This is a genomic window from Dolichospermum lemmermannii CS-548, assembly GCF_028330815.1.
GTDB classification, from domain to species: domain Bacteria; phylum Cyanobacteriota; class Cyanobacteriia; order Cyanobacteriales; family Nostocaceae; genus Dolichospermum; species Dolichospermum lemmermannii.
Genome location: NZ_JAQMTJ010000063.1, coordinates 1 through 46,693, shown reverse-complemented (window position 1 = coordinate 46,693; position 46,693 = coordinate 1). Strand labels below are relative to the sequence as shown.

Here is a 46,693-nt window from a genome sequence, read left to right as displayed (position 1 = left end):
TCTTCCTTCTTCCTTCTTTCTGACTCCTGACTCCTGACTCCTGACTCCTTCTTTCTGACTCCTGACTCCTGACTCCTCTACTTATATGCCTACTACTACCTGGAATCGTCATCATATTCTCACACTTGCTGACTTCACAACGGCTGAATATAACGCCGTGTTACAAACTGCGGCTTCTTTTCAAGAGGTACTATCACGACGGACAAAGAAAGTCCCCACTTTACAGGGACAGGTAGTAGCAAATTTATTTTTTGAACCTTCTACCCGCACCCGCAGTAGTTTTGAAATTGCGGCAAAAAGACTTAGTGCGGATACCCTCAACTTTGCCGCAGCTACATCTTCTATGACCAAAGGTGAAACAATTCTTGACACAGCAAAAACCTATTTGGCAATGGGAACTGATATTATGGTAGTCCGCCATAAGGATGCAGGAGTTCCGCAAGCGATCGCGCAAGAAATGGATCGTTTAGGTGTAAAAGTTAGCGTCCTCAATGCCGGTGATGGACAACATGAACATCCATCTCAAGGATTATTAGATTTATTTACAATTTGTAGTTTAATTGACCCTGCACAACCCAAAATTGAATCATTACAAGGTAAAAAAATTGCTATTGTTGGCGATATTTTACACTCTCGTGTAGCCCGTTCTAATATTTGGAGTTTAATCGCTAGTGGTGCAGAAGTACATCTGTCCGCACCTCCCACATTATTACCTAAATACTTTGCAGAATACTTAGGATGTACAGAAAACTCTAACCGATTATTTACCCATTGGCAATTAGAACCAGCTTTGGAAAATGCTGATTTTGTCATGACATTGCGCTTACAAAAAGAACGGATGACCGCCCATTTATTCCCTAGTTTAAGAGAATATCATCAACTATTTGGCATTACTCGTGCTAAGTTAAAACTATGTAAACCTCAAGTTAAAGTATTGCATCCAGGTCCAGTAAATCGGGGTGTGGAAATTAGTTCTGATTTAATGGATGATCCTGAATTCAGCTTAATTCAATCTCAGGTAACTAGCGGTGTAGCAGTGCGGATGGCACTTTTATATTTTATCGGTAGTGGTAGGGCTTAATTAATAATAATGCTGTCCCATTGGAATTAAACCAAAAATCTTTGCAAAAACTGGTAACAAATATGCCTACTTTAAGAGTCAATTGTTTTACCTCTTTACCCATATTTTCCTTGCTGATAAGTGGAAGTTGGGTGTTCGTATGTGAATATAGTCCAGTTCAGGCTCAAACATCTAATAATATGCCAATATTCGCACAAGCAACATTGCCATATCTCCAGGAAATACCCATTAACCAGCAGCCATTACCGCAGTTACAACCAGAAAAATTCTATCAATCTCAAGGGACACAATATAGTCAATATAACCAAAACTTTGACCGATATTTTGTTTATGTTGATAGCAATAATTACGAAACTTTGCAGCGAGTTCGGCAAATTGAACCTAATGCCTATATTCGCAATTACAAGGGACGTAATGTGATCCAATCTGGCGTTTTTAATGGACAATCTAATGCTCAAAAACGGGTAAGAGAATTGGAATTTAATGGGATTTCTGGCGCGAAAATCGTTAATTCGGAAAATATAGAATTAACACCTAATTATTCGGTTCAACCAGTAATGTCTTATAATGCTCCCGGATATAATGATCAGAACTATGCAAATAACTATCAACAGGAAAAAAGAAATTCCTATTATGTAGTTATTCCTGGTAATGCTAATAATTTACGTTCTTTAGGTACAGAAATTCGCCAAAAAGTTAGCATCAATATTAATGTATTTAGGAGAACTCAAGCACTAGGAACGCATATAGCTGTAGGACCTTTTAGCGATCGTTTAGAAGCCGAACAATGGAATAGCTATTTGAAAAGTTCAGGTTACGGTAATGCTAGAGTTTATTACGGAAAATAAGGTAATGGGTAATGGGTAATTGGTAATTGGTAATGGGTAATTGGTAATTGGTAATTGGTAATTGGTGAAAATATTTGTCTTTCAACTGACAACTGTACGGGCGAAGCATTTGGAGAACTATTTTTGGCAATGACCGATAATTTATCTTCCAAATGCTTCGCCCCTACTAACAACTAACAACTGACTAATGACTAAAGAACAATTTGTTGTTACCGCAGCCCAAATGCGGGATATTGAAGCCAGGATATTTACTGCCGGAATGCCTGTAGCAGCTTTAATGGAAAAGGTAGCGGGATTAATTTCCCACCGCTTACAGGCTATTATTTCCCCAGGGCAATGTGTAGGAATTTTAGTTGGTCCCGGTCATAATGGAGGAGATGGTTTAGTAGTAGCTCGTGAATTGCATTTTCGCGGTTATCAAGTTTGGATTTATCAACCTTTTTCTAAGTTAAAAGAATTAACTTCCCAACATTTTCAATATGCACAAAATTTAGGAATTTCCTGTTATCAAGAAATTTCCCAATTACCAAGTTATGATTTTTTAATTGATGGTTTATTTGGGTTTGGGTTAGAAAGAAAAATTACTGATTCTATTGCTACTGCAATTAATTATTTTAATAGCAAAAATCAACCCATTATTAGTATTGATATCCCTTCGGGTTTACATACAGATACAGGAGAAGTTTTAGGAACAGCTATTCAGGCAAATTATACATTTTGCTTAGGTTTATGGAAACAAGGTTTATTACAAGAACAAGCATTACCTTATATTGGTAAAGCCGAATTAATTGACTTTGATATTCCCTTAGCAGATATTCATGCTGTTATCGGTAATATTCCCCAAATCAAACGTATTACTAAAACAACAGCATTATCAACCTTACCTTTACCTCGTCCTCTCATTACCCATAAATACAAACAAGGACATTTATTATTAATTTGTGGTTCTCAACGTTATGCCGGTGGAGCAATTTTAACAGGTTTAGGTGCGCGAGCTTCTGGTATAGGAATGTTATCAATCGCTGTCCCCGAATCTCTAAAAATGTTGTTAGTTTCCCATTTACCAGAAGCGTTAATTATTGGTTGTCCTGAAACCGAAACAGGAGCAATTGCTAATTTACCATTAGTAGGGTGTGTTAGCGACAGCGTAACGCACCTTATAGATTTAAATTCATTTACCACAATTGCTTGCGGACCCGGTTTAACTAAAGATAGTATTTCTATTATTCCCGAAATAATTAAATGTGAATGTCCTTTAATTCTCGATGCTGATGCTTTAAATATTCTGGCACAATTAGGAACTATTCCCACATTGAAATCACGAAAATCAGCCACTGTAATTACACCCCACACGGGAGAATTTAAGCGTTTATTTCCCCATATTGATTACACAAATAGAATCAAAGCCGTACAAACAGCAGCACAAGAAAGTGGGGCTGTAGTCCTGCTAAAAGGGGCAAGAACAGCTATATCTAATCCTCAAGGTAGTAGAGTTTGGATAAATCCCGAAAGTACCCCAGCCCTAGCCCGTGGAGGCAGCGGTGATGTATTAACTGGGTTATTGGGTGGACTATTAGCGCAAATTATGAATAAAGAAATTTTTATAGAAGATATAGTCGCAACTGCGGCTTGGTGGCATTCCCAAGCAGGAATTTTAGCAGCACAAGCAAGAACAGAATTAGGAGTTGATGCTTTTACACTGACACAATATTTACTTCCGGTTTTAAAGCGATGATAATGGGGACTGGGGACTGGGTAAAAATTCTTCCCAATCACCAATCACCAATTACCAATCACCAAATAACAATTACTTAACTGTTACCTTACCACCAGCTTCTTCAATCCGCTTCTTGATATCTTCAGCGGCTTCCTTAGTTACAGCTTCTTTAACTGCTTTAGGAGCGGCTTCTACCAAGTCCTTAGCTTCTTTCAGACCTAGACCTGTGATTTCACGGACAATCTTCAAGACAGCAATCTTCTTATCGGCAGGTACAGAATCCAAAATTGCATCAAATTCGGTCTTCTCTTCTACTACTTCAGCAACAGCACCAGGAGCAGCCATCATCATCATGCCACCACCAGTAGGAGCAGCACTAACACCAAAAGCTTCTTCAATTTGCTTAACTAATTCAGAAGCTTCTAATAAGGTCAAAGATTTCAATTGGTCTAAAATTTGTTCGGTTGCAGCAGACATGGATATAACTCCTAAAGAATTTTTGATTTGTTAGTTTTTTAGTTGTGAGTTGTCAGTGATTAATCTTCACTAACTACCGCTAACTCAGCAGCACTTTCAGAACTATCGCTATTTTCTTTTTCAGCGACAGCTTGCAAAGCGCGAGCCAAGGAACTGGGAACTTCGTTGATACCAACAGCCAGCTTGGTAGCCACACCGTTGATAGCACCAGCAATTTGAGCCATGAGTTGTTCCTTAGATGGCAAGTCTCCTAGAGCCTTGACATCAGCTTCACTCAGGACACGACCTTCCATGACACCACCGCGAATTTCTGTTTTCTTGGTGGCTTTTTGGAATGCTTGGTAAGCTTTAATCGCAGATAAATCTTCTTTAACTAGCAGAAATGCCGAAGAACCGTTAAGTAATTCTGACATTGGCTGCCATTGTTCCTGATCCTTAATAGCAATGCCCATAAAGGTGTTTTTTGTCACCTTACAGATAGCACCACTAGGACGGAGTTGCCGACGCAAATCGGTGATTTCAGCAACAGTTAGCCCCTGATAATCAATTACCAGTGCTAAAGTTGATTCACTCAAAGAAACTTTAAGATCAGCAACTATTTCTTTCTTGTTTTCTAACGTTCTTCCCATACTTATCTCACCTCCAATGTCAGTTGTCAGTGGTCAGTTGTTAGTTGTCGGTTGTCAGTAGGGGCGAAGCATTTGGAAGATAAATTATCGGTCATTGCCAAAAATAGTTATCCAAATGCTTCGCCCGTACGGTTGTCAGTTGTCAGTAGGGGCGAAGCATTTGGAAGATAAATTATCGGTCATTGCCAAAAATAGTTATCCAAATGCTTCGCCCGTACAGTTGTTAGTTGTCAGTTGTCAGTTGTCACCTTTTTGCTGACACACGGAAAAAACTTAACCCCAGCTATCTTAGCCAGGGTTTCAAAGTAGTATTTTTAAGGCCGCAGTTATCAAACTTTTCTTGATTAAACTTCAGGCGGTTAAAATTACAACCTCGGCAGGGTATTAAGCTATTAGCACCTGCTGTCTCCGGCTTTGCTTATTTAATTTTGGTCATTGGTAATTTCTGATTATCTTCATCTACTACCAATTACCCATTACCAAACTATGCAGCGTCAGTTATTTTTAACTCTCGTAAAGCACTAATGTCAATAGCAATTGACGGACCCATTGTCGAGGATATATACAATGACCGCCAATAACGACCCTTAGCGCCTGAAGGACGGTTACGGTCAACTGACTCTTGTAATGCCTTGAGATTGATTAATAAATCTTCAGGTGAAAAAGCAGTCTTACCAAACATAACATGGACAATCCCAGTCCGATCAGCCCGATATTCTAATTTACCAGCTTTGAATTCAGCGATCGCACTAGCAACATCAAATGTCACTGTTCCACCTTTAGGTGAGGGCATCAAACCCCGTGGACCTAGTAATTTACCCAGCTTTGCTACCTGTGGCATCACATCTGGTGTAGCAATCAGCTTGTCAAAGTCCATCATGCCTTTCTGAATATCTTCAATGAGTTCTTCAGAACCAGCTATATCAGCACCAGCATTAGTTGCTTCTGTGACTTTTTCCCCTCTGGCGATAACTGCTACCCGAATTATCTGTCCTGTACCTTTGGGTAGTGCTACCGTTGTCCGCAACTGTTGGTCTGTATATTTAGGATCAATTCCTAAACGGATATGAGCTTCAGCAGCCTCAGCAAATTTAGCGGTTGCTGTTTCTTTTAACAGAGCTAATGCTTCTAAGGGTGTATAATCCCGATCTTCTACTTTTTCTAGCAACGCCTGTAAGCGGCGTGATACTTTTTTTGCCATTTTTTTCTCCTGGGGTAATCTCGAAGTCGTGCTTCTCCCCCGATATGATTTTGTTATTAGTTCAGTTGTCAGTTGTCAGTTGTCAGTTGTCAGTTGTTATTTTTTTATCTACTGTCACCTGTCACCGTTTCGCTGACGCTCACGGCGAAGCCTGTTCTCTGTCACCTAATCTGTGATTGTTACGCCCATGTTTTTAGCAGTTCCTTCCACGATATTCATGGCTGCATCAATATCATTGGCGTTGAGGTCAGGAAGCTTGGTTTGAGCAATTTCACGTAATTGCGTTCTGCTAATGCTACCAACTTTAGTTTTGTTGGGTTCACTTGAGCCTCTTTCAATCTTCGCTGCCTTGCGAATCAAAACTGATGCTGGTGGAGTTTTGAGTACAAATGTAAAACTTCTATCTTCATAAACAGAAATTTCTACAGGTATCACCATTCCAGCTTGGTCTGCTGTTTTGGCGTTGTACTCCTTGCAGAACATCATGATGTTAACACCATGTTGACCCAATGCAGGACCAACTGGCGGTGCTGGGTTGGCTTTCCCAGCATTCAGGGCCAATTTAATGACCGCTACTACTTTCTTCGCCATTTGTATTTAGCTCTGTTTTTTAACCTGATTAAATTCCAATTCTACTGGTGTATCTCGTCCAAAGATAGAAAGCAGAGCTTTTAGTTTACTCCGTTCTGGGGAAACTTCAATCACCTCGCCTTCAAAATCCTTAAATGGACCAGAAAGCACAACTATCTTATCACCTGTAGCCATATCAATTATGACTACTGGCTCTTGTTCCAAGGCTTGTTTGAATATGCGTTCAACTTCCGAAGGATTCAGGGGAACTGGCTTAACGTGACCACGGCCTCTACCGCTACCACGCTTCTGCTCTGCGCCCACAAAGTTAATCACGTGGGAGGTGTTTCTTACCACCTGCCATGTATCATCACTCATCGCCATTCGGACTAGCACATAACCAGGGAAAACCTTTTCTTCTGAAGGTAGACGTTTACCGTCCTTACGGATTTTCACCGTTGGGGTGTGGGGAATTTCCACTTGGACGATTCTATCAGCGACATCAAAAGTTTGGATACGTTGCTCTAAATTTGTCTTTACCCGTTTCTCACAGCCAGAGGCTACTTGCACTGCATACCAGCGGACTTCTTTGATCCCTGTTAAGAGTGTGTCATCTGACTGCAACTCGGAGTTGCGTGGTTCGTCTGTTGCAGAAGTCATCAGAACACCTGTTTTGCTGCCCAAGCGAACAATCCATCTACCAAATATATCAAAGAGGCGGAGAGTGTAACCATTAATAGTACAGCGGCTGATTCACTCACCAACTGTTTCCGACTGGGCCAAATTACTTTCTCAAGTTCTTCCTTTGTTCCTTGGAAAAAATTGTTTAAGTTAAACCCATTTTCGGTTTCTGGCATTTCTGCTTCATTTTTTTTGGCCACAGTCGTTATCCCCCCGTTTCTTAAATAGCCTAACCTTTTGACACTCTGCGGTCTAAAGACACGCAGATTCTTTAAGACATACTTAAAAAGGATAGTCAATTATCCTCCTAGACGCTCAAGGCAACTACCACTACGACAGGTATTGCAATTGCGCTTACTTTTGATTTTTCTGCTGCTTTTGTGAGTCCATCAATTTTTAATGTTAAACGCTCCATGCTTTACCATTGCTTGTTTACCCAGGCTACGGCTATGCCCAGACGAGATAAATCAGGGGTTTCTCCTTAATAAAACACTTCTTGGCGTTGATGGTTATTCCTACTTGCTAATTGATTCTATCATATTACTGCGAATAAATTCGCCGTTGGCACTTCCTCCACGCATCTATTGCCAAGTGGCTTCCGTGCCTTTCGTTCTGTTTGGTGATTTTTTTTCAAGGTTTATAGCTTCGGCCTAAATTAACTGCCAACAGTCAAGCTATATTTCAAAAAAATTATACCCGAAATAATTGACGTTTTCTGCTGTTTTGGCAGTGGCGTTATTGCTTCGGGCAGTATTTTTCTTTTTTAGCGCGCCCTGGAGGACTTGAACCCCCGACATCAGGTTTTGGAGACCTGCGTTCTACCAACTGAACTAAGAGCGCACAAGCTTTTCTTGTTACAGTCATTGCGCTGAACTTTTTTTATTCTAACGCAATTTCGCTTCTGATTGTAACTTATTTTTTTTCTTTTGGCAAGTTAGCGGCAGATGCCGCTTGCAGACTGGGTTTTGTCTATTAATTCACCATTGGGAATTATAGAGGGCGGTCGAATCTTTGTTTAATGCGGGTTGCCTTGCCGACGAGGGCGCGTAGATAATATAATTTAGCACGTCTAACCTTACCACGACGCAATACTTTAATGCTTTCAACCAGGGGAGAATGAAGCAAAAATACTCGTTCTACACCCACACCTTGGAAAACTTTACGGACTGTGATAGTTTCGTTGATGCCGCCATTGCGTCTAGCTATAACTACACCTTCGTAAGGTTGCACACGGAATTTAGTGCCTTCCTGAATTTTGATTCCTACCTTAACTGTGTCACCGACATAGATATCGGGTAAGTCAGATTTCATTTGCTCCGCTTCAATTGAGCGGATAATCTCTTGGGCGTTCATTACTTTTTATGTTTTTTGAAAAAACTCACAATCGTTAATTATAAATCTATAGTTGCCAAAGAGTCCAGCTATTTATTGGAGGAGTCAGGAGTATGGCTAACGCCACGCTTCGCTATCAGGAGTTCAGGAAGAAGAAAGAAGAAAGAAGAAAGAAGAAAGAAGAAAATTACCTAATGACAACTGACAACTGACAACTGTACGGGCGAAGCATTTGGAGAACTATTTTTGGCAATGACCGATAATTTATCTTCCAAATGCTTCGCCCCTACTGACAACTGACCAATTGCTGTTGTAAAATAGACAGTGTCAGGATTCAGGGGAAACCAGGTAACTGGTCATAAACGCCTATAGAGACTATCTTTGGTAATGTTCAAGGTTTGAAGTCCAGCCAGCTAAAACAACTCCAGCGGCTGTACCATCAGCGGATATCAGGCGATCGCATTACGACTACTGATTTTGCTCAACGGCTGGCAGCCATTAGTACGGAAATTAATCAACCTATTTGTACTTATATCAATCGTCGTGGACAAGTGATTCGAGTTGGTGTAGGTACTCCGCGTCAAACGCAAATTCCGCCCTTAGAACTACCTCGCTATGGTGCAGAGCGTCTGAGCGGTATTCGTTGTTTATCTACTAATCTCAAGTCAGAACAACCGAGTGAGTCAGCCTTAACAGCCATGGCTTTACAAAGATTGGATGCTTTAGTAGTTTTTAATATTACTGGAGGAGGATTTACCAAGCGTGGCGGTGGTTCAACTGGGTACGTGAAAGAAGCTTATTTAGCGCATCTAGTAGCCAATAGCAAACAGTTAGTGGCGACGCAATCCTCTGATACTAGTATTTCAGATCCGGGAATATATTCCCACATCTCACCACCTCTGAGCTTAGATGCTTTGGCTGACCAGGATTTTCTGGACTTAGTGGCAAGTTTAGAAGAGGAATTTAGTCGGGAGTATGTAGCGCAAGAGGTAGACGCTGATCATGATCGGGTGGTAATTGTGGGGGTATTAACAGAAAATATCACGCCGCAACAATTCCAAGACATCATAGTGGAATTGACCCGATTAGTGGATACGGCTGGAGGTGTTGTTTTACAAACCTTACAACAAAAGCGATCGCGTATTCATCCCCAAACAGTGATTGGTGAAGGTAAAGTCCAAGAAGTGGCGATCGCTGTGCAAACTCTAGGTGCTAATTTGGTAGTATTTGATCGTGATCTTTCCCGTTCCCAAGTTCGCAATTTAGAAGCACAAATTGGTGTTAGGGTAGTTGACCGTACCGAAGTAATTTTAGATATTTTTGCCCAACGCGCTCAATCTGGTGCAGGTAAATTACAGGTGGAACTGGCACAGTTAGGGTATATGCTGCCACGACTCACGGGCAAGGGTGAGGGTATGTCCAGATTAGGCGGTGGTATTGGCACAAGAGGACCTGGTGAAACCAAGCTAGAAACAGAACGCCGGGCTATTCAAAAGCGGATTTCTCGACTCCAACACGAAGTTAATCAATTACAAGCTCATCGTTGTCGGTTACGTCAACGACGACAACATCGAGAAGTTCCCTCAGTGGCTTTGGTGGGTTATACCAACGCTGGTAAATCCACTTTACTCAACGCCCTCACCAATTCGGAAGTATACACGGCTGACCAACTGTTTGCTACCCTTGACCCGACCACACGGCGATTAATAATTCCTCATGCAGAAACGGGCGCACCCCAGGAAACTTTGATGACGGATACTGTAGGGTTTATCCATGAGTTACCTGCATCTTTAATGGATGCTTTTCGGGCTACTTTGGAAGAGGTAACAGAAGCGGATGCTTTATTGCATTTGGTAGATTTATCTCATCCTGCTTGGTTGAATCACATTCGCGCAGTTCGGGACATACTCGCGCAAATGCCGATTACACCAGGACCGGCGTTAGTGGCTTTTAATAAAATTGATCAAGTTAGTAGTGAAACACTGGCTTTGGCTAGAGAGGAGTTTCCTTTAGCAGTGTTTATTTCTGCTAGTCAGCGGTTAGGACTGGAAACTCTGCGTCAGCGTCTATCTCTATTGATTCAGTACGCTGTTGGTGATGATTGATAGTTTTTAGATCCCCGACTTCTTTTTCGTTCCCATACTCTGTATGGGAATGAATTTTAGAAGGCTCTGCTCCCAATGATAGCAGAGGCAGAGCCTCTTGAGGGCATTCCCAGTCGAAGACTGGGAACGAGATAAAACTCTCAACCATAACGTATCCTCATTTTCTGGTAATTGATGAATAACAACTATTGCTGTTTTCAGAATGTTCGGTAGAAAATAAACACCTTGAACCCAATCTTCTGCAATTTCAACTGCTCCTAATCCAGCAATCATCCGAGATGAAAAAGTTGGTGTTAAAATCCATAAAATCGGTAATTCTGATTCAGCATTCTTTATGAAAATCACTAATTAACTCAATGAACGAATTATTAAATCGGATTACGCAAATTCCTGGTCAATGTGGGGGTCGTCCTTGCATTCGCGGAATGAGAATTAGAGTTAGCGACATTTTAGAAATGTTAGCCGAAAATGTCAGCGTTAGCGAAATTTTAGAAGACTTTCCCGATTTAGAACCAGAAGATATTCAAGCTTGTCTTGTGTTTGCTGCACGACGGACTGATTTTGTCCGGTTAACAGCATGAAAATTTGGATTGATGCACAGTTACCAGCAACATTGGCAATTTGGGTAACAGATACTTTTGCTATAGAAGCATTTTCATTAAGAGATATTGGGTTACGTGATGCTAAAGATATAGAAATTTTTGAAGCTGCAAAAATCGCTAATGTCATCATCATGACGAAAGATAGTGATTTTGTTGATTTGGTTTGTCGGTTAGGAATACCTCCTCAAATCCTTTGGTTAACTTGTGGAAATGTGACGAATCGCAATTTGCGTCAACTTCTGACAATTACTTTACCTGATGCGTTGGAACAATTACAGCAAGGAGAAATGATTGTGGAAATCAGCAATAGTCGGTAAATAATTACTTTATCTCAAAGCGATACTTTCGGTGCGCTTCGCTATCGCACTCCCAAAATCATCCCACAAGCGATCGCACTTTCCAAAATCTTACTTCAAGCGATCACCTTCTTGCTTCCATGATGCTATTTGTTGTAAATGAGCTGGTGATAAGTTTTGTATTTATTTAGTCGCTTATTCCCTGAATAAAAAGTATACAGTATTTTTGCTGTGAATACATATCGCGCGTTATGACAATAGAAGACTGTTCATTAATTTTTTTACCTGGTTCTCCCAAAGATTCCATAATAATATTCAGCTTTTTACGAGTTTTTTCCAATTTCATAAGGTGTTTTTCTAGTCCCCTTTTGGCTGACTCAAAAAGCTCATCACTATTCCAGACATTAAAAATGATTGTGCGTTTAATAACAGAATCATTCTTAGAAATATATTGCACTTTTACCGAAACTTCAAAATATTTAGAATCAGGATCAGATTCTTTAACTTTTTCATTCTTACCCAACACTTCCCATGATTGAACATTTAAATCAGGAGGTTCTACTGGTTCTTTAGATAAACAGCTAAACTCACCTTTATCTTCAGCTTTATTAAGTTGCCATGCTCTTAAGTATTCATCTGCTGCACCTTCTGGTGTGGTAGAAAAAAATTTTCTCAATACAATATTTCCTATTATGAAAGAAAATATGCAGAGCATTACAATCCCAAAGATGACTTTTATATTCAACTGGCTACTATTTTTAGTGGGTTCCATTTTCGTCCAATTGCCTCTTTAAATAAGATGTACTTTTTATCTTCTGATTGATTATTGTTTGTATAGACTTAAAGAGCAAACCCGTTGTAACATTTTCTTGCTGGCAACACTGTCAGCTTCAACCAGAAAATATTGAGGCCAATAGTCTATAAGAGAAGTGTAGGTTTTCCAGGTTGGATTAGCAGCCAAGTTTCCTTGTTTACAGGATTTAGTGTATCCACTTCTTTTCCTACCACTAATACTGTAGTCAAATACAATAACTTTTGTCTTTGGAAACTTGTCGTTATCGTTATAGAATCCATCTTCATTGTTGAGAGAATCGTCAGCCAGCATCATCTGAAACCCAATACTGCTGTCGTTTAATTTTAGTATTTCACCGCTATTTGTTTTACCCAAATCTACCCACCGTTCTTTGTTTGTTTGAGCAATGACGGGTATTGAAAATATAGACAGAGAAGAAATTGTAATTGCCGTCACACATTTGATTAATTGCATAATTCTATTAATCCAGATTTTTTCCTATACACTTTTTAAAGTTCAATACCTTTTATGCGATTGTAGTTATTAATCCATAAGATAATGTCGTTATAGATTTTACCTTCTAAATGCCAGCGATGACGGTCAATCAGAGACTTTGCGTCTTTGGTAAAGTCAGTAGTAGTGACAAGGAGAGCTTTAGTTGCTGGATCATCAGTCCTAACACCTAATAGTTCACGAACAGTTGAAACAGTTACGGGATTTCCTGGATCTGGGCGTTTGCATTCAATTAGGTATCGCAGATTGATTGAATCAACATTTTTGACTGCGATTAAGTAAGTCGGCACGATAAAATCAATATACATTTTTTTCGTAAAAACCCTTAAATAACCTATCTATAAGGTATTTGTCGAATTTACATTTCGTTACATATGTTGATTGTTTAACGCCAACTTACTTATATCTTTTCCTCCATCTCGTGTCCGTCCAGTTAGTTCGACATCATATCCAAAACCGTTAAACAATTCAGCAATCAATTCTTCAAAAGGTCGCCTCTCAATTGTTTGCAGAATTTTGGGATGTTTCGCAATCTCACGTATTAATTGTTCAGAAACAACATTAGCGATCGTGATAATTCCATTTTGTTCCTCATCGAATTCTGCATAAGTTGTATTTGGAATAAATCCAACATCAAAAGAATAGTAGGATTCTAAGTACCAATCTTCAGGATTACCAATAACAATCTCAGGCTCAGAACGATCCCAGTATCCATCATGTTTGATGAACGTAACGCTGCCGCAAGAGAGGTCAATACCCCAGGCATATGAACCAGATTCCCACATAACACGCCATACACGATCATAACCAAGATCATCAGACTGTTTCGGAGAGAGAAGCACACACTCTATATTAGGATCTAAGCCCCACGACTTTGCTTTTTCGCAAACGTAAGAAAAGAGTTTGTCCTTTGCAGAAAGCAGATCGTACTTGGATAAATCAAGTTTTGGCGCGTATGACATAATTGTGATATAACATTTCTTACAAATCAGAAACTAACTAACGAAAAAGATTTTTGCTAAAATCAGCAGTTTGGGAAATCTCCTCAAACTGCCAAGAAATATACTACCCTAACCTTCCTCATTACTCAATCTTTGTAACAACTCCTCACGGGATAAATTACCCAAAGAAAGAAGTAACTGAGTGCGTTCAGAAATAGGAATATTAGCAATCTTTTCCACTAAACCAGATAACTCAGCATCCAAACTACCAAAACGCCCTTCCAGAAGAGAAGTTATAAAATAAAGTTCTGCTTCTAACTTACCTTCTTGCTTTCCTTCTTGCTTCCAGTCTTCTATTTGTTGTAAATAAGCTGGTGATAAGTTCATAATTACTTCCTCTTCTTCCCTACTTAAATTATCTCTCAATTCTAAATTCTTGCGCCAGTCCGCTAAAATTTCTAACAAATTCTCTCGAAAAGGGTTATTTTCTGGTAACTCAGTTAACTCCTCCACTGCTCTTTTTTGTGTTCCTCCTTTCCCCAAAACTCTCAACCATAATGTATCCTCATTTTCTGGTAATTGATGAATAGCGACTATTGCTGTTTTCAGGATATTCGGCAGAAAATAAACACCTTGAACCCAATCTTCTAGAATTTCATTTGCACCTAAACCCGCAATCATCCGAGATGAAAAAGTTGGTGTTAAAATCCATAAAATCGGTAATTCTGATTCAGCAATATTTCTGTTTTCGCGTTTTGCTTTCCTAACTACATCACCATGAACGGCATATAATTTAAGTAAACAACTGCGAATTTCTATTTCTGATGGTGGATTGCGAAAAGGCTCAAATAAACATTGAGTTTTTGCCATCTTCCCTAATAAACCTAAAGGGAGATTTTCCTGAGTTTGATCAGAAAATGGTTCAAACCAAACATCAATTTCTTGAACTTCACTTTTAACCTTTTCGCTTTTTTTAATTGTTCCTAAAGGTGTTAATAATTCCTCTAGATATTCCTTAGCGAATTGATCATGGGATTGTCGAGTCATTTGATTATATCAAAAATTACACTAAACATGAAAAATATTGTATAATAATTATTATACTACCGAAAGCATAGTTTGAAAAGTGGTTTACCCCACAAGTTAAACTAATTCACAAAAACCGGCAGCAATTCAAAAATTAGATTATAATTGTCGAATAGGAAGAATAAAAATGGTAAAAATATGAATACGATACAAGAAATAATCATCAAAGTACCATCAAATATTGCTGAAGCTTATCGTCGCAGCACTAAGGAAGAACAGGAACAAATTCAGCTAAAGTTAGCATTAATTATGGAGTCAAATTTATTAAAAAATAGTAAAGAAGCACTTCAAAAACTTAGAAACACAATGGATAAAGCTAGTCAAGAGGCACAAGCTAATGGTTTAACTTCTGAAATTTTAGAATCTATTTTGCAAGATGATAAATAAACGCCGTTTTGTATTCGATACAAATGTTTTCGTAAGTGCATTTTTATTTAGTCAAAGTAAACCACGTCAGGCATTAGATAAAGCTCAAGATATAGGTATTATCTTGTTAAGTGCTGCTGTTTTTGCCGAGTTACAAGAAGTTTTATCAAGACCAAAATTCGACCGTTATATTACCTTAGAAAGACGGCGGGAATTAATAGATAATTTAGTAGAAACTATCGAGTTTATTAATGTTACTGAACAAATCAATGAATGTCGAGATCCTAAAGATAATAAATATCTAGAATTAGCTGTTAGTGGCAAAGCTCAATTTATTATTACAGGTGATGAAGATTTGCTTGTTCTTCACCCATTTAAACAATAAGAAATATTATATAATAATTATGTTACTACCAAAAGCATGGTTTTAAAATTAAAAGTAGTTTACCCCAAAAATTAAACTAATGTTACAGTCAATCGAAGGCATTTACAAAGACGGGAAAATTGAGCTAAACGAAACGCCAACAGGCATAAATACAGCGCGAGTAATTGTAACTTTTCTTGATGCAAATACTTCTGTAGATTTGTCATCTCGCGGAATTAATGAAGAACAAGCCGCAAAATTAAGAGCTAGATTACAATGTTTTGCACAAGATTGGGATCAACCAGAAATGGAAGTTTACGATGCCTTATAATCGTGGTTCAGTAGTGCTGGTTTTGTTCCCAGACTCAAACTTAAAAACTGCTAAACGTCGTCCTGCTTTAGTTGTTCAATCTAACAATATTGGTACTGGTTTATCGCAAACTATTATAGCTATGATTACTAGTAATGTTTCCCGTGCTGGACACCCTAGCAGAGTATTTGTGAATATAGCAACACCAGAAGGAAAACAAACGGGATTAATTACTGATTCTGTGATTATGACAGATAATCTAGCAACTGTTTTAGATACAGAAATTGATAAAGTTATTGGTTTTTGGTCAGAAATGTCCTTAGTAGATGCAGCACTCAGACATACATTAGAAATTTTATGAATTGTGTTTCGCGCAAAGACGCAAAGGAGCAAAGATACAAAGGAAGAATGCTATAAATATTAATTTTTACATAAAGCGTTCATATCAACGCGATGGGATGAAGATGACGAATAACCCAAAATGTACGCAACTTTAGAATCCATAATAGCCGCTTTTATCTGTGATTCAGAAAGATTTATGCTTGGTCTAGCGTATGCAATTCTTAAATTATAAGTGCCAGAGGTAGCAGAATAAATATATAAATTCCAATTTGTTTTTTTAGCATCTTCTCTACTAACATACCAGGCATAACCTTTAGCAGCAGAAATGGAACTTCCCATACCCGTCTTTTTATCAACCTCTTGTATATAAATTAATGGAATAAAAGAGTTTTGTTTATTGGGAGTAGTAAGTTCAACGAATACAACATTACCAGGATCAGTCTTGACGCTATATAAATCATATCTTGATTCAAAATTATCATTCAGACTCCCACGCGGAGCAATACTATCATTTGCATCAATACTATCCTGAATAGTCTCACATTTAAGAAGGAAAAGATTGTCACCCGGAACTAAAATGACCTTATTATTTGTTTCTGCAAAAGAAGGTAATGCAGTCAGAATAACTAGCGCACATCCTTGGAATATCAATTGATGAATTTTCATTAATCTCTTCTCCATTTTGATAAGGCTTTTAGATTTATTTTGATTCCCCAAACTAAGGTTTTAGATCCCCGACTTCTCTAAGAAGTCGGGGATCTCGTTGTTCACTAATTAACCTTGTGCTACAGGTTCTTTTGCCAAAAACTTCTCCAATTCAGTCAAAGCATCAGCATCAACCTTAGTCTGCATTGGACAGAACTTAGGTCCACACATGGAACAAAACTCAGCGGTTTTATAGATATCTGCGGGTAAAGTTTCGTCGTGATATTCCTTTGCTCTTTCTGGGTCTAAAGATAACTCAAATTGACGATTCCAGTCGAAATTATAGCGAGCTTTAGAAAGTTCATCATCCCTATCTCTAGCACCTGGCCGATGTCTCGCAATATCCGCAGCATGAGCCGCAATTTTATACGCAATTAAGCCATTACGTACATCTTCCGCATCAGGTAAACCTAAATGTTCTTTAGGTGTCACATAACACAACATTGCTGTTCCATACCAGCCCGCCATCGCTGCCCCAATAGCTGAGGTAATATGATCGTAACCAGGAGCAATATCAGTCACCAAAGGACCGAGAACATAGAAAGGAGCTTCCGAACACTCTTCCATTTGTTTACGGACATTGAACTCAATTTGATCCATAGGTACGTGGCCGGGACCTTCCACCATTACCTGTACATCATGTTCCCAAGCTTTGCGGGTGAGATTTCCTAGAGTTTTCAGTTCTGCCAACTGGGCTTCATCGGACGCATCATGGGTACATCCTGGGCGCAGGGAGTCGCCTAAACTGAAAGAAACATCATATCTTTTGAAAATCTCAATGATGTCGTTGAAATGGGTATATAGGGGGTTTTGTTTGTGGTGATGCAACATCCACCGCGCCAAAATTCCGCCACCACGAGAAACAATCCCTGTCAAGCGGCTTCTGACTAAAGGTAGATGTTCAATCAAAATTCCCGCGTGGATAGTTTGATAGTCTACCCCTTGCTGGGCGTGTTTTTCGATGATGTGGAGAAAATCGTCAGCGGTGAGATTTTCGATAGTGCCGTGAACGCTTTCTAAAGCTTGGTAAACTGGAACTGTACCAATGGGAACAGGTGAAGCATTGATAATTGCGGTACGAATTTCATCTAAATTACCGCCACCTGTGGACAAATCCATCACAGTATCAGCACCGTATTTTACCGCCAGGTTGAGTTTATCAACTTCTTCCTGCAAGTTAGAAGAGTTGGGAGAAGCACCGATATTGGCGTTAACTTTACAACTAGAAGCGATACCAATGGCCATCGGTTCTAAGTTAGTATGATTAATATTCGCAGGGATAATCATCCGTCCCCGTGCCACTTCAGCGCGGATAAGTTCAGCAGGCAGCTTTTCCCGCTTCGCTACATAATCCATTTCTTCAGTAATCACACCCTGACGAGCGTAGTGCATTTGCGATACGTTAGCTTGTCCACGTCGCTTGGCTACCCATTCTGTCCGCATATTACAATCCTCAAATAAACAGCTTCCCTCCGCTGGTATTATCCAGACTCAGGTGTTAAGGGTTTGATCTCAGCTTGGTTTCCCAAGCACCCCTAGCATGGTGTAGATTGTAGCATTTTGGTGATGATTGGAGGGAGGGGGATGATAAATTGTGAAGATATGGGGAAAGGAGGATTTGTAGTTGGTTACACAAACCGCCTAGGGTTAAAACCCCAGGCTAATAGCGAAAGTCCGTTAAAACGGACTCATATCTTTTCTTTTTTCAGTCGTCTTGAGACGACTTTTATTATTAGCCTTGCACTTCAGTGCTAGGTGGGTAAGTTAGCAATTACTATGCTATAGCTAGAAGGTTAGAAAAATTAGATGGTTCGCAATAGTTTCTAATTAAGGCTTTGGCATTTTCGCGTTTTTCGCCTGTGAATAAATTAAATATTACTTCTTCCTGTTGAGAGTAAAGATGTAATAATCCAAAGTCTTTAATTCTTGAATAAATTAGGGGAACTCCTGCTAAGGTTAGTAAATGTAATTTTTTATTATCACGCTCTCTTGCCTCATGAGAATCATGATATGTAGATTGAAATTCTACAACTAAACAAGGTTTATAGTCTTTGTTTGTGATCAGAGCGTCTACACTGGAGCTAAAGAAGAAGTTTCTGAGTTTAATATCAAGGCTGCTACCTAATTCACAAAATTGGCATAAGCTTACCTGTGTATGAATTTTATAATTCTTATCTATGCAGGTTTGGAGAAACTCTAGCATTCTTTCTTCATAAGGGTTAACAAGTCTTTTGGGTTTTACAGACATTAGTTTTTCTCCATTAATATTTTTGCAAAGTGGTTAATAAATTCTTCTAGAACTTCATTTGAGATGATACACACCTGCCACATATATGGAAAAAGTTTATCTTCATACAGAATCAGGTAACTACTACTTTCTCCTAATTGTTCAAGTTTAAATTCATCAGCTTCTATTGATACAGCTTCTTCATAATCATCATAGTCTCCCATAGAAAATGTCTGGTAAGGATTCAAATAAAATTTTCCTCTTACTTCACCGTTTAAAGTATTTGGATAATGAGATTGTGTCACTTCCAAAAATATATCTTCTTTACTAGGTAATATCCAAAATCTACCTAAAAAATGATCTGTTGTATCTATCAGGTTGCCAAAATTATCTTCATGTATAATACAATCACTCCAACACTTAATCTCCAAAATTTCTGGCTGAAATACATCTTTAGGAATCGAAATACATAATCCTTCCTTCCGTTGAGCTAAAACTAATTGATAACGTTTAGCACCCTTACCAGGATTTTTTAGTCGATAACCTATATATTGAGATGTTCGATTTTCATCAAACTTTTCATAAAAACCCAGTTTAGTCAGCATACTGATAGCTAAAGATAACAAATCTTCCCCACCTTCAATTACCTGAATATTAGTTGAAACCAAGCGAGGAACGCCGTTTTCAACCTCAAAGCGTTGGATGACATCGTAGATAATTTTTGACATTGCTTTTTTCCAAAAATCTTCTTTAAGGTTCATGGAAATATCTTAACCCCTATTTTCTAAAATTACAAGAGTCTTGGCTAAGATTTTTGGATTTCATGAAAAAGGCTAATTTTCCGGCTTTTTCTTCAGAACACAGTACACATTTCTTATTAGAGTGTAAGAAGAAGTTATAATGAATACGAACCACTCCAGGCACAGAGGACACGGAGGTAAGAGGTTTGGTAGAGGTGATAATTGGGTTAATTTGGTAATTAGTTGTTTTTGCAAGGATTATGTGATGAAAACGAACCGCAGAGGCGCAGAGGACGCAGAGGGAAGAGAGTTAGGAGAGGAGATGAGTTGGCTTACAGGGGAGGTTATTGGGGCTGCTATTGAGGTACACCGGGTTTTAGGTCCTGGGTTTTTGGAGGAAGTGTATAAGGAAGCACTGGTTGTTGAATTTATGATTCGGGGTATACATCATGAGGTTGAAAAGTCAATAAGCTTGACATATAAAGGACATGATGTAGGTAGAGGTAGATTAGATTTTTTAGTTGCAGACTGTTTAGTTGTAGAATTAAAAGCTGTGCAAACCCTAGCCCCCATTCACGAAGCTCAACTTCTCTCCTACCTCAAAATAACCAAGCGCACTTTAGGACTCCTCATCAACTTTAACGTTCCCCTCCTCAAAGACGGTATCAAACGCATAGCCCTCTCTCTCTAACTCTTCCCTCTGTGTACTCTGCGCCTCTGCGGTTCGTTAATTCCTCCATAACCGCATCAACACACCGAAAATCATGTATTTTTGTAAATGTGGCGAAAACCTCCAGCAATATCGCTAAACAAAGATCACAAACTGCGATAATTTAAGAACAGCTTTTGGATTCATCCATGTACCGTGAGACAACCGGGAACTTATCCACCACTGGATAAAAGCTTGGGTAATTATTCGTGACAAAGACATGAGTAAATGCGAACTGTTAAACCCGTGATTAGGTCAATCGAAAACAGGTAAGTTTAAACCAAGAATCCCCAGCCTGTAAAGGTTTGGGAATGTCTGAAAAAATTTAAAAAAGCTTTGGTAACTAATTCTTAGGTGAACTATGGCACAACGGACTAAGTTAGGAGATATTCTCAGACCCTTAAATGCTGAGTATGGTAAAGTGTCTCCAGGTTGGGGAACAACACCTTTAATGGGTGTGTTTATGGGTTTATTTTTGGTATTTCTGCTAATTATCCTGCAAGTTTATAACAAGTCTCTGTTAATTCAGGACGTGCTTGTTGATTGGCGCAGTTTAGGCGGCTAATGGCTATCCAGTCATCAAGCTGACAATTAGCATCTACCCTAATACTATTCGGTTAAGGAAATGTAGGTTGGGTTGAGCGACAGCAAAACCCAACATGATCGAGAATTTTGTTGGGTAACATACGTCAACCCAACCTACGATATAACGACTTTTCACCCTTAACCGAGCAGTATAAAACTTTACCTGGCTTGTCCCAGTTTTTTCATTATTCAAAAAAATACCTAAAAATAGCGATAAAATTAGTCTAAATCCCAAAGCTGTAGAGTAGTTGTGGCGGTTTTTCAGTCTATAGGAGAGCAAAATGAATATATTTGGTATCGGTTTACCAGAAATGGGTGTCATTATGGTAGTTGCATTATTAATCTTTGGACCCAAGAAGTTACCAGAAATTGGGCGCAGTTTGGGGAAAACGATTCGCAGTTTTCAAGAGGCCTCTAATGAATTTCAAAGCGAGTTCAAAAAAGAATCTGAACAATTGAAAGAAACTGTGCAAACAACCGCTGAATTAGAGCATAAACACATTGAAGCTGGAAAGACCCAGTCAGAAAACGTACAAGGATGAAAGATGAAGAAGTAAAACCAACGGCTGTGGTGATTCCCCAGCTAATTGTCGGACTGGGAAATCCAGAGCCTAAATATGACCAAACTCGTCATAATATTGGCTTTGCAGCTATAGATACCCTAGCTCGGGCTTGGCAAATTTCTCTAGCTGAAAATCGCAAGTTTCAAGGAGAATTTGCTGAAGGGAATGCAGCAGGTAAGGGGAAAATTCGCTTACTCAAACCCTTAACCTATATGAATCTTTCAGGACAAGCTATTCAAGCCGTAACCAATTGGTACAAAATACCGCCTGAATCAATCTTAATCATTTATGATGATCTAGATTTACCCTTGGGCAAAACTCGCCTGCGGTTGTCTGGATCTGCGGGTGGACATAATGGTATGAAAAGTATTATTTCTCATCTGAATACCCAAAATTTTCCTAGATTAAGAATTGGTATAGGTAAACCAAAGAACGCAATAGATGGGGATAATTCTCATACTGTTTCTCATGTTTTAGGGCGATTTTCTGCCACTGAAAATAAAGTCATGTCTCAAGTTTTAAACTTTGTCGTTGAGTGTGTTGAATTTAGTTTCAAACAGGGAGTAGAAAAGTCCATGAATCTTTGCAATCAGTCATTGACACAAGACGGCACCTGACCCAGCTACAGCGAATGTCTGTTAGATATGCGCCCCATTCCCGCTGACAAAATTCGGCATCGTTTCCCCCAGGATCTCGGATTATAGTTTTCTAAATAAAGCCCGATAAACTGGTTCACCTTTGTTTTGAGTGGCTATTTCCCGTTCTGTGGGGACAGGAAGGGGGTTTTCGGTTAACCATGTTGTTGTTCCTAGCTTTTCAAATGCAGGATGTTCATCAAAGCGATCGCACATTTCTACTGCTACAAATTCTATATCAGATTGCAGGAAAACAATACCACCAACTGTTAAATATTTTGCTAATTCTGTGACTAATTCTGGTTGCACTACCCGACGTTTTGCATGGCGATTTTTAAACCAAGGATCAGGAAATTGAATTGTAACTTTTTGCAAGCTTCCTACAGGTAATGTTGATAATAAGGAAACTAGGGAATTATTCACATTTGCAAACAGATAATGCAAATTTGTTAATTCCATTTCGTCGCGGATTCTATTTGCTTCTACTACTAGCGGTTCTCGAATTTCTAAACCTAAAAAATTCCAATTTGGTTCTACCTGTGCCATTTTGAGGACAAATCTACCTCTAGCACAACCGATATCTAAATGTAGAGGTAGGTTTTGTTGGATATAAATCTTTTGCCATTCTGGAGAAGCGGCTGGGGTTTGGAACTTACTCGCAAGGGGGTTAACGTGCTGACGAACTCGAACAGGTGACAAAATTTACTCTCCTTAAAAAAAACAACAATTCTAAACAAATGTATATAAATATTATTAAGTCTAAATATTCCTACACAGGTATACACAGTGAGAGTTATACTTTAAGAATAAGAATTTTTGCAACTTTATTTTTAACATTTTCTTAAAATCAATGAAACTCAATTTTCGTTTTGCTATAGTTAGCGACTTACACATTGCGCTTCCTGAAACCATCTGGGATCATCCTAGTCGCTTTCATTTGGTGGAAGTGAGTATTCCAGCTTTTGATAGTGTATTAGCACATTTAACCCAATTAGATTTAGATTTTTTGTTGATCCCTGGAGACTTAACCCAACATGGTGAACCAGCAAATCACAATTGGTTACAAAACAGGCTATCTCAATTACCTTTTCCATCTTATGTGATTCCTGGTAATCATGATCTCCCTGTTTTAATGGCTAATGAACAATCAATTGGTTTTGCAGATTTTCCCTATTTTTATCAAAAGTTTGGTTATGAAAATCCTCAACAACATTATTACAATCGGCAGATATTCCCAGGAGTGAGGTTAATCGGTCTTAATTCTAACTCATTTAATGATCAAGGTGAGCAAATAGGACGGTTAGATAGTCAACAATTCCAGTGGTTAGAACGGGAATTAGCAAGCATTAAAGATGAATTGGTTTTAGTAATGATCCATCACAATGTGGTTGAACATTTACCTAATCAATCAAATCATCCGATGGCAAATCGTTATATGCTGGAAAATGCAGCAGAACTGCGGACATTATTACAACGCTATGGAGTTAAGTTAGTATTTACAGGACATTTGCACGTTCAAGATATTGCTTATGCAGAAGGAATATATGATATTACCACGGGTTCTTTAGTCAGCTATCCTCATCCTTATCGAGTATTAGAATTTAACCGCGATGAATTGGGTAACGAATCCTTACAAGTTGTTTCTCATCGTGTGGAATCAGTGCCAGATTTTCCCAATTTACAAACATTATCACGGCAATGGATGGGCGATCGCTCTTATCCTTTTGTCCTCAAATTATTGACTTTACCACCTTTAAGTTTACCACTAGCACAGGCACAAATCCTAGCTCCCGGTTTACGGGATTTTTGGGCAACTATTGCCGATGGTGATGCTATGTTAGAATATCCACATTTTCCTATTCATGTCCGTCGTTATATCGAAGAATATAGTGCGGTTAATGATGGGAATACGGCTTTAATTGATAATCATAGTACGCTTTTAATTGGTAATGGGTAATTGGTAATTGGTAATTGGTAATGGGTAATTGGTAATTGGTAATTGGTAATTTTCTTCCTACTGACAACTGACAACTGTACGGGCGAAGCATTTGGAGAACTATTTTTGGCAATGACCGATAATTTATCTTCCAAATGCTTCGCCCCTACTAACAACTGACTCCTATTCCCCAAGAGAACGACAAATGGCAAATACAGAAGTATAACCATGGAGGAAAGTTCTGCCGCTGACTGGACCGATTTCACCACCGCAGAAAAAGCCACCCATTGGTAAATCATGGAGGTATCGGCTAAATAGTTGAGAATCAAAATTAGGTTTGCCATAAAGTCCTGTTCCTCGTCCTAAACAGGTGAACATTAAAGCGCCTACGGGAGATGGTTCGCTGGCATTTTGACTTTGATATTCTTGCAGTAAAATTTCTAAATCTTGGGCTGATGCTTCGGCATCCCTCAGATGAAATTGTAACCTTTGACCGGCACGAATGCGATCGCCAATTGCGATCGCCCCAGCATTAGGATCTACTCCTAAAATATTGCGAATTAAAAAATCTCCTGAATGTAAATTTAGCCGAAATTCATCCATTGCTAAACCTACAAATAAAGAATGTTGTGCTAAAGTTCGATCTTCTTCACTTAAACTACTAATTAAATTTCGCAATACCACCAATGGGACTTTTTCATCTAACTCAACAATAATATTCCGTTCCGCTTTAGTGACTTGTAACGGTTCACCAATGGGACGACACCCTTGGGCTACAATGGTATCTAAGACAATATTGCCACTTAAAGCGATGCCTACCGTCCCTTCCCGATACAATTTATCATTACAAAATAAGCCGACGCGACCATTCATAAAGCCGCTGCTGGCCTGTCCTCCCACCACCACAGAACCTGGATAAGCAAAATCTAACCCCTGCAACAAATCATTCGTTCCTGAAGCAAAGGGACTAGACAAGAGAATAAATTGGGGGACAACCGAAGGTGATACACCTAGCAAATCAATCCAAGCGGTAGGGGAACTATCGGAATCTGGCAATTCTTCGGCGACAATATGAAAAGGTCGGATTTCGACACCGGGAAGATGGGCTAAAGTCAGACTCAGGGCGGGTTCTGCTTCTATTTCTTCGGTTTCTCCTGCCTGTTTTCTGCCAATTACACCGCCAGCACTACAACCAATTAATACAGGTACAGAAAGCTTTTCCGCCAATAAAGGCAACAGCCGGGAATACTCACTCATAAAGGCAGAAGAAATGAATACCAGCCCTAAATCTGCTGGTGCTGTTAAAGATGCCACTGCTTGTTCTACGACATCGTTAATAGCCGCTTCTAAGGAAGGACGGGTTGATAGGGCATTTGTCCACTGCATTTGATCTGCCATGAGTTTTCGGCTTGTTTCTGTTTTGAGGTTAGTTGATTATTTTAACTAAGTTTGGTGATTGGTGATTGGTAATTTGTAATTTGTAAATAGGTGAAGGGAAAAAAAACGAAATATGTAACGAAAAGTAAAGTTGCCCAAAACCTCTTTTCTGTTCCCTTGCCATAACGACAATTTTTAACGCCAACCTACTTAAACATCTATTCAAATACAGGAGGCCATAATTCAGAAATAGCAATTTCCCAACCAGGAAATAATTCAGTTACGGTTAATTTATCGTCTTTTGTTAATAATGTAATTTTACCATCAGGACGATAAACAGCAACAGTTAATTCATCAGGATTGATGAGAATTGCTACCTTTGCACCTAATTCTAAAAATAATTTAAGTTTATCTTCTAATTTAGCAACTCTATCAGTTTTTGATTTAATTTCTACCACTAAATCAGGAACTAAATTACCAAAATCTCTCACAGTCCGTTTTAATCTTTGGGCGGACACAAAGGAAACATCGGGAGCGCGTAAATCAGTATTTGGCATAATAAACCCACCACTGGAGTCAAATATTCGCCCTAATTTACGAGGATTAGTCCATAATTTTAGCAAATATATGAACTCAGCACCAATTTCACTAGATTCTATATCAGATGGACCCATAATTAAAATATTTCCTTCTTGTAGTTCTATTTGATAGTCGTTATCATCATCTTTTAATATTTGTTCTATTTTTTCTACGTTGTCAATTGTGAGAGTCATATAATTTTCATCTCCAGTGATATTTGTGATGATTTGATATTATAGCATATTTATTCAGATCATTCAGATCCCCGACTTCTTTAAGAAGTCGGGGATCTAAACACTTTATATTTTTATGTCTGCATATTCTTGTTCTGTTAATGGAAATTCAGGATCTATTATTTTTACTTCTTTATAGGTTAATTCGTAAAGTTTATAAACCATATTGTCTATTTGTTGTTCTAATGCAGTGGTGTCTTTACCTTGAGATTTGAGAGTAAGGATATTATTCACAATGGTTTCTATTACTTTACGCTTTGTTCCAATAAAGGTAGGAATGGGAAGTTTACCCATTGTTTCTCTATTATAAGCAAAAAATCCAGGGGAAACGCATCTTATCAATAAGGACTATTTAATCTCAATAATGACCCAAAAATTCGCATTAACGTCTACTTATTGACAATGATTTAAACCATCACGATGACTCTGAAAAAATCAATCAAACGATAAATACCGATTCCTTCGTTTATACACAAAAATTTTACATCTGGAGTTGAATAGCGTTTGATTTCAGCACCTTTAAGTAAAGGCTTCACAATGTCATAATTGAATTGATAAAGTTTACCTGTTTGTTTTGAGTAAAGTTTATCTCCTTGTATTTCTAATATATAAACTGGATCAGCACTTGTTTGTAATCCAACAAATATATCTGAAAATTCTGATAATAGAGGAAAAGAATTAATTTTATCAAAAATTATTTGCAAATTCTGAGAACCTAACAACCATGTTTTTTCTTGAATTCTATCGTATGAAATATTATCAAACTTAATTTTAGACAGATTTTTTAAATAACTTGTTTGGTTAGATTCAAGTTTGACGTATTTAAAAAAGTTCTTTTTATTTTTAGATAACAAGAAAATTCCAGTATATGTAATTACAGAATCAAAAACTTCCACATCTGTTAAATCTATGAATTTTTCTAGTAATGTATTTTGATAAATAAATTCTTTCAATTTTGTACCATAGTCGGTTTTAATAAACTTTGTAGGATTAATAAGGCAAATATGTCCACTTGGTTTCATTAAATCATCAACTGCTTTTTCAACAAATAAGACATAAATATCATAATTTTTAAATGCAGTCTTGTATTTACTTTTAAAATATGTAGATGATTGTTTATCTAATTCTTGAATACGAATATAAGGAGGATTACCAATTACAATATCAAACCCCACATTTTCCACAACTTGCTGATTCATAACTTCAGGAAAATCTAACTTCCAATCAAAGAAATTAAGAGACTCATCAGGATGATTTTTTAATTGTTTAAGTTTCTGAATATTTTGTTTCCAACCAAGAGTTTGCAAATAAACCTCAGTTTGCTTAGTTAAAGTTTTACCCTTACCAGTGGGTTTATCTTCCATACCTTTAGTTTTAATCATCAATTGTAATTGACTTATCAACAAATCAATTTTCAAATCACGGATATCAGCAGCTAATTTTTTCTTATCGCTATCTGGACTAAAAAACTGCATTTGTTTATCACTAATTTTCCTTAAAATTGCTTGAGGTTGGTAAACATCAACTAAAATACTTCCTTGTGTAACATCTTTCATTTCCCAATCAATATCAATAATATCATCACCAAACTTACTCACCAAACTATTACCCACCACAATTTTATAATCAAGATTAGGTAATGCTTTGGGTTCAGGTTCATCTACTATTAAACTTAACCAAAAACGCAATCTAGCAATATCCACAGCACCGCGTTCAATATCTACCCCATAAATACTATTTTGGATAATATTCAACTTCACATCCGAAGCATTAAAATTAGTCGTATTCCCGAATTCAAAAGTATGTAGAGTTTGTTTTGCGGTAAATATTTCGTGTAACAAACCCATAGTAAAAGCACCCGAACCAATAGCAGGATCACAAATCTTTACATTATCCAATGCAATATTCAAATGTCTGAACCATGATTTAGAGGATTCCTTTGATTTGCTTGATTTTTCGAGAATATCTAGATTGATTTCTTTCTTTTTGATGAATTGTGTAATCAATTCCTTTTGAGTTTCTTCTATCAAGGTAATCCCTAAATCAGAAAAATCATAGTTTAGACAATAGGTATTTAGATATTCAATCAAACTTTCTTGACACATATAATGGACAATTTCTTTCGGGGTGTAATATGCACCCTTATCTTTATTATCTTCTAGCAAATTCTCAAAAATATGTCCCAACATTTCCGGGTCAACAGCTATGGTATGATCATAAGGATCATCTTCATAAATAGTAAAATTATACTGATCAAAAAAGTTAAAAAGATTTGCAAATAAATGATCATCAAAAATTAAACTGCGATATTTTGGATTATCTTCCTCAAATAAACCCCCATTTAAATAGGGTATTCTACAAAGTTTATTTTCACCAAGTTCAATCAAATCATCAGGACGTTTTGCATTTAAAGTATCAAAAAATAGCACAGATAAAAAATCTTGATAAAAAAGTTCCTTATGGGTAAAATTCTGAAATTGATTAGTTAAAAAATGATGATCACCTTTTCCCCAATCTTCATTTTCTGGTACACCAAACCAGCGAGATATTCCACTTTTTGAGGAGGTTCTACTTGAGGGAATATAATTCCTTGTGTTGCTAAATCTGATTTATATTCAATAATATTTTCTAAATCTGTTCTAGTTCTTCTAATAGTAATAGGTTCAATTATCTTACTTCTAATTTCTCCATAAATCATTCTCAGTTTATTAACATCTAATTCTTCAAATCTTTTCAAACTTTTATATTGTTCTATTAAAGGATTGAAAAAAGCAGTTAAATTTGTAATTGGTAGTGTTGACTGTCTAGCGTCTTGAAACATTTGGATTTGATAAAAAATGTCATCTGGACGATTATTTAAAGGAGTTGCAGATACTAAAATTACTTTTTTCTGATTACCGGGAATCAAACCCTGATTTACTCTGGGACTTTTACAAATTAATTGTAAGTTTTGAAAAGCACCAGTTTTATGATGACGAAATTTATGGGCTTCATCAACTATGACTAAATCATACTCTTCTTTGTTCCAATAATCTTGATGTTCTGTTAATATTTTGTCAAGACTACCATTAGTTATAAACTTGGTATATTTGTCAATATTAAAATATTTGAAAGTGTTTTTCCAGTTCTTTTCTACTGCTGGAGGATAAACAACTAAGATTTTGGTATTGTTTCTCCCATTTTCCATTAAAAACCTTTTAGCTACCATTGCTGCAATCACGGTTTTACCTAATCCCACTACGTCAGCTAAGATAAAACCATTGTGCTTTATCAACATATTAAAACCTTCATTTACAGCATCAACTTGATAAGAAAGTTTTTTAAATTTTTCGGGTAAATCACCAATGGAATCAGCATCATAATTAATATTATCACTAAAATATTCACTTAGCAATTTTATATATAATTCAAAGGGAGTCGTTTCTGCATTTAAATAAGTTTCTTTGGTAATATTCTTGATATCAACTGGTAATATATCAACAGATTCAGCCCAAATTTTCTCAAATTCTGCTGTTGCAAATTGGACATTAAACTCATAATTATGGAAATTTCCTCCACCTAAACCTGCATCTGTTAGATTAGAAGAACCAGTTATTGCTGTAGCTGGTGTATGTTGATTAAATGGTTCAGGACGTAAAATATAAACTTTCGCATGAATCTTTTTTTCTGGATGTGCTTTAACTTGAATTTTGCCTTGAATTATGTCATCAATGAATTGCAGAATCCCTGTTTCAGTCTTTTTGTCATAATTAGCATTTTCAATATCTTTTTGAATTTCTTTGATAAAATCTTCTCTGGTTTTTTCATCATGTTTAAAAAATTCCAGTCCAGATTTTTGAGCATCAGCCAGCATTTTATCAACATTGATTCCTACTAATATTCTAATATGGGGAACTTTGTCTAAAAACGGTCTAATTCTAAAATAACCAGATGCTCTAAAATAGCCTACTAAAGCATCAAAATATTGAATATTAGGATTATATGTAAACACTCCTTCAAACTTCTTAATTAGGGTATTTTCTTCGCTATTAGTGAAAAATTTTGTTGACATATTTATGTTTAACTGTCCAAACTATGATTTTTAAGATTATTTTGATGAAGATGAGAAAAAACGTCTGAACTATGATTTTTAGAATTATTTTGATAAAGATGAGGGATTCATCATAAAAATCATCAAAATCACAAAAATCATAGTTTAGACATTAATTTAAAACTGCTCTAAATACTGATTAACATCTTCAATAACGCGAGTAAGTTCCGCTTCTGTCGTCAACCGAATCCCCATATTGCGAATTGTTAACAAAACTTTAGCCGCAAAGGGAGTAGGCCAGATATTAGGATTACAAAATATTTCTATAAATACATCCCCAGTGTAACGATACTCTAACGAGGGTTGGGGACTGACTTTAGCTGTACCTGGAGTTTTACTAGCAACAGCTTTGAGACTTTTCAATAATTCATTGATTGCTGCTTTTAATTCTTGCGCTACTTGGGGTGAAAAACTAACAGAAATAGAACCTTCTACCAGATTTGGTGTGAGAGGTGCAGAAGACATAACCTACTTATTAATAATTATTCGTAATTATCCACATTACCATATCCAGATCCCCCACTTCTTTGAGAAGTCGGGGATCTTTTGTTCCTTTTTGTTCAATAAAGAGATAAATTCTTAATAAGCAGTTTTTGACATATTTCCTGTATATTTATTCCTAGAAATAAATACCTATTGTTGTACAGCAATAGTTAAAGAAAACAAATTCTCTAGTCTTTTTTTTCACAAATCACACAAGATTAACAAAAGATTAATATATGATTTACGATAACCGCACGGAAGTAAGAAAAGTTTTAATTATCACCCTACTGCTTAACGTATTTGTAATGGGCTTAAAAGTCCTTGTGGGTCATTGGACAGGTTCTTTAAGTTTGCTGGCTGATGCTTTACATAGTGTGACTGATAGTGCCAATAATGTCTTAGGCTTAGTTGCTATTAAGTTTTCTTCACCATTGCCAGATCGGGAGCATCCTTATGGGCATAATAAATTTGAAGCACTAGGCGCTTTGGGGATAGCTGCATTTTTAGGAATAGCTTGTTTTGAAATTGTCCAAGGTGCAGTAGAAAGAATTCTCAAAGGTGGCGAACCTGTAAAAGTATCACCTCCAGAATTGTGGTTATTACTGATTGTGTTAGGAATAAATATTTTTGTCGCCTTTTATGAACGGAATGTGGGAAAAAGAGTAGGTAGTTCCATTTTAATCGCTGATGCTACCCATACCATGAGTGATGTTTGGGTGACAATCTCCGTTATTGGTGGTTTAATTGGTGTGTGGCTGGGTTATCAGTGGTTAGATGTAGCACTAGCTTTCCCCGTGGCTTTACTGGTATTTTGGAGCGGTTGGTCAGTTCTAACCGAAAATTTACCCTGGCTTGTGGATCAAATGGCCATAGCCCCGGAAACCATTCATACAATTGCAGTTTCTGTCCCCGGTGTAATTAACTGTCATGATATCGCTTCCCGTGGTGTCATTGGTCGTCAAGTGTTTATAGAAATGCACTTAATTGTTGATGCACCAGATGTAGAAACGGCTCACAATATCACAGAAGAAGTTGAAAAACAACTAGAACAACGTTTTCATCCTGTGAGGATTTTAATTCATGTTGAACCACCTGCATATCAATCTGAGCGCATCACCTTTGAAGCCGAACAAACATAATTTGGTAGCAAATAATTTTATTTTTCCAACCGCACCGCATACCACTGTAAATATTCTCCAGGACCCACATCTAAATTACAACTTGTATCCAGCAAATATTGTGCTTGTTCGCTAACAGACTCAAATTTTTGCACATCCAATGGTAAATCCGCGAATGCAATTTGTGATAAAGTTTTTTCCAGCTTGATTAATAATTCCGCCACTGTCAGAAATTGTTCTGGTTGATTTGTTTCCAAAACAACAAAATCGTCCTGCTGATACATTAATTGATTTGGCATTTTTAGTAATTAGTAATTTGGTAATTGGTAATTGGTAATTGGTAATTGGTAATTGGTAATTGGTAATTGGTGATAGTTTTACCACTGACAACGAACAACTGACAACTGACAACTGTACGGGCGAAGCATTTGGAGAACTATTTTTGGCAATGACCGATAATTTATCTTCCAAATGCTTCGCCCCTACTGACAACGAACAACTGACAACTGACTAAGATGGATATACTGGCATTGTAAAATGAAACCATGCACCACCGTGGGGAGATGAATCTACCCAAATTTGACCGTAATGGGCGCGGATAATACGTTGACATAAACAAAGACCAATTCCATATCCATCTGTACTTTGATCACGTTGGAGACGGAAAAGATTCTCAAAAATGCGATCGCGGTTTTCTTCGGGAATACCAGGTCCTGTATCACCAATCGTAAATTGCACTTTTTGGCTAGTGCGATGGAGTCCCGCTACAGTAATTATGCCACCAGACGGTGTATATTTGATGGCGTTATCTAAAAGATTAACCAGGACTTGGCGAATTCGTTCAGGATCAGCATAAACAGAGGGTAAATCCTGGGGAATGTCTATTTCCACCGTTTGAGATTTAGCAATATAGCGATCGCTCAATTCCTCTAATACCTGTAAACAAATTTCCCCTAATTGTAACTTTTGTGGTACAATTGGCAATTCTGTATCGTCACCCCGCCCAGCTTGTAACAAATCAGCAATCATCCGATCAATGATCTTGGTTTGCGTCCGAGCCTGTTTTAATAAATGTATAGCCAAACCAGATTTCAGACGTTGAAATCCCCCTGTATCTGGATTGTAATTAGATTGAAGAGTTTCAATAGCGATCGCCGCAGCCGTGAGAGGATTACGGAGATCATGTGCTAAAATCGCAATTACTCGGTCTTTAAACAGTAGCTGTTCTTGCAGTCTCTCCTTTTCCTGCTTCAGACGAAAAATTTCATCCCCTAGTTGAATTGCCTCGGCCGAAGTAGCAACAGAATGAATGGTAGATTTAGGCGAAATCACCTGACTCTTTTCATCCAAACATTCCTGTTTATCTGCCTGTAATTTCAAAAAAGTGCCAACAGCGTGTTGCCAACGCGGCCACCAAATTTTTAATTGTGGAATAATATTAGTACCAGCAATAGTTTGTTGAGGTTCGGGATGAATCTTAACTAGAGCAGGGGTTGCTACTAACTTAAAATGTTCCGCTAAATAGGGTTGTTGTCCAACATCAATAATTTGTAGTTCAAAACTATACCCAGCCTCTAATTCTTTTAAATAAACCCGAATTTGCTGCACTTGTTGACGAGACTGAGGCCGTCCATCAACAAATAGCAATAACTGGAGAGGAGCTTCAGCATAAATAGGCTGATCCTGGGAAACTTGCATGACATCTTGTTTCAGCACTGGTAACAACCTGGGGACGCTTTACATAGAGTAAAATGGACTAACGTTGCTTAATGGCCGTTGTTTTTCTAATTTAATATCTATTTTAGATTCTTCCTACTCCAATTCGATCTAGGTTTTTGGGTGGAAACGGATTTTTTTCGGAATTTTGCTGCCATTTGCTCTTACTTTTACAGCTACTAGGCTTCTAGTCAGGAATTGTTGAACCTATCGTCACCTCCTTTAGCAATTATGATAAAAATGATGGACTGTAGTGTGAGCGTCTCGCTCACGCGGGGAAGATGCTCTAGTCTCGCTCACGCGGGCAAGATGCTCTAGTCTCGCTCACGCGGGCAAGATGCTCTAGTCTCGCTCACGCGGGCAAGATGCTCTAGTCTCGCTCACGCGGGCAAGATGCTCTAGTGTGAGCGTCTCGCTCACGCGGGCAAGATGCCCGCACTACCAAAAACCCGCCAAAATAAATTTGACAGACTACTAGTAGAAGTCAAGAGTCCCTTAATGTAGGCTTTTGCCATATATTCCGTAACTCATTCAAATGCATACAAACCTATAGCTAATTATGTAACACCGATGCAACTTGCAATCACTTCCCCACTAGAAGCATTAAATCATCCCTTACCCGTCCATCAATTCTTACAAACAGCCGCAGAGTTGCCTTATTCCCAGCTTACCACTTCAAACCATTGGCGAAAACTTTCTATAAATTTCTCAAAACCTATAACCGCCACTATTGGCGTTACCAATCAATATTCTATTAACCAAGAAAGGTATAAATTTAGACTATATTATGATTTACGTAACTGGCACATTGGTAGGGTGCGTCAGACCGCATAAATCCTGCAAATAAACAAATTACAGCGGTTTCCGCTCTTATGAGGTACAAAGTTGAATCATGAAACTCTTGTAGTGCGGGCATACTTCGACAAGCTCAGTACAAGTCTTGCCCGCTAGATATGTACCTCATAACACCGGGAAGTGCTGTATTGATATCTGACGCACCCTACAGTTGTATTGCATCAAGCGCGATAACTGCTATATACGCTCTCGAAAATAAAGCCGATATAAATCACAAAGACATTGTACTTCATTTCCTTTAAATTCAATTAACCCCAAACTGCGTAATTTTAAAGCTTGCGTAGAATCTATTTGAATAGGAATGCACGGTCAAAAAATGGCATTGTTGCACCTTTCCACTCAGAGGGTGCAGCATTATAACCAAAAGACCAAATTCCTAAATCTGGTCTTTCTTGTGCAAGCCATGTTAACCAAAAGTTATCATCATTTGGTAATTCTTGAGGATGCCAAGTTGACCTTGCGTGACCACCTAAACCGTGAACAAAAATTATATCACCACAGCGTTTAGGATTTTCACATCCTGAGATTTTGATTAAACCTGTGATTTCTGGGGATTCAGGTTTTGGGGTTTTACCGAATAATTTACCAAGAAAGCTGAAAACCATACTAATAAAGACAATTAGTTTATTAGTAATGAATTATATCTTACTTTTGGTATAAAACAAACGAAACCCAAGATTTTATCTACCATCCTTGCTAAGAGATACTTCGTAAGTTTACTCACATATTCCCCAAAAGTGATCGTTGACAACAATCATTCAGATTCCTCACCTCGATAAGATTGGCGACTGTGGCGAACATGAAGAATTGCGACAACATCTTCCATGACTACAAACAAAACTCGATATTTTCTTTTTTTTCCGATCCATATTTGCCGAACCTCACAACCAATAACTTTGGATTCTGGTGCTTTGCTACAGCGATTAGGAAAGTTTTGTAATGATGCGATAGTATCTTGAAATTCATAGTACCAATTGTTTGCCATTTCAGGACTCAGATTATCGCACATCCAACGATAGGAAGTTTCTATTTCTTGAAAGGCTGTAGGTTGAATAATAACTTGATAATTCATGAGCGAGGAGGAATATTAAATTTGTCTTCTAGGGTTGCTAATGCCTCCTCGGCAGGAATTCCTTGACCTTGCTCAAACTCATCTAGTCCTTTACGAATACCTACTATTGCTTCAAGGTAATCAATTCGCTCTAAGAGTTCTTGATATATGCTTGAGGGATGTTTTGGATCTGTTTTCAGTGATTGCAAAAAACTAAATAAATCCTCTAGGATTTCATTGGGGGTGTTGTCAATTTCTTGTAAGAGCAATTCTTTGATAGTCATTATTGTTAATCGCCAAATTTACATTTCTATTAGCTATTCTAAATCATTCATGAGAAATCTGCCTCTTTAAGCAGTAGCAAATTCTGTTAAACTGCGTTTACTTGGATGGTGGAAACCCAAAACAATATCACTTTGTGGTATTCCATTTGATAACAAATCATCAACAATACATAAATTAGTTACATCTTCTTCCACCCAAACTTTACCATTTTTAATGCAAAGATAGATGATAATATGCTGTATCTGTTTTTTGTCATCCCAGCCAAACCGAAACCAAATATATTGATCTCTTTTTTCATCAAAAGCTAAACGTTCACTAGCTTCAATTTCCCCATTTTCAACATTTTGAGGATTACTAATTTCATAATATTCTGTCAATATCTTTTTGATAGCATTGCGATATTGTTCTAATTTATCCATTGTTGAATTTCCTCCTTTTCTGTGTTTACAACTATTAATAGAAGGTGATTTTCTTGGATGACTGCTTGTACAGATTTACGTTGAAAAAACTTATCATAAACAATATCATCAATGGCTAAATAAAGTTTATATTCTGGCGCACTAAGTTGAATAAGTTTCCTGTATACTATGTATTGTCCCAAGGCATTGTGAAAATCATACATTTGCGATTTACCCGCAAAACTCTTGATTTCTACCACAATTTTCTGCCCTTGACGTTCTGCTGCTATAGGTTTTTCTGCTGCTAAGTCAGCGTAGAGTTCAGCATCTTCATATTTAATAACGTAAGGGTCATCTGTGATAGTCCAACCATCTTTTATTAATGAATTTCTGACTTCATTATGGTATATATCTTTCGCTGGCATGATGTAACTATTGAGTTATAATTTTATTATAAAATCTTTTCTGTTACATTTACTCAATTTTGAATTGATTTGAAAAGCCTATTCTTTCGTGGAAAATGAATGCTTAACAAATCTTAATAATACTCTGAAAGACTTACCTGCTAAAATCTACAAATCTCTGCAAGAAGAGAGCATAACACCGAAAGACTTTGAATTCTCAACCCACCTGGCGTAAAGAATTTACCTCTAACACGAAAACCGGTCGGTACTGTACCCACGAACTTATACGTATCTAAATTTTTTGCTTCCCATAAGGGTATTTCCCAATTCATCCAGTCTCCCCCTTCCTTCTTCCATCCCACCCTTTCGGCGAACCTATTATACCCATCCTCGTTCCATTTTGTAAATTCTCCCTTTTCCCAGTCAAAATCTAAAGAATTACCTGTTTCCAGATATATTCTTTTTTGGACGCTATAACCGAATTTTCCTTGTGAGTTTGTTACCCATAAATCATCTACTGCTTTTAAATCTTTACAGTTAAAATTTTTAACATCATTTAAGTCTAAAAATCCTTGTTCTTCTCTTTTAGCTGAAACCAGAAGAAACTGCCAATTTTTCTCATCTGCTTCTTTCCATCTATTTTCTTTCATTAAATAGTCTAATTCATCTAATAAATGTGCTTTTAAAGATTCATAATATTCTGTATTTGAGCCATCTAAATCATTAATTTGACGATAAAGATTAGCGATAATATTAACATTATCATTATATAGAATATTCAGGTCTAACTTAAATAAATCAAGATTAGACGTTAATTGAGATTTGAGAAGATTATATTTTGCTAAGGCTATTTTGGAATTATTTAATGATTTTTCTAATTTACCTTTTACATAGTAAATGTAAACTAAAGTAGCTAAATAACTTGAATCATTTTTATCAACTTTATTTTCCTTTGGTAATTTATCAAAACTTTTAATAAGGTCTTCTTTGGCTTGGGTATATTTTTTATCTTTTGAATTATCTAAAGATTCATATCCTAAAACTAGAGAACTATCTAATAAAGCTTCTTTAAGTTCCTGGTTTTTGATTTTTTCTTGTAAAACTAATCCAGCAATATTTAAGAGTTGATTAGCTTCATTGACTTTATTTTTTTGTTGTAGTTGAGAAGCTACTGCTGATAATTCTCTGATTTTAGAAATATTTTCTTCCTGTTCCTGTGTACGACTAGCTGCTAAAAATTCCTTATCTTCAAAACCTAAACTTTTATCCTTTACCCAAGTTTCTGCTTCTGCTAAAGCTTCCCCTCGCAATAATCGAGATTTATCCTGTTTACCTGATAACAACCACTGTCGAAAATTCTCTGCATAAGGACGTAAACTAGCTAAAGTTTTTTCAATCCATAAACCATCAAAAATCGTCTGATAAATCTGATTATAAACTTTTAATTTACCATTCTTTTTAACAACAATTCCCGCTAACTGTAAATCACTTTGTTCAATACTATTATCAGTATCAATTCCTTGTGAATGCCAAATTTGTTGATATAAATCTAATAAACAAGCGGCTTTTTGTTCATCTCTTTTTAAGATTCTATCTCGAATAGTTCTAAAATGTTCCGGTTCATCTTGAGATTCCCAATTTTCAATTACTTTATTTTTGACTAAATTCTCTACAAAACTAACTTCTTCTTCAATAGGAATGACAGTTGTAGATTTACTAATAAAATCACATATTTTTTGAGTTAAAAATGGCTGTCCTCCTGTCCAATCTAAAATCGCTTTTAATACTGCTTCCGGGTTATTAGTTTGGTGAGAAAACCCCTTAATTAAAGGTAAAGCTTCTGTAAATTCAAATCCCGTTAATTCAATACCTTTACCAATATTAAAAGGAGTCCGTTTTTTATCTTGAATTAATTCCGAAGGTGTGGCAACTCCCAACAATACAAAATTAATACGGTTATATTCAGAATTGTCAACTCTAAGATTAAAAAATGCCCGAATTAAAGCAAAGAAATCATCAACGGGAAAATTCAAACTGAGAATACTATCAATTTCATCAATAAAAATAACTATTTGTGTAGGAATTAATTTTAATAAATTATCAATAAACTTGCCAAAAATCTGCACATCAGAAAATCGTTTGTTTTCTTCCCATAATTGATCTAAATTGAATTGCTCATCTAAATTTAAACTTTCAGCAATAGTATTAATAATTCCCGCATACCATTGTTCAGAATTTAACCCAGATGTGCCAATTGCAGTTAAATCTATAGCCACACAAGCAATTTTTTCCGCTTTCAATCTTTCCATTGTGCGGACACGTAAACTAGATTTTCCCATTTGTCGAGAGTTGAGAACAAAACAAAACTCTCCCGCTTTTACAGCCTGATATAGATCATTATCAGCTTTGCGGGTGACATAAGTGGGTGCATGAGGAGGAAGACTACCACCAAATTGATATTGAAAATCTTGGGAAGTCATATTTTTATTCTATATGAGTTAAAGGGCGGTTAGAAACCGCGTCTACACAGGCAAAACCCACCTCCGTGGGTTTAAAAAGTTGAATTTTCTGTTAGTCCACGCAGGTGGACTTTGTTTGTGTAGACGCGAATTCTATTCGCTTTTATAGAAAATCATTATAGGCAAAATCCGAACTTAACTCAATAGAATTTCCCCAGTAATCAAGCCCCAAAAATGCTAGTGTAGAAGGTGAAAATCAATTTGTGATTTCTTTGTGTTTTCCCGTAACTACCCTGCTGTATTCCTGAGTTTAGCTGTTTTACTATCCTTAACAGCCTGTGCTAACAGTCAATCTGCTAAAAACCTAGAACAATCATTAGCGGCTGACCCTCAGTTGCAAAATAATCCTGTTCCCTTTGGCAAATCTCAGAGTCAGCAAATAACACCAAACCCCAACACATCAACAATTAAATTACCAGCTGATTTTCCCGCAGATATACCCATTTATCCCAACGCCAAACTAGAGGAAGTTACACCAGCTAATTCGGAAAATAAAATATCAATTCGGTGGCAAAGTGCAGATCCTAGTAATTTAATTACCAGCTTTTACCGCCAGCAATTTCAGGCTAAAAACTGGCAAATTGTCCAACAGCCTCAAGATGATGTAGATGGGGCTTTTTCCGCCCGACGCAATGATCTACTCATCAATGTCACAATTAAACCACAAACAGTTACCAAAGCTGAACCCAATCAACCGCAAACTGCTACTAAATTAGTAATTGAATATTCATCTAATTCTAAGGACACATCAACTAACCCAGTTATACCATCAGATAATTCTGAATTTATAGGTCCAGTATTACCTAATAGCAATAATACTAACGTAGTCACTCAGCCAACCCTACAGCCAACCACCCAACCGGAAACCTTAACAACTCAGGAATTCAGTGATATTCAGAAAGCACCACCCGAATGGCGATCTCATATTCAAGATTTAGCTACATTGGGTGTATTATCTATCGAACCGAAAACAACCGAATTTCTTCCTGATAAAATTATCACCCGTCGGGAATATGCCCGCTGGTTAGTTGCAGCTAATAATGCCATGTATGCGAATAATCCAGCCAAACAAATCCGGTTAGCATCCCCCAGCACCCAACCAGCTTTTAGAGACATCTTAACCAAAGATCCTGATTTTCCTGTCATTCAGGGATTAGCCGAAGCAGGTTTAATTCCCAGTGCTTTGTCTGGAGATGCCACAGCCGTATTATTTCGTCCTGATGCACCCTTGACGCGAGAACAATTAATTTTATGGAAAGTTCCTTTAGATACTCGCCAAGCCTTACCCGCAGCCAGTTTGGAAGCCGTTAAACAAACTTGGGGTTTTCAAGATGCAGGTAACATTGAACCGAAAGCATTAAAAGCAGTTTTAGCAGACTTCCAAAATGCTGAACAATCAAATATTCGCCGAGTTTTTGGTTATACAACCTTATTTCAACCCAAGAAACCTGTAACTCGTGCTGAAGCTAGTGCAGCTTTATGGTATTTCGGTACTCAAGGCGAAGGAATATCAGCAACGGAAGCTTTAAAGCTGAAAAGGTGAATTTTATTTTAGATTAAATAAACATTCGACAGGCCGAATAGCCTGTCATATTTACTTGCTAATTCTTGACTTTACTTTTCGGGTGTAGCTGTTGGTGTAGCTGTTGGTTTAGTCGTTGGTGTGGCTGTTGGTTTAGCCGTTGGTTTAACCGTTGGTGTAGCTGTTGGTTTAGCCGTTGGTTTAACCGTTGGTGTGGCTGTTGGTTTAACTGTTGGTTTAACTGTTGGTTTAACTGTTGGTTTAACTGTTGGTTTAACCGTTGGTTTAACCGTTGGTTTAGCCGTTGGTTTAGCTGTTGGTTTAACCGTTGGTGTAGCTGTTGGTGTAGCCGTTGGTGTAACCGTTGGTGTAGCTGTTGGTGTTAGTTTATCAATGATGTTCTTAACTTCTTCATTTAGTTTTTGGCGAAGTCGTAAATCAGCAATCCCAGTTTCTGAGAGTTGATGTTTTTTCTGGTACTCCTTTACCAACTCTTCTAACTGGGGACTGTAGAATTGATCACGGGGAAGTAGAGTTTTTGGTTTAAGTACAGTATTCAAATTAGCTTGCAGAATTTCGACGATCTTCGCGGCTTGATCTTGGGTTTTGGGGCCTACTTTCCCGTCCACCTTTAACTTGTAGGCTGTTTGAAATTGATTGATAGCCTTTTTAGTTTCCTCATCAGTCAGAGGATCTTTGGTAACTTTAACGTTATAACCCAACCCCCGTAACACAGATCGGAATTCGTCCGGCGTATAGTTGCGCTGACGGGCTGCAAAAGCTATGTCTGAAGCTACAACACTAGCTGCTACCATACAGGTTAAAGCTATAGTTACTCTAGATTTGTCGAAACTACACCACATCATAAAAACTCCTTGGGATTAAATCCTTGATATTAAGAGACTAACAGGTAATTTTGAAGTTTTTTTAACCTCTGGCTTCATAATTAATGATTAATTCTGATTAATTTGACTTTGATTGATTATTAATGGGTATAAGAAAAATTACTATTCGACATCTGCTAATAGTCTCAATTCTGAAAAATCTGTGTTGCTACTTGTTTATACCAACATACTTTAATTTTAGCAATATTTAGTCACTCCTCAACCTACCTAAAACTGGGTTTCAAACTGATGCTACTGTATTTCATAAACCCACAATTTACCACATATAAGAAACCATGAGTAAATTAAAAAATTACCAGCGAAAAAACCTATGGTTTGAAAGGGTAATGGCAATTACCGCCACTGCTAACTTAGTATTAGTTTTCTTTGATTTAAGTTACGTACCTTGGCGAGATTTTTACTTCCGCAGACTTCCTGAACTAACTCGTTTATACGATCCAATTAAAGGTATTGAACCTCATCGTGATACAAAAAAATATTTAGAAGCAGTAGCTAGATTGGAAGTACAGGTAACTCAAACAGGCTTAATCTCACCGCAAGTCAAAGCCAAATTAGCAGACCTTCGTTTTCTCAGCAAAGAAATGATTGAAACTAATCCTTTTGCCGGTGCGGGGAAAGGTGGAACTCTAGAAAAAATCAAAAACCGAATGCGGGAACGCGTCAGTAAAGAATCTGCAAAAGGTGCATTTAATACTTTTTGGAGTCAAGAGTATTTATCTAAACATGGTTGGAATCAGGAAATAGACTTTTTCAACCAGAAAATTCGTCCGGGAATTGCCAAAAACTATTATCGTAAAATTGGTGAAAATGGGGAATTTTTGAATAATTTTTGGATAATTGATTTACCATTTGTAATTTTATTTGCTATAGAATTATTAGGACGTACTTTCTTCATCAAACGTAGATATAGTCATTTAAGTTGGTTCGAGGCAATTCTCTGGCGGTGGTATGATCTATTATTACTAATACCAATTTGGCAATGGTTACGAGTCATCCCAGTGACCATAAGACTAGATCAAGCCAAATTAGTTGATTTTTATGTAATTAGACGGCAAATTCATCAAGGTATTCTTGCCAATTTTGCCGAAGAAATTACAGAAATTGTCGTAGTTCAAGTAATTAATCAATTTCAAGGTTCAATTCAACGAGGTGAAATTACTCGTTGGTTATTAGAATCAGAAAATGTGCGTTCTTACATAGATATTAATAATATCAATGAAGTCGAAGCAATTACTGGATTGTTAATTAAAACTCTTGTTAATCAAGTATTACCAAAAATCCAACCAGAAGTAAATGCCATTTTGTGCCATAGTATTGAAATCGCTTGTCAGCAATTACCAGGCTATAGTAATATCCGCATGGTACCAGGATTAGGTAAAGCCCAAACACAAATTAGTCAACAACTAGCCACCCAAATTACTAATAATATCTATGCTGCTTTAGCTAGTACCATCAAAGATCCTGTCGCGGCAAAACTTTCCACTCAGCTAATAGAAAAATTTACAACTTCATTCACTTCAGAAATTCAGAAAAAACAAGTTCTGGTAGAAATTCAAAGTTTACTAAATGACTTTTTAGAAGAAGTTAAAATTAACTATATTCAACGTTTATCCCAAGAGGATATAGATAAAATTTTGGAAGAAACTAGAAAAATGCGAACGGAATCATCCAGCAGTTTATCTATTCGTCAATAAAACATTAGCCAATAGATAGATGAAAATTATCAGAATTTTTGCCAACCTGGAATCAATAGGCATCCCAAAGCATTTCTGATAGCTTGCGTGGCGTAGCCATACAATATTAAGTAGTGTAGGGTGGTATTTCCCACCCTAAGTATATTTCAAAAATCAAATAGGATTCCTATAGACATAGTTATCATTCATTAAAACCATGAATAAAATCATAGATGCGGATATTAATCAGATTGATATCAGATCATTTTTGGAAGAGATAACTCCCGCACAAGCAGAAACTTTATGTGGTGGTCATTGTCAATCATCACAGGATGATCAAGATGCGTACATGAATGATATTGCTGAGATTATCAATAATGCCAAAAAACAAACTCAAGGTGTAGATAATAAACGCAGTAATCAGAAGATTAATACCATAGATAAATCCAAAAAAACTTACCTGAATGGAGTAGAGATACCCCGCAAGGGAAAAACCGTAGTTATATCTTTTTGAATTTTAAATGTGGATTTAACAGGCTAATTTAGGTACATCATTGGCTTTATTGAGAATAAATAAACTTTCATCTCCCCCACGGCCAATTCTTAAAGTTTCATCTAAGTAAGTAATATCGAGAGTGGCAATTCTCCCTTGAGGATTATTAGCTACTACAACTTTAAATGGATTTAATTTAGGGGTATTAATACCGACAATTTTTTCAATAGCTAAATAACGTTTATCAAAATAAACATTGATGCGTTTATCTGCTGTATTTGATATATCTATGGCAGGTTCAAAATTAGCTGTTACTTTCACATATCCTGATATTAAACCCAGAGGATGTTGCACTTGAGCTATATTAAAAAATAGTTTATCGGCAATATTAATTACTTGATAAACTTTACCTATTTGTAATCCCAATGGTAGAGAATCTAAAGAACGGATTTCTCTAGCTGTGGAGTATTGCAGTTGCCAAGCACCATCTAATAAATCCGTAGCATGGAGAAGAGGCTGAGGGTTAGGATTGAGACTTTCTAGTTCTGTTGTTAATTGTTCAATTTCCTCAACTAAACTTTTATCAAGCTTTAAATTAGTAAGAGGATAACCATCACTGTTAATTTGATTTTTTTTGATAGTTGCTTGTAATTTCTCTTTCAAAAGTTGATTATTCATGAGATGAAATATTTGTATAAAACTTTTTGTAAATTATTGGCACTGGTACGAGTATATCTTATATTCCCAAATAAATAACCTGGCAGTTATTATCAACTACCAGGCTTTTGATTACTCAAAAATTATGTTATGGAGAAATTACAGAATACCCCAGAAGTGGAGAAAGCCTTGACCAGAAAATAGTTCAATCAAAGCTGCTGCTGAAAAACCAATCATTGCTAAACGACCATTCCAGATTTCTGCTTCGGATGTAAAGCCCCAGCGCCAACCGTTGCGATCTGTAGCTACAGGTGCTTTAGCTGTTTTTGTTGCATTAGTCATGATCAGCACTCCAATTAGGATTTACTAAGCTTTGTTGTCTTATGTAAATAAATATAACATTTTTCTGAAAAAAATAACATTTATTTATATTTTTTTTGCAACTATGTGTAGATCAGGATCTTATGCTTAAACCACATGGTCTGGTTCTAAAGCACAGGGATACGCCGAATCCCCCGTTTCTACCTGAATAGTAGAGTGTTGAATCCCGAAATGGTGTTCAAGTTCCTGAGAAACTTCCCATAAAAAAGCATCACCAGGATAGCCTTCTGGCATGACTAAATGAACTGTGAGTGCGGTTTCTGTCGTACTCATAGCCCAGATGTGAAGATCATGAATTTTCAACACCCCAGGACATTCAATTAAGTAATTTTTCACAGCCCTGGGTTCAATTCCTGCTGGTACGCCATCAAGTGCCAAATTTACGGAGTCTCTAAGTAAATGCCACGTCCCAACTACAACAACAGCCACAAGCACTAAGCTAACTAAGGGGTCAAGCCACAGCCAATGGGTAAATAAAATCGCAATTCCAGCTACCACAACTCCCAAGGATACCAAGGCATCAGCAGCCATGTGTAAAAATGCTCCCCGAATGTTTAAATCACTTTTGCGTCCTGACATAAACATGAGTGCAGTAGCAGTATTAATGATAATGCCGACCAGGGCAACACCAATAATAGTTTCTCCCGATACTGGACTAGAATCATTAAAGCGGCGAATAGCTTCCCAAGCAATAGCACCCATAGACAAAAGCAAGACCACAGCATTGATTAAAGCAGCTAAAATCGAAGAAGCACGCAAGCCATAGGTATAGCGGTGGCTGGGAGGACGACGGGCTAGGGAACTTGCACCCCACGCTAGGAGGAGTCCCAAGACATCACTTAGGTTGTGACCCGCGTCAGCAAACAAAGCCAGAGAGTGTGCTAAGTAGCCATAAGTGGCTTCAACAATGACAAATCCTATATTCAGTGCAGTCCCAATGGCAAAAGCCCGGCTAAATGTGGCTGGGGCGTGACTGTGATGGTGTCCAGGTTCGTGGTGATGATGGTGGTCGTGGTCCTGTGTCATAGTGATGAGTTGGGAGTAAAGAACTAGATAAATACTATGGTTGCTACATTACTATTGAACCTGATAGCGGTATTTTAGTGTGTTCTACTTAATATCACCGCAAATACTGTACTTCCCAATGTTCAGATATATTCAAAAAAAAGAACTCATATAAAGCTAAAATTTAGAATACACTATATTATAAATTCATAATTAATAAAATTCAGTATATGCCTATTATACCTAATTTATTTAATCAATTCTTGAAAACGTTCATCTTCCCGAATAGCATCAAAATCTGAATCAGTTTTTGCCATTTCTCGGTACTTATCAAGATTTAAACTAATTGCTGTTTTTAGGTTTTCAATTGCTTGTTCAATATTACCTTGCAAGGCATAACCACAAGCTTTATTGTACCAAGCTTCGTGTTTATCAGGTTTAAATTCCACAGCTTTGTCGTAGGAAGATATGGCTTCTTCATACCTGCCTAAATTGTCTAGGGAAATGCCCCGGTTGTACCAAGCTTCGTGTTTATCAGGTTTAAATTCCACAGCTTTGTCGTAGGAAGATATGGCTTCTTCATACCTGCCTAAAT

The 46,693-nt window shown here is 37.3% G+C and carries 59 protein-coding genes, 1 tRNA gene, 1 pseudogene, 1 riboswitch and 1 other annotated feature; of the genes and pseudogenes, 21 read left to right on the top strand and 40 right to left on the bottom strand.

The genetic code is table 11. The annotated features are described in order from the left end of the window. Positions 1–85 precede the first annotated feature (85 nt). Positions 86–1,081: an aspartate carbamoyltransferase catalytic subunit gene (locus tag PN450_RS03680; RefSeq protein WP_148759843.1), complete on the top strand. Its 996-nt coding sequence runs from the start codon at positions 86–88 to the stop codon at positions 1,079–1,081. A 62-nt stretch (positions 1,082–1,143) separates the two neighbouring features. Then, complete coding sequence (locus PN450_RS03675) at positions 1,144–1,929, top strand: hypothetical protein (RefSeq protein ID WP_271835450.1); 786 nt, start codon at positions 1,144–1,146, stop codon at positions 1,927–1,929. On the opposite strand, the gene PN450_RS03670 is transcribed toward PN450_RS03675, so the two are convergent. Next, positions 1,917–2,102 (bottom strand): hypothetical protein, encoded by a 186-nt coding sequence (locus PN450_RS03670; RefSeq protein WP_271835449.1) that lies wholly within the window; start codon positions 2,100–2,102, stop codon positions 1,917–1,919. The genes PN450_RS03675 and PN450_RS03670 overlap by 13 nt on opposite strands. Positions 2,103–2,116: 14 nt before the next feature. Here PN450_RS03670 and PN450_RS03665 point away from each other — a divergent pair, with 14 nt between their 5' ends. Further along, on the top strand, positions 2,117–3,664 hold the full coding sequence (locus PN450_RS03665; RefSeq protein ID WP_148759837.1) for an NAD(P)H-hydrate dehydratase: 1,548 nt from the start codon (positions 2,117–2,119) through the stop codon (positions 3,662–3,664). A gap of 72 nt (positions 3,665–3,736) precedes the next feature. On the opposite strand, the gene rplL is transcribed toward PN450_RS03665, so the two are convergent. After that, positions 3,737–4,123, bottom strand: coding sequence for a 50S ribosomal protein L7/L12 (gene rplL / locus PN450_RS03660; protein ID WP_015078215.1), 387 nt, complete (start codon positions 4,121–4,123; stop codon positions 3,737–3,739). Positions 4,124–4,182: 59 nt separating this feature from the next. Continuing rightward, positions 4,183–4,752 carry a 50S ribosomal protein L10 gene (gene rplJ, locus PN450_RS03655; protein WP_015078216.1) on the bottom strand — a complete coding sequence of 190 codons (570 nt, stop codon included), beginning with the start codon at positions 4,750–4,752 and terminating at the stop codon, positions 4,183–4,185. A gap of 115 nt (positions 4,753–4,867) precedes the next feature. Between rplJ and PN450_RS03650 the strand changes: the two genes are divergently transcribed. Then, the gene (locus tag PN450_RS03650) at positions 4,868–5,011 is read left to right on the top strand and encodes a hypothetical protein (RefSeq protein WP_246863040.1); all 144 of its coding nucleotides are present in this window, start codon (positions 4,868–4,870) and stop codon (positions 5,009–5,011) included. Between the two features lie 3 nt (positions 5,012–5,014). Next, positions 5,015–5,182, bottom strand: a sequence feature (ribosomal protein L10 leader region). 54 nt (positions 5,183–5,236) lie between these two features. Here the strand turns inward: PN450_RS03650 and rplA are convergent. From rplA to rplS, 6 genes are all read right to left on the bottom strand, one after another. Further along, complete coding sequence (rplA, locus tag PN450_RS03645) at positions 5,237–5,953, bottom strand: 50S ribosomal protein L1 (protein ID WP_271835448.1); 717 nt, start codon at positions 5,951–5,953, stop codon at positions 5,237–5,239. Between the two features lie 165 nt (positions 5,954–6,118). Further along, entirely contained in the window at positions 6,119–6,544 is a 426-nt protein-coding gene (rplK, locus tag PN450_RS03640) for a 50S ribosomal protein L11 (RefSeq protein WP_015078218.1), read from the bottom strand. Between the two features lie 6 nt (positions 6,545–6,550). After that, on the bottom strand, positions 6,551–7,183 hold the full coding sequence (gene nusG, locus PN450_RS03635; protein ID WP_015078219.1) for a transcription termination/antitermination protein NusG: 633 nt from the start codon (positions 7,181–7,183) through the stop codon (positions 6,551–6,553). Then, a complete protein-coding gene (gene secE, locus PN450_RS03630; protein WP_015078220.1) occupies positions 7,183–7,404 on the bottom strand; it encodes a preprotein translocase subunit SecE in 222 nt (73 codons plus the stop codon). The genes nusG and secE overlap by 1 nt, the downstream gene beginning before the upstream one ends. Positions 7,405–7,971: 567 nt before the next feature. Further along, a tRNA-Trp gene (locus tag PN450_RS03625) sits at positions 7,972–8,044 on the bottom strand. Between the two features lie 150 nt (positions 8,045–8,194). Continuing rightward, positions 8,195–8,557 (bottom strand): 50S ribosomal protein L19, encoded by a 363-nt coding sequence (rplS, locus tag PN450_RS03620; RefSeq protein WP_015078221.1) that lies wholly within the window; start codon positions 8,555–8,557, stop codon positions 8,195–8,197. A 347-nt stretch (positions 8,558–8,904) separates the two neighbouring features. Here rplS and hflX point away from each other — a divergent pair, with 347 nt between their 5' ends. Next, positions 8,905–10,641: a GTPase HflX gene (hflX, locus tag PN450_RS03615; RefSeq protein WP_148759835.1), complete on the top strand. Its 1,737-nt coding sequence runs from the start codon at positions 8,905–8,907 to the stop codon at positions 10,639–10,641. 6 nt (positions 10,642–10,647) lie between these two features. Here hflX and PN450_RS03610 read toward each other — a convergent pair whose 3' ends face one another. Further along, a complete protein-coding gene (locus tag PN450_RS03610) occupies positions 10,648–10,986 on the bottom strand; it encodes a hypothetical protein (protein WP_271835447.1) in 339 nt (112 codons plus the stop codon). 2 nt (positions 10,987–10,988) lie between these two features. On the opposite strand from PN450_RS03610, the gene PN450_RS03605 reads away from it, so the two are divergent. Both PN450_RS03605 and PN450_RS03600 read left to right on the top strand, forming a co-directional pair. After that, a complete protein-coding gene (locus tag PN450_RS03605) occupies positions 10,989–11,222 on the top strand; it encodes a DUF433 domain-containing protein (protein WP_148759833.1) in 234 nt (77 codons plus the stop codon). After that, the gene (locus PN450_RS03600) at positions 11,219–11,560 is read left to right on the top strand and encodes a DUF5615 family PIN-like protein (protein WP_271835446.1); all 342 of its coding nucleotides are present in this window, start codon (positions 11,219–11,221) and stop codon (positions 11,558–11,560) included. The genes PN450_RS03605 and PN450_RS03600 overlap by 4 nt, the downstream gene beginning before the upstream one ends. Positions 11,561–11,726: 166 nt before the next feature. On the opposite strand, the gene PN450_RS03595 is transcribed toward PN450_RS03600, so the two are convergent. The 4 genes and pseudogenes from PN450_RS03595 to PN450_RS03580 form a co-directional block, all read right to left on the bottom strand. After that, positions 11,727–12,311, bottom strand: coding sequence for a hypothetical protein (locus tag PN450_RS03595; protein WP_271835445.1), 585 nt, complete (start codon positions 12,309–12,311; stop codon positions 11,727–11,729). Positions 12,312–12,362: 51 nt separating this feature from the next. Continuing rightward, positions 12,363–12,806, bottom strand: a complete 444-nt coding sequence (locus PN450_RS03590) for a hypothetical protein (RefSeq protein WP_213799614.1) — start codon at positions 12,804–12,806, stop codon at positions 12,363–12,365. A 35-nt stretch (positions 12,807–12,841) separates the two neighbouring features. After that, positions 12,842–13,630, bottom strand: a pseudogene (locus PN450_RS03585) (restriction endonuclease). A gap of 285 nt (positions 13,631–13,915) precedes the next feature. Beyond that, positions 13,916–14,833, bottom strand: coding sequence for an RpnC/YadD family protein (locus PN450_RS03580; protein ID WP_271835444.1), 918 nt, complete (start codon positions 14,831–14,833; stop codon positions 13,916–13,918). A gap of 177 nt (positions 14,834–15,010) precedes the next feature. On the opposite strand from PN450_RS03580, the gene PN450_RS03575 reads away from it, so the two are divergent. The 4 genes from PN450_RS03575 (at position 15,011) to PN450_RS03560 (ending at position 16,273) form a co-directional block, all read left to right on the top strand. Continuing rightward, complete coding sequence (locus tag PN450_RS03575; protein WP_053541040.1) at positions 15,011–15,259, top strand: hypothetical protein; 249 nt, start codon at positions 15,011–15,013, stop codon at positions 15,257–15,259. Beyond that, a complete protein-coding gene (locus PN450_RS03570) occupies positions 15,249–15,623 on the top strand; it encodes a putative toxin-antitoxin system toxin component, PIN family (RefSeq protein ID WP_210422274.1) in 375 nt (124 codons plus the stop codon). Before PN450_RS03575 ends, PN450_RS03570 begins: the two co-directional genes overlap by 11 nt. A 79-nt stretch (positions 15,624–15,702) precedes the next feature. Further along, the gene (locus PN450_RS03565; RefSeq protein ID WP_137908734.1) at positions 15,703–15,933 is read left to right on the top strand and encodes a hypothetical protein; all 231 of its coding nucleotides are present in this window, start codon (positions 15,703–15,705) and stop codon (positions 15,931–15,933) included. Next, on the top strand, positions 15,923–16,273 hold the full coding sequence (locus PN450_RS03560) for a type II toxin-antitoxin system PemK/MazF family toxin (protein ID WP_168694574.1): 351 nt from the start codon (positions 15,923–15,925) through the stop codon (positions 16,271–16,273). The genes PN450_RS03565 and PN450_RS03560 overlap by 11 nt, the downstream gene beginning before the upstream one ends. A 59-nt stretch (positions 16,274–16,332) precedes the next feature. Here PN450_RS03560 and PN450_RS03555 read toward each other — a convergent pair whose 3' ends face one another. From PN450_RS03555 to PN450_RS03540, 4 genes are all read right to left on the bottom strand, one after another. After that, positions 16,333–16,920 (bottom strand): hypothetical protein, encoded by a 588-nt coding sequence (locus PN450_RS03555; RefSeq protein ID WP_148759823.1) that lies wholly within the window; start codon positions 16,918–16,920, stop codon positions 16,333–16,335. Positions 16,921–17,028: 108 nt separating this feature from the next. Then, positions 17,029–18,402 (bottom strand): phosphomethylpyrimidine synthase, encoded by a 1,374-nt coding sequence (gene thiC / locus PN450_RS03550; protein WP_168466589.1) that lies wholly within the window; start codon positions 18,400–18,402, stop codon positions 17,029–17,031. 7 nt (positions 18,403–18,409) lie between these two features. After that, a riboswitch (TPP riboswitch) is annotated at positions 18,410–18,506 on the bottom strand. A 227-nt stretch (positions 18,507–18,733) separates the two neighbouring features. After that, positions 18,734–19,207 carry a DUF2726 domain-containing protein gene (locus PN450_RS03545; protein ID WP_015078230.1) on the bottom strand — a complete coding sequence of 158 codons (474 nt, stop codon included), beginning with the start codon at positions 19,205–19,207 and terminating at the stop codon, positions 18,734–18,736. Next, on the bottom strand, positions 19,207–19,947 hold the full coding sequence (locus PN450_RS03540) for a hypothetical protein (protein WP_271835443.1): 741 nt from the start codon (positions 19,945–19,947) through the stop codon (positions 19,207–19,209). The genes PN450_RS03545 and PN450_RS03540 overlap by 1 nt, the downstream gene beginning before the upstream one ends. Before the next feature lie 244 nt (positions 19,948–20,191). Between PN450_RS03540 and PN450_RS03535 the strand changes: the two genes are divergently transcribed. The 4 genes from PN450_RS03535 (at position 20,192) to pth (ending at position 22,400) form a co-directional block, all read left to right on the top strand. Continuing rightward, complete coding sequence (locus tag PN450_RS03535; protein ID WP_015078232.1) at positions 20,192–20,617, top strand: GxxExxY protein; 426 nt, start codon at positions 20,192–20,194, stop codon at positions 20,615–20,617. Positions 20,618–20,996: 379 nt separating this feature from the next. Then, positions 20,997–21,200 carry a photosystem II reaction center phosphoprotein PsbH gene (gene psbH, locus PN450_RS03530; RefSeq protein WP_015078233.1) on the top strand — a complete coding sequence of 68 codons (204 nt, stop codon included), beginning with the start codon at positions 20,997–20,999 and terminating at the stop codon, positions 21,198–21,200. Between the two features lie 301 nt (positions 21,201–21,501). Beyond that, positions 21,502–21,762: a TatA/E family twin arginine-targeting protein translocase gene (locus PN450_RS03525; RefSeq protein WP_015078234.1), complete on the top strand. Its 261-nt coding sequence runs from the start codon at positions 21,502–21,504 to the stop codon at positions 21,760–21,762. After that, on the top strand, positions 21,759–22,400 hold the full coding sequence (pth, locus tag PN450_RS03520; protein WP_213799602.1) for an aminoacyl-tRNA hydrolase: 642 nt from the start codon (positions 21,759–21,761) through the stop codon (positions 22,398–22,400). The genes PN450_RS03525 and pth overlap by 4 nt, the downstream gene beginning before the upstream one ends. Before the next feature lie 81 nt (positions 22,401–22,481). Here pth and trmB read toward each other — a convergent pair whose 3' ends face one another. Next, positions 22,482–23,117 (bottom strand): tRNA (guanosine(46)-N7)-methyltransferase TrmB, encoded by a 636-nt coding sequence (trmB, locus tag PN450_RS03515; RefSeq protein ID WP_148759811.1) that lies wholly within the window; start codon positions 23,115–23,117, stop codon positions 22,482–22,484. 151 nt (positions 23,118–23,268) lie between these two features. Here trmB and PN450_RS03510 point away from each other — a divergent pair, with 151 nt between their 5' ends. Beyond that, the gene (locus PN450_RS03510) at positions 23,269–24,375 is read left to right on the top strand and encodes a metallophosphoesterase family protein (protein ID WP_148759809.1); all 1,107 of its coding nucleotides are present in this window, start codon (positions 23,269–23,271) and stop codon (positions 24,373–24,375) included. On the opposite strand, the gene PN450_RS03505 is transcribed toward PN450_RS03510, so the two are convergent. The 7 genes from PN450_RS03505 to PN450_RS03475 all read right to left on the bottom strand — a co-directional run bounded on the left by PN450_RS03505 (position 24,345) and on the right by PN450_RS03475 (position 31,098). Further along, positions 24,345–24,530 (bottom strand): hypothetical protein, encoded by a 186-nt coding sequence (locus PN450_RS03505; RefSeq protein ID WP_210422378.1) that lies wholly within the window; start codon positions 24,528–24,530, stop codon positions 24,345–24,347. The two genes, PN450_RS03510 and PN450_RS03505, sit on opposite strands and share 31 nt — an antisense overlap. Before the next feature lie 7 nt (positions 24,531–24,537). Continuing rightward, positions 24,538–25,752 carry an FIST signal transduction protein gene (locus PN450_RS03500; RefSeq protein ID WP_148759805.1) on the bottom strand — a complete coding sequence of 405 codons (1,215 nt, stop codon included), beginning with the start codon at positions 25,750–25,752 and terminating at the stop codon, positions 24,538–24,540. A 197-nt stretch (positions 25,753–25,949) separates the two neighbouring features. Next, positions 25,950–26,504 (bottom strand): Uma2 family endonuclease, encoded by a 555-nt coding sequence (locus PN450_RS03495; RefSeq protein ID WP_148759803.1) that lies wholly within the window; start codon positions 26,502–26,504, stop codon positions 25,950–25,952. Positions 26,505–26,609: 105 nt separating this feature from the next. Beyond that, the gene (locus PN450_RS03490; protein WP_148759801.1) at positions 26,610–26,837 is read right to left on the bottom strand and encodes a hypothetical protein; all 228 of its coding nucleotides are present in this window, start codon (positions 26,835–26,837) and stop codon (positions 26,610–26,612) included. Between the two features lie 113 nt (positions 26,838–26,950). Next, positions 26,951–28,972, bottom strand: a complete 2,022-nt coding sequence (locus PN450_RS03485) for an Eco57I restriction-modification methylase domain-containing protein (protein WP_271835442.1) — start codon at positions 28,970–28,972, stop codon at positions 26,951–26,953. Positions 28,973–29,028: 56 nt separating this feature from the next. Then, complete coding sequence (locus tag PN450_RS03480) at positions 29,029–30,594, bottom strand: SNF2-related protein (RefSeq protein WP_271835441.1); 1,566 nt, start codon at positions 30,592–30,594, stop codon at positions 29,029–29,031. A gap of 156 nt (positions 30,595–30,750) precedes the next feature. Beyond that, the gene (locus PN450_RS03475; RefSeq protein WP_271835440.1) at positions 30,751–31,098 is read right to left on the bottom strand and encodes a hypothetical protein; all 348 of its coding nucleotides are present in this window, start codon (positions 31,096–31,098) and stop codon (positions 30,751–30,753) included. 254 nt (positions 31,099–31,352) lie between these two features. On the opposite strand from PN450_RS03475, the gene cdf31 reads away from it, so the two are divergent. Continuing rightward, positions 31,353–32,255, top strand: a complete 903-nt coding sequence (gene cdf31 / locus PN450_RS03470; protein ID WP_213718192.1) for a CDF family zinc efflux transporter Cdf31 — start codon at positions 31,353–31,355, stop codon at positions 32,253–32,255. 17 nt (positions 32,256–32,272) lie between these two features. Here the strand turns inward: cdf31 and PN450_RS03465 are convergent, their stop codons facing one another. Together PN450_RS03465 and PN450_RS03460 are read right to left on the bottom strand one after the other, a co-directional pair. Then, a complete protein-coding gene (locus PN450_RS03465) occupies positions 32,273–32,533 on the bottom strand; it encodes a CRR7 family NDH-1 assembly protein (protein ID WP_015078241.1) in 261 nt (86 codons plus the stop codon). A 211-nt stretch (positions 32,534–32,744) separates the two neighbouring features. Further along, entirely contained in the window at positions 32,745–33,950 is a 1,206-nt protein-coding gene (locus PN450_RS03460; protein ID WP_271835439.1) for a histidine kinase, read from the bottom strand. Between the two features lie 570 nt (positions 33,951–34,520). Here PN450_RS03460 and PN450_RS03455 point away from each other — a divergent pair. Next, positions 34,521–34,784: a hypothetical protein gene (locus PN450_RS03455; protein ID WP_271835438.1), complete on the top strand. Its 264-nt coding sequence runs from the start codon at positions 34,521–34,523 to the stop codon at positions 34,782–34,784. 198 nt (positions 34,785–34,982) lie between these two features. On the opposite strand, the gene PN450_RS03450 is transcribed toward PN450_RS03455, so the two are convergent. From PN450_RS03450 to PN450_RS03420, 7 genes are all read right to left on the bottom strand, one after another. After that, positions 34,983–35,063 carry a hypothetical protein gene (locus PN450_RS03450; protein WP_271835452.1) on the bottom strand — a complete coding sequence of 27 codons (81 nt, stop codon included), beginning with the start codon at positions 35,061–35,063 and terminating at the stop codon, positions 34,983–34,985. A gap of 29 nt (positions 35,064–35,092) precedes the next feature. Beyond that, positions 35,093–35,410, bottom strand: coding sequence for a hypothetical protein (locus PN450_RS03445; RefSeq protein WP_271835437.1), 318 nt, complete (start codon positions 35,408–35,410; stop codon positions 35,093–35,095). A 149-nt stretch (positions 35,411–35,559) separates the two neighbouring features. Next, on the bottom strand, positions 35,560–35,877 hold the full coding sequence (locus PN450_RS03440; RefSeq protein WP_015078245.1) for a type II toxin-antitoxin system RelE/ParE family toxin: 318 nt from the start codon (positions 35,875–35,877) through the stop codon (positions 35,560–35,562). After that, positions 35,874–36,140: a prevent-host-death family protein gene (locus PN450_RS03435; RefSeq protein ID WP_148759785.1), complete on the bottom strand. Its 267-nt coding sequence runs from the start codon at positions 36,138–36,140 to the stop codon at positions 35,874–35,876. The genes PN450_RS03440 and PN450_RS03435 overlap by 4 nt, the downstream gene beginning before the upstream one ends. A 66-nt stretch (positions 36,141–36,206) precedes the next feature. Then, positions 36,207–36,560, bottom strand: coding sequence for a XisI protein (locus PN450_RS03430; RefSeq protein WP_271835436.1), 354 nt, complete (start codon positions 36,558–36,560; stop codon positions 36,207–36,209). After that, positions 36,548–36,964: a XisH family protein gene (locus PN450_RS03425; protein ID WP_271835435.1), complete on the bottom strand. Its 417-nt coding sequence runs from the start codon at positions 36,962–36,964 to the stop codon at positions 36,548–36,550. Before PN450_RS03425 ends, PN450_RS03430 begins: the two co-directional genes overlap by 13 nt. A 140-nt stretch (positions 36,965–37,104) precedes the next feature. After that, entirely contained in the window at positions 37,105–39,423 is a 2,319-nt protein-coding gene (locus PN450_RS03420) for an AAA-like domain-containing protein (protein ID WP_271835434.1), read from the bottom strand. A 253-nt stretch (positions 39,424–39,676) separates the two neighbouring features. On the opposite strand from PN450_RS03420, the gene PN450_RS03415 reads away from it, so the two are divergent. Beyond that, the gene (locus PN450_RS03415) at positions 39,677–41,005 is read left to right on the top strand and encodes an S-layer homology domain-containing protein (protein ID WP_271835433.1); all 1,329 of its coding nucleotides are present in this window, start codon (positions 39,677–39,679) and stop codon (positions 41,003–41,005) included. A 71-nt stretch (positions 41,006–41,076) separates the two neighbouring features. Here the strand turns inward: PN450_RS03415 and PN450_RS03410 are convergent, their stop codons facing one another. Beyond that, positions 41,077–41,847 (bottom strand): peptidoglycan-binding protein, encoded by a 771-nt coding sequence (locus PN450_RS03410; protein ID WP_271835451.1) that lies wholly within the window; start codon positions 41,845–41,847, stop codon positions 41,077–41,079. Between the two features lie 317 nt (positions 41,848–42,164). Here PN450_RS03410 and PN450_RS03405 point away from each other — a divergent pair, with 317 nt between their 5' ends. Next, a complete protein-coding gene (locus tag PN450_RS03405; protein ID WP_271835432.1) occupies positions 42,165–43,583 on the top strand; it encodes a hypothetical protein in 1,419 nt (472 codons plus the stop codon). Positions 43,584–43,779: 196 nt separating this feature from the next. Continuing rightward, entirely contained in the window at positions 43,780–44,076 is a 297-nt protein-coding gene (locus tag PN450_RS03400) for a hypothetical protein (protein ID WP_271835431.1), read from the top strand. A gap of 15 nt (positions 44,077–44,091) precedes the next feature. Here PN450_RS03400 and PN450_RS03395 read toward each other — a convergent pair whose 3' ends face one another. The 4 genes from PN450_RS03395 to PN450_RS03380 form a co-directional block, all read right to left on the bottom strand. Then, positions 44,092–44,733 carry a PAP/fibrillin family protein gene (locus PN450_RS03395; RefSeq protein ID WP_213711798.1) on the bottom strand — a complete coding sequence of 214 codons (642 nt, stop codon included), beginning with the start codon at positions 44,731–44,733 and terminating at the stop codon, positions 44,092–44,094. Between the two features lie 138 nt (positions 44,734–44,871). Next, complete coding sequence (locus PN450_RS03390) at positions 44,872–45,054, bottom strand: chlorophyll a/b-binding protein (protein ID WP_168631835.1); 183 nt, start codon at positions 45,052–45,054, stop codon at positions 44,872–44,874. A 126-nt stretch (positions 45,055–45,180) separates the two neighbouring features. Next, positions 45,181–46,119 (bottom strand): cation diffusion facilitator family transporter, encoded by a 939-nt coding sequence (locus tag PN450_RS03385; protein ID WP_271835430.1) that lies wholly within the window; start codon positions 46,117–46,119, stop codon positions 45,181–45,183. 227 nt (positions 46,120–46,346) lie between these two features. After that, the coding region (locus tag PN450_RS03380) for a TPR end-of-group domain-containing protein (RefSeq protein ID WP_271835429.1) at positions 46,347–46,693 on the bottom strand (347 nt) is incomplete at its 5' end.

What these genes read in the sequence shown, in the direction of transcription:
- PN450_RS03420 (WP_271835434.1), bottom strand. Translation starts at nt 39,423, where the DNA reads ATGACTTCCCAAGATTTTCAATATCAATTTGGTGGTAGTCTTCCTCCT.
- PN450_RS03575 (WP_053541040.1), top strand. Translation starts at nt 15,011, where the DNA reads ATGAATACGATACAAGAAATAATCATCAAAGTACCATCAAATATTGCT.
- PN450_RS03500 (WP_148759805.1), bottom strand. Translation starts at nt 25,752, where the DNA reads ATGGCAGATCAAATGCAGTGGACAAATGCCCTATCAACCCGTCCTTCC.
- PN450_RS03525 (WP_015078234.1), top strand. Translation starts at nt 21,502, where the DNA reads ATGAATATATTTGGTATCGGTTTACCAGAAATGGGTGTCATTATGGTA.
- PN450_RS03445 (WP_271835437.1), bottom strand. Translation starts at nt 35,410, where the DNA reads ATGGTTTTCAGCTTTCTTGGTAAATTATTCGGTAAAACCCCAAAACCT.
- cdf31 (WP_213718192.1), top strand. Translation starts at nt 31,353, where the DNA reads ATGATTTACGATAACCGCACGGAAGTAAGAAAAGTTTTAATTATCACC.
- PN450_RS03465 (WP_015078241.1), bottom strand. Translation starts at nt 32,533, where the DNA reads ATGCCAAATCAATTAATGTATCAGCAGGACGATTTTGTTGTTTTGGAA.
- nusG (WP_015078219.1), bottom strand. Translation starts at nt 7,183, where the DNA reads ATGACTTCTGCAACAGACGAACCACGCAACTCCGAGTTGCAGTCAGAT.
- PN450_RS03495 (WP_148759803.1), bottom strand. Translation starts at nt 26,504, where the DNA reads ATGACTCTCACAATTGACAACGTAGAAAAAATAGAACAAATATTAAAA.
- PN450_RS03545 (WP_015078230.1), bottom strand. Translation starts at nt 19,207, where the DNA reads ATGTCTGTAAAACCCAAAAGACTTGTTAACCCTTATGAAGAAAGAATG.
- PN450_RS03570 (WP_210422274.1), top strand. Translation starts at nt 15,249, where the DNA reads ATGATAAATAAACGCCGTTTTGTATTCGATACAAATGTTTTCGTAAGT.
- PN450_RS03580 (WP_271835444.1), bottom strand. Translation starts at nt 14,833, where the DNA reads ATGACTCGACAATCCCATGATCAATTCGCTAAGGAATATCTAGAGGAA.
- rplA (WP_271835448.1), bottom strand. Translation starts at nt 5,953, where the DNA reads ATGGCAAAAAAAGTATCACGCCGCTTACAGGCGTTGCTAGAAAAAGTA.
- rplK (WP_015078218.1), bottom strand. Translation starts at nt 6,544, where the DNA reads ATGGCGAAGAAAGTAGTAGCGGTCATTAAATTGGCCCTGAATGCTGGG.
- PN450_RS03455 (WP_271835438.1), top strand. Translation starts at nt 34,521, where the DNA reads ATGCAACTTGCAATCACTTCCCCACTAGAAGCATTAAATCATCCCTTA.
- PN450_RS03395 (WP_213711798.1), bottom strand. Translation starts at nt 44,733, where the DNA reads ATGAATAATCAACTTTTGAAAGAGAAATTACAAGCAACTATCAAAAAA.
- PN450_RS03435 (WP_148759785.1), bottom strand. Translation starts at nt 36,140, where the DNA reads ATGACTATCAAAGAATTGCTCTTACAAGAAATTGACAACACCCCCAAT.
- PN450_RS03490 (WP_148759801.1), bottom strand. Translation starts at nt 26,837, where the DNA reads ATGGGTAAACTTCCCATTCCTACCTTTATTGGAACAAAGCGTAAAGTA.
- PN450_RS03680 (WP_148759843.1), top strand. Translation starts at nt 86, where the DNA reads ATGCCTACTACTACCTGGAATCGTCATCATATTCTCACACTTGCTGAC.
- psbH (WP_015078233.1), top strand. Translation starts at nt 20,997, where the DNA reads ATGGCACAACGGACTAAGTTAGGAGATATTCTCAGACCCTTAAATGCT.
- PN450_RS03425 (WP_271835435.1), bottom strand. Translation starts at nt 36,964, where the DNA reads ATGCCAGCGAAAGATATATACCATAATGAAGTCAGAAATTCATTAATA.
- PN450_RS03675 (WP_271835450.1), top strand. Translation starts at nt 1,144, where the DNA reads ATGCCTACTTTAAGAGTCAATTGTTTTACCTCTTTACCCATATTTTCC.
- PN450_RS03410 (WP_271835451.1), bottom strand. Translation starts at nt 41,847, where the DNA reads ATGTGGTGTAGTTTCGACAAATCTAGAGTAACTATAGCTTTAACCTGT.
- thiC (WP_168466589.1), bottom strand. Translation starts at nt 18,402, where the DNA reads ATGCGGACAGAATGGGTAGCCAAGCGACGTGGACAAGCTAACGTATCG.
- PN450_RS03385 (WP_271835430.1), bottom strand. Translation starts at nt 46,119, where the DNA reads ATGACACAGGACCACGACCACCATCATCACCACGAACCTGGACACCAT.
- PN450_RS03475 (WP_271835440.1), bottom strand. Translation starts at nt 31,098, where the DNA reads ATGTCTTCTGCACCTCTCACACCAAATCTGGTAGAAGGTTCTATTTCT.
- PN450_RS03535 (WP_015078232.1), top strand. Translation starts at nt 20,192, where the DNA reads ATGAAAACGAACCGCAGAGGCGCAGAGGACGCAGAGGGAAGAGAGTTA.
- PN450_RS03405 (WP_271835432.1), top strand. Translation starts at nt 42,165, where the DNA reads ATGAGTAAATTAAAAAATTACCAGCGAAAAAACCTATGGTTTGAAAGG.
- pth (WP_213799602.1), top strand. Translation starts at nt 21,759, where the DNA reads ATGAAAGATGAAGAAGTAAAACCAACGGCTGTGGTGATTCCCCAGCTA.
- PN450_RS03390 (WP_168631835.1), bottom strand. Translation starts at nt 45,054, where the DNA reads ATGACTAATGCAACAAAAACAGCTAAAGCACCTGTAGCTACAGATCGC.
- rplJ (WP_015078216.1), bottom strand. Translation starts at nt 4,752, where the DNA reads ATGGGAAGAACGTTAGAAAACAAGAAAGAAATAGTTGCTGATCTTAAA.
- rplS (WP_015078221.1), bottom strand. Translation starts at nt 8,557, where the DNA reads ATGAACGCCCAAGAGATTATCCGCTCAATTGAAGCGGAGCAAATGAAA.
- PN450_RS03595 (WP_271835445.1), bottom strand. Translation starts at nt 12,311, where the DNA reads ATGGAACCCACTAAAAATAGTAGCCAGTTGAATATAAAAGTCATCTTT.
- PN450_RS03430 (WP_271835436.1), bottom strand. Translation starts at nt 36,560, where the DNA reads ATGGATAAATTAGAACAATATCGCAATGCTATCAAAAAGATATTGACA.
- PN450_RS03555 (WP_148759823.1), bottom strand. Translation starts at nt 16,920, where the DNA reads ATGAAAATTCATCAATTGATATTCCAAGGATGTGCGCTAGTTATTCTG.
- PN450_RS03400 (WP_271835431.1), top strand. Translation starts at nt 43,780, where the DNA reads ATGAATAAAATCATAGATGCGGATATTAATCAGATTGATATCAGATCA.
- PN450_RS03510 (WP_148759809.1), top strand. Translation starts at nt 23,269, where the DNA reads ATGAAACTCAATTTTCGTTTTGCTATAGTTAGCGACTTACACATTGCG.
- PN450_RS03565 (WP_137908734.1), top strand. Translation starts at nt 15,703, where the DNA reads ATGTTACAGTCAATCGAAGGCATTTACAAAGACGGGAAAATTGAGCTA.
- PN450_RS03590 (WP_213799614.1), bottom strand. Translation starts at nt 12,806, where the DNA reads ATGCAATTAATCAAATGTGTGACGGCAATTACAATTTCTTCTCTGTCT.
- PN450_RS03650 (WP_246863040.1), top strand. Translation starts at nt 4,868, where the DNA reads ATGCTTCGCCCGTACGGTTGTCAGTTGTCAGTAGGGGCGAAGCATTTG.
- PN450_RS03665 (WP_148759837.1), top strand. Translation starts at nt 2,117, where the DNA reads ATGACTAAAGAACAATTTGTTGTTACCGCAGCCCAAATGCGGGATATT.
- rplL (WP_015078215.1), bottom strand. Translation starts at nt 4,123, where the DNA reads ATGTCTGCTGCAACCGAACAAATTTTAGACCAATTGAAATCTTTGACC.
- PN450_RS03600 (WP_271835446.1), top strand. Translation starts at nt 11,219, where the DNA reads ATGAAAATTTGGATTGATGCACAGTTACCAGCAACATTGGCAATTTGG.
- PN450_RS03440 (WP_015078245.1), bottom strand. Translation starts at nt 35,877, where the DNA reads ATGAATTATCAAGTTATTATTCAACCTACAGCCTTTCAAGAAATAGAA.
- PN450_RS03540 (WP_271835443.1), bottom strand. Translation starts at nt 19,947, where the DNA reads ATGAACCTTAAAGAAGATTTTTGGAAAAAAGCAATGTCAAAAATTATC.
- PN450_RS03560 (WP_168694574.1), top strand. Translation starts at nt 15,923, where the DNA reads ATGCCTTATAATCGTGGTTCAGTAGTGCTGGTTTTGTTCCCAGACTCA.
- PN450_RS03480 (WP_271835441.1), bottom strand. Translation starts at nt 30,594, where the DNA reads ATGTCAACAAAATTTTTCACTAATAGCGAAGAAAATACCCTAATTAAG.